Here is a 55849-nt window from a genome sequence, read left to right as displayed (position 1 = left end):
CTGGCGGCGCTGGGTCCGGCGGCGCTGCTGGTCGCGGCGCTGCTGACCGACGACGGCGGGCTGCGCTGGTGGGTGCCGGCGGCGCTGCTGGTGCTGCTGGTCGGCGGCCTGGGGGCCGGCGCGGCGCACAACGGGCCGCTGGACTGGCTGGTCCCGGCCGCGCTGCGGGCCGGGGAGTACCTGTTCGCCATCGCCCTCGGGGTGGTCGGCGGCGCGCCGGCCTGGCTGGTCTTCGCGTACGTCCTCGTGCTCACCCTGCACCACTACGACCTGACCGCCCGGCTGGAGAAGCGGCAGGCGGCCCCGCCGCTGCACCGCTGGACGCTGGGCTGGGAGGGGCGGTCGGTGCTGCTGGCACTGGCGGCGATCGCCGGAATTGTGAGTATCGGTCTGGCTACACTCGGTACGTACCTTCTCGTGGGATTCGTGGCGAGTGTCGTCCTGGCCTGGGTGGTCCTGCCGGCCCGCGCCGCGCGGGTGACGGCCGTCCCGGTCGGAGGCGGTTCGCCGGGCTGACCAAGGGGGCGGCCGGGATGACCCTGATCAGCTTCGTCGTGCCGGCCTACCGGGTGCAGGGCTACCTGCGTGAGTGCCTGGACTCGATCCTCGGGCAGCCCTTCGACGACCTCGAGGTGATCGGCGTCGACGACGCCTCGCCGGACGCCGTCGGCGACGTCCTCGACGAGTACGCCGCCCGCGACCCCCGGGTCCGGGCGCTCCGGCTGCCCCGCAACGTCGGGCTCGGTCCGGCCCGCAACGCCGGGCTGGACCGGGCCGTCGGAGAGTACGTCTGGTTCGTCGACGGCGACGACTGGCTCGCCCCGGACTGCCTGCCCGAGGTCGCCGGCCGGCTGCGGGCCGCCCGCCCGGACGTCCTCGTGGTGGACCACGTCCGAGCGCACTGGAACGACACCGCCACCCGCAGCGCCATGACCGAGGTGTTCCCGGAGCCGCCCGCCGAGGCCACCTTCCGGCTGCGGGACCGCCCGGAGACCATGCACCTGCTGCACACCGCCTGGAACCGGGTGGTCCGCCGGGAGTTCCTGGTCGACCTCGGGCTGCGCTTCGCCCCCGGCTGGTACGAGGACGTCTCCTTCACCTATCCGGTGCTGCTGGCCGCCGAGCGGATCGCCGTGCTCGACCGGGTCTGCGTCAACTACCGGCAGCGGCGGGCCGGGGCGATCACCCGGACCCGGGGGGACCGGCACTTCGAGGTCTTCGCGCAGTGGCACCGGGTGTTCGCGCTGCTGGACCGCTGGGGGCCGGCGGTGGCCGAGCTGCGGCCGGCGGTCTTCGAGCGGATGGTCTGGCACCACCTGACCGTGCTCGGCAACGGCGAACGGATCGCCCCCGCGTTGCGCCCGGCGTTCTTCGCCCAGATGACCGCCGACCACCGGCGCTTCCGGCCGGCCGAGGGCTACCCCGCGCCGGACGGGCTGGAAGGGCTCAAGCACCGGCTGGTCGCGGCGGGACGGTGGCGGACGTTCAGCGCGCTGCGCGCGGCGAACCAGGCCCGGGCGACGGCCCGCGGCACTGCCCGGCGGGCGCTGCCGGTGGCCCGGCGTACCGCGCGGCTGACCCGGGACGCGGTGCTGCGCGAGTACTACCGGGCCGAGCTGCGCCGGCCGATCGACCCGACGCTGGCGGTCTACGCCGCGTACTGGTACCGCGGGTACGCCTGCAACCCGGCCGCGATCCACGCCGCCGCCGGCCGGCTGGCCCCGCAGGTCCGGGGGGTGTGGATCGTCCGGCGGGACCGGGTGGACACGCTGCCGCCCGGCACCGAGTTCGTGGTCGCCGGCACCCCCGGCTACTACCGGACGCTGGCCCGGGCCCGGTGGCTGGTGAACAACGTCAACTTCCCCGACTTCGTCCGCAGGCGACCCGGCTCGGTGCACGTGCAGACCCACCACGGCACGCCGGTGAAGGTGATGGGCCTGGACCAGCAGCGCTTCCCGCTCGGCGCGGGCGGGATGGACTTCGCCGGGCTGCTGCGCCGGGTGGACCGCTGGGACTACAGCATCACCTCGAACAGCTTCTCCACCCAGATGTGGGACCGGGCCTACCCGGCCTCGTACACCACGTTGGAGGTGGGCTACCCGCGCAACGACCGGCTGGTCACCGCCACCGCCGAGGAGGTCCGGGAGATCCGGGACCGGCTCGGCATCGGGCCGGACGAGCGGGTGGTGCTGTACGCGCCGACGCACCGCGAGCACCTGCCCCGCTACCGCCCGCCGTTCGACCCGGAGCGGTTGCTCGACGTGCTCGGGCCGGCGGGGCGGCTGCTGGTCCGCAGCCACTACTTCCACGATCGCGCCGGCCGGGCCCGCCGGCGTACCGGGGGCCGGGCGGTCGACGTCAGCGACCACGGCAGCGTGGAGGACCTCTATCTCGCGACGGACGTGCTGGTCACCGACTACTCGTCGGCGATGTTCGACTACGCCGTCCTCGACCGCCCGATCGTCGTGTACGCGCCGGACCGCGACGCGTACGCGCTGGCCCGGGGCGTCTACTTCGACGTGACCGCCGAACCGCCCGGCGCCGTCGCGCTCACCTTCGCCGAGCTGTTGGAACTCTTCCGCTCCGGCGCGGTGACCGGGGCGGAGGCACAGCGGGCGCGGCAGCGGTTCCGGGACCGCTTCTGCACCTTGGACGACGGGCACGCCGCGGAGCGGGTGGTCCGTCGGGTCTTCCTCGACGACCCCGCCTGACAGTGGTCCCGCCGCGGCGGCCGCTGCCGGTAATCGGACCGTCATGACCGCAACATCGCACGTTTACCCGATGTGCTGATCCGATGATGCTCGTCACAGTCAAGCGGTCGGCCGAACTGGGGGAGGAGACGGTGACCACCGTCGCGCTCAAGGATGTCACCAAGGTGTTCCCGGACGGAACGGTCGCGGTCGACAGCGTCAATCTGGACGTCAACGACGGCGAGTTCATGGTGCTGCTCGGTCCGTCGGGCTGCGGCAAGTCCACCGTGCTCCGAATGGTCGCCGGCCTGGAGGACCCGAGTTCCGGTGCCGTGATGCTCGACGGCGAGGTCGCCAACGACCTGCCGCCACGGGAGCGCAGGATCGCCATGGTCTTCCAGGACTTCGCGCTCTATCCGCACATGACCGTCGGGGACAACATCGCCTTTCCGCTGCGACTGGCCGGGGTGGAGCCGGCCCCGCGCGGGGAGCGGGTGCAGGACGTCGCGGGCGCGCTCGGCATCGGCGACGTCCTCGGCCGCAAGCCGAGCCAGCTCTCCGGCGGCCAGCGGCAGCGGGTGGCCATGGGGCGGGCGATAGTGCGCCGGCCGGGGCTCTTCCTGATGGATGAGCCGCTCTCCAACCTGGACAGCGGTCTGCGCGCCGAGCTGCGCGCGGAGATCTCCGGGCTGACCCGGGAGCTGGGTGTCACCACCATCTACGTCACGCACGACCAGGCCGAGGCGCTGACCATGGCCGACCGGGTCGCCATCATGCGCAAGGGCGTCCTGCAGGACGTGGGCACGCCGACCCAGGTGTACGGCCGGCCGGCCACCCTCTACGTCGCGGCGTTCCTCGGCAGCCCCCGGATGAACCTGCTGGAGGCGTCGGTCTACGTCCACCTCGACCGGTACGTGACCCTCACCCTCGGCGAGCAGGCGCTCTACCTGCCCTGGGACGACATCCGCAGCCGGGCGGTGGCGCACTACCACGGCGAGCGGATCGTGGTCGGGATGCGGGCCGAGGCGCTCACGCCGGTCGCCCCGGACACCCCCGGCGACGTGCTCCGGGGCCGGGTCCGCTACCTGGAGCACCACGGGCACGAGTCGCTGGCCTTCCTCGACATCGGCGCCACCGCGATCGTGGTGGACGAGATGGGCGCCACGACCGACGACGCGCCGGCCGGGCAGCGCGGGCTGCGCCGCTTCGGGCAGGTCATGCAGCGGCTCACCGGCCGGGCCGGCGAGCTGGAGCCAACTTCCGCCCCGACCGGCGGGGGCGGCAACCGGACCAGCGTGCTCCCCGACCTGGGGCGGCACCACCGCCGTCCCGCCGAGCTCGGGGTACGCCTCGCCCCGTACCCGGCGATCTCGGCGGGTCACCCGATGTCGGTCGCCGTACGGATGGACGCCCTGCACTTCTTCGACGAGCGCGGCGACCGGATCGACGTCGGCTGGCGCTGAGCCCTCGGGCTCCGGCGGGGCTGCGGGCGAGCGCGCCCATGCCCTACGGTCAGCGCACCCAGTCCACTGAGCACCGCCTGTAGAGAGGGGCCCGTCGTGTCGGGTGACCGTCCGAGCCCGCTCGTGATCGAGCGGATCCTGCGTGACCGGCAGGGCATCTGGCAGCAGATCGTCGCCGACGACGACCTGAACGCGCTGACCGGGCGGATGCTGGCCAGCTCCGCCGTCGCACTGGCCTGCTACGGGGCGGTGCTCGGCGCGTTCCACGGCGTGCTGATGGCGTTGACCTCGGCGGTCAAGCTGCCGCTGCTCTTCCTGATCACCCTGGCCATCTGCCTGCCCACGCTCTACCTGTTCAACCTGGTCTTCGGGGCCCGGCTCTCGGTACGCCAGTCGGTGGCCCTGGTGATGGTGGCGATCACGGTGACCTCGATGCTGGCGGTGGCGTTCGCCCCGATCAGCCTCTTCTTCCTGATCACGGCGCCGGACTACGGCTTCTTCAAGCTGCTGAACGTGGCGATCCTGACGCTCTCGGCGGTGGTCGGGCTGCGCTTCCTCACCGGCGGGATGCAGGTGCTCAACGCGCACGGCCTGCTCGCCCCGTCGACCGCCGCCGCCCCACCGGCCGCCGCCGCGGCTCCGGCCGCGCAGGCCGTCGTACCCGCCCAGCCGGCGGCCGGTGAGCCGGTCGCGGAGCCGGTCGCCGTGGGGGCGAGCGCGAACGGCGCCACCACGCCGGCCGCCGAGGCGCAGCCGGTGTCCGTCATCCCCGCGCAGCCGGCCGCCGGCGTCCCGGCGCAGCCGGTCGTGCTGGCCGGCCACCCGGTGGCGGCCTTCCCGCCCGGGATGATGTCGCCGGGGTACGCCGGGGCGGGCCGGCCGTGGGGCACCCCGCCGGTGCGGCGCGGCGAGTCGGAGCGGCCGGCCAGCATGACCCTGCTGTACGTCTGGATCCTGCTCTTCGGCTTCGTCGGCACCCAGCTCGCCTGGACCCTGCGTCCGTTCGTCGGCAGCCCGGGCGAGGACTTCGCGCTGTTCCGCAGCATCGAGGGCAACTTCTACGCGGAGATCCTGCGCACCCTCGGCAACCTGTTCTGACACGTCGCCGGGGCGGGCGGCGAGAGCTGCCCGCCCCGGTGAAATTCCTGGTCCGCCGCGCCTTGCCGGAGAAGTTACCGACTAGTAACGTCGGGGCATGTCCATCGACTCGCGCCAGGTGGCGGCCGGGATGCTCCAGGCCGTGCCGTTCGCCCGTACCCTCGGCTTCGAGTTCGTCGAGGTCGCCCCGGAGGCCCAGGGCGGGGTCCGGGCCGTGGTCCGGCTGCCCGACACGCCGGCCACCCACAACCACGTCGGCGGCCCGCACGCCGGAGCCATGTTCACCCTCGGCGAGACCGCGTCCGGCACGGTGGTGATGGCCGCCTTCGGCCACCTGCTCGACCGCGCGGTGCCGCTCGCCGTCCGGGCCGACATCGCGTACCGGAAGCTGGCCATGGGGCCGGTGCTGGCCACCGCCCGGCTCGGTCGTACACCGGCCGAGGTGGTCGCCGAGCTGGACGCCGGGCAGCGGCCGGAGTTCCCCGTCGAGGTCGAGATCGGCACCGAGGACGGCACCGTCACCGGCACGATGACCGTCGTCTGGACGCTGCGCCCCAACCGCTGACGGCACCGGCACCTGACGAAACGCGTTTGTTCGGGCGGTGCGCTGGATAGATTCGTACCGTGCTGGGCCTACCTGCTCATGTGTCCGCCTGTCTCTTCGATCTGGACGGTGTGCTGACGCAGACCGCCAAGGTGCACAACGCCGCCTGGAAGCAGACCTTCGACGCGTTCCTGGCGCGGCGGGCGGCGGCCACCGGTGAGCCGTTCCGGCCCTTCGACCCCGGGCCGGACTACAACCGGTACGTGGACGGCAGGCCCCGCGCCGACGGGGTCCGGTCCTTCCTGGCCTCGCGCGGGGTGGTGCTGCCGGAGGGCAGCCCCGACGACCCGCCCGAGACGGACACGGTCAACGGGGTCGGCAACCGCAAGAACGTCGTCCTGCTGGAGCGGATCCACCACGACGGTGTCGAGGTCTACCCGGGCTCGGTGACGTACCTGCGGGCGGCCGTCGCGGCCGGGCTGCGCCGCGCGGTGGTCTCGGCCAGCGCGAACTGCCGCGACGTGGTCGCCGCCGCCGGCCTGGAACCGCTGCTCGAAGCGCGGGTCGACGGTCTGGTGGCGCGGGCCGAGGGGCTGCGCGGCAAGCCGCACCCGGACACCTTCCTGGCCGGCGCGAAGCTGCTCGGGGTCGACCCGGCCAACGCCGCCGTCTTCGAGGACGCCCTCGCCGGGGTGGCCGCCGGGCGGGCCGGCGGCTTCGGCTACGTGGTCGGCGTCGACCGGGTCAGCCAGGCCGACGAGTTGCGCGCCCACGGCGCCGACATCGTGGTCACCGACCTCTCCGACCTGCTGAAGGGGACGGCGGCATGATCCGCGAACGCGCCTATCCGGTCGAGCCCTGGCACATCCGGGAGACCCGGCTCGACATGGACGTGCTGGCCCAGTCCGAGTCGGTCTTCGCGCTCTCCAACGGGCACGTGGGGCTGCGCGGCAACCTCGACGAGGGGGAGCCGCACGGCCTGCCCGGTACCTACCTCAACTCCTTCTACGAGCTGCGCCCGCTGCCGTACGCGGAGGCCGGGTTCGGCTTCCCCGAGTCGGGCCAGACCATCGTCAACGTCACCAACGGCAAGCTGATCCGGCTGCTGGTCGACGACGAGCCGCTCGACGTCCGGTACGGCGAGCTGCTCAGCCACGAGCGGATCCTCGACCTGCGCGCCGGCACCCTGCACCGGGAGATGCACTGGCGCTCCCCGGCCGGGCGCCAGGTCAAGGTCCGCAGCACCCGCCTGGTCTCCTTCACCCAGCGGGCGGTCGCCGCGATCAACTACGAGGTGGAGGCGGTGGACGGGCCGCTGCGCCTCATCCTCCAGTCCGAGCTGGTCGCCAACGAGACGCTGCCGGCGCAGAGCCGCGACCCGCGGGTGGCCGCCGTGCTGGAGTCGCCGTTGCTGGCCGAGGAGGAGTTGACCACCGACGACGGCGGGCTGCTCATCCACCGCACCAAGGTCAGCAGCCTGCGGGTGGCCGCCGAGATGGGCCACGACGTGTACGCCCCGGCGAAGTTCACCGTCGAGTCCGAGGGCTACGAGGACTGGGTGCGGACCACGGTCGGCTGCGTGCTCAAGCCCGGCGAGACGCTGCGGGTGGTCAAGTACCTCACGTACGGCTGGTCGAGCAAGCGGTCGCTGCCGGCGCTGCGCGACCAGGTCGGCGCGGCGCTGGCCGCGGCCCGGCTGGACGGCTGGGAGGGCCTGCGCCGGGAGCAGCGGGAGTACCTCGACGAGTTCTGGGACGCGGCCGACGTGCGGGTCGAGGGAGACCCGGAGGTGCAGCAGGCGGTCCGCTTCGGGCTGTTCCACGTCCTGCAGGCCGGCGCCCGGGCCGAGCGGCGACCCATCTCGGCCAAGGGCCTGACCGGCCCCGGGTACGACGGGCACGCGTTCTGGGACACCGAGATGTTCGTGCTGCCGGTGCTCACCTACACCCAGCCGTCCGCCGTCCGGGACGCCCTCTACTGGCGGCACTCGACGCTCGCGCAGGCCCAGGAACGGGCCCGGACGTTGAACCTCCAGGGCGCCGCGTTCCCCTGGCGGACCATCGAGGGCCCCGAGTCGTCGGCGTACTGGCCGGCCGGCACCGCCGCCTTCCACATCGCCGCCGACGTGGCCGACGCGCTGCGCCGCTATCTGCTGGTCACCGACGACGACCAGCTGGAGCAGGAGATCGGCCTGGAGCTGCTGGTGGAGACGGCCCGGCTCTGGCGCTCGCTCGGCCACCACGACCGCAGCGGTCGGTTCCACGTCGACGGGGTGACCGGGCCGGACGAGTACACCGCCGTCAAGGACGACAACATCTACACCAACCTGATGGCGCAGCGGAACCTGCTCACCGCCGCCGACTGCGCGATGCGCTACCGGGACGAGGCGATCGACCTCGGCGTGACCGAGGAGGAGGCGGCCCAGTGGCGGGACGCGGCGAACGCCATGTACATCCCGTACGACAAGGGGCTGAAGGTCCACCAGCAGGTGGAGGGCTTCACCCGGTTGCAGGAGTGGGACTTCGAGCACACCCCGGCGGAGAAGTACCCGCTGCTGCTGCACTACCCGTACTTCGACCTGTACCGCAAGCAGGTGGTCAAGCAGGCCGACCTGGTGCTGGCCATGCACTGGCGGGGTGACGCCTTCACCGCCGACGAGAAGCTGCGCAACTTCCTCTACTACGAGCGGCGTACCGTCCGGGACTCCTCGCTGTCGGCCTGCACCCAGGCGGTGATGGCGGCCGAGGTCGGGCACCCGGAGCTGGCCCACCGCTACCTGCGCGAGGCCGCGCTGATGGACCTGCACGACCTCAACGAGAACACCCGCGACGGGGTGCACATGGCCTCGCTGGCCGGCGCGTGGATCGCGCTGGTCTCCGGCTTCGGCGGGCTGCGCGACCACGACGGGACGCTGTCGTTCTCGCCGCGCCTGTCCAGTCGGCTCAGCCGGCTGGAGTTCTCGTTGCAGTGGCGCTCACTGCGGCTGCGGGTGGACGTCCGGCCGCACCAGACCACGTACTCGCTGCGCAACGGCGGGCCGGACACGGTCATGGAGCTGCACCACCACGGCGAGAAGATCAGCGTGACCAGTGCCCTGCCGGTAACCGTCCCGGTGCCCACGCCCGACCCGCCCGGCCCGGCGCCCGAGCAACCCCCGGGTCGTGCCCCGCTGCTGCACCTTCCGGAGGACAACGTCTGACCAGCCCGACCGGCCACGAGGTCGGCTGGTCAGGGGCTGGTCAGGGGCTGGTCAGGCCGACCGGCCACGAGGTCGGCGGCGTCCACCGCCCACCTCGTGGCCGGAATGGGTCAGAACTGGCGGCCGTTGGAGGGCCGGCCCCCCGCGTCGCGCGGAGCCATCGCGGCCGGGTCGTCCGCCGTGCGGGCCCGGGCCGCCTCGTCCGCCCAGTCCCGGCCGCGCTCGGCGTCCTGTTCGCGTTCTTCCTGCTCGGCCGTCCGGGTCTGCTGCCTGGACTTCTGCTCAGCCATGGCGATCCTCGCGATCCGTCGGGGCGCCGGGCACGCCGGCGCCGTCCTGCGGTCACCCTGCGGCTTCCCGAGGTCGTCGGCGGCAAACGCCGCAGGCGACCGCCGCAGCCCGTCGGGGCGCCCCGGCTTGGGTACCGGCGGCGCGGGTATGACCGCCGGGCCGGTTTGGATCGACGGTACGGAGGGGTGCAGATGCGGACAGGAAGCAACGAGGTGACCATCCCGGTGGCCGACGTCGGGCTCCCGGCCGACGTGACCGTCCCGGAGGGCGCCAACGGCGTGGTGCTCTTCGCCCACGGCAGCGGCAGCTCGCGGCACAGCCCGCGCAACACGGCGGTGGCCGGGGTGCTGCGGAGTCGGGGCGCTGCCACGGTGCTGGTCGACCTGCTCACCCCGGAGGAGGACGCGGTCGACGCCGTCACGGCCGAACTGCGCTTCGACATCGGCCTGCTCGCCGACCGGCTGGCCGGCATCGTCGACTGGCTGGGCACCGAGCCCACGCTGGGCCGGCTGCCGGTGGGCCTGTTCGGGGCGAGCACCGGTGCGGCGGCGGCGCTGGTCGCCGCGGCGGGGCGGCCGGACCGGGTGGCGGCGGTGGTCTCCCGGGGCGGACGGCCGGACCTGGCGGGCCCCGCGCTCAGCGGGGTACGCGCGCCGACGCTGATGCTGGTCGGCGGCCTGGACGAGCAGGTGATCACGCTCAACGAGCAGGCCGCGGCGGCGCTCACCGCGCCGCACGAGCTGCGGATCGTGCCCGGCGCCACCCACCTCTTCGAGGAGCCCGGCGCGCTCGAGCAGGTGGCGGCCGACGCGGCCGACTGGTTCGCCACCCACCTCCGCGTCCCCGCCTGACAGTGAGGATGTAGGTGGGGTCACCCGGTCTGGTCTGACTCAGCGCCTGACCGACGATGCTGTCCTGCTGTGGGATTCGTCGACCGGTTCCGGGTGACCCCGTTCCTGCACGTCACTGGCAGGGGCGTCGTGACCTGATAGGAGCCTGTGCAAGAGGCCCCTTCACTGTCCTGTCCGCCCGTCCCGGCGAGTGCGTGCCGACCCTGTCGGTGCAAGCGAAAGGGACGACGGTTCCAGGATGACAGCCAAGAAGCGCCAGGTCACGGGTGGGGTTGATACCCACGGCAAGACTCATCACGCCGCTGCCGTCGATCAGGCGGGGCGGTTCCTCGGTGATCGTGAGTTCGCCGCCACCGCCGCCGGATATCAGCAGTTGCTGGCCTGGCTGGGTGCCTTCGGCCGGGTGGTCAAGGTCGGAGTGGAGGGCACCGGCGCCTACGGCGCTGGCGTCATGCGGCACCTGAGCGGGTCGGGCATCACCGTGGTGGAGATCGACCGCCCCGACCGCAAGATCCGCCGGACGAGGGGCAAGTCCGACCCGATCGACGCCCTCGCCGCCGCCCGCGCGGCCCTGTCCGGGCAGGCCGCTGGTGTCCCGAAGACCCGCACCGGCCCCGTCGAGGCGATCCGCGCCCTGCGCGTGGCCCGCCGAGGCGCCGTCAAGGCCCGCACCGCCGCCCTGAACCAGCTCCACGGCCTGCTCACCTCGGCACCGCAGGAGATTCGGGAAGACCTGGCCGGCGTCACCGGGGCCGCACTCGTGCAACGATGCGTCGAGCTGGGCATCGACGAGTCCGCACTCACCGACCCGGTCCACGCCACGAACGCCGCCCTCGCCGCGATCGCCACCCGGATCACCGCACTCAACGTTGAGATCACCCGAGCCGACCGGCGGCTACGCCCCGCCGTCGCCCGCACCGCCCCAACGCTGAGCAGTCTGTTCGGCGCCGGTCCCGAAGTCGCCGGGCAACTCCTGAACACCGCCGGCGACAACCCCGACCGGCTGCGTTCCGAGGCGGCCCTGGCCCACCTCTGCGGCGCCGCCCCGATCCCCGCCAGCAGTGGACGCACCGACCGGCACCGCCTCAACCGCGGCGGTGACAGAGCCGCGAACAACGCGCTGCACACGATCGTGCTCAGCCGGATGCGCCACGACCCCCGCACCCGCGCCTACGTCGACAAACGCACCAAGCAAGGCCTCAGCAAGAAAGAAATCATGCGATGTCTCAAGCGATACGTCGTCCGCGAGGTCCACACGGCTCTCCTCGCCGACTTCGCCGCCCTCAACACCGCTTGACATCCATAGGAGCATCCTCCCCACCCACCCCGCTGCGCGAGCGCGGCCGGCTGCGCGAGCGCGGCCCGCTGCGCGAGCGCGCACTTTCACGGAAAGTGGGGCTATTCGGCGCGCGATAGCCACTCTTTCCGTGAAAGTGCGTGCCCGTGCCCGTGCCCGTGCCGTGTGCCGGGGCCGGGGCCGGGGCCGGGGCCGGGGCCGGGGCCCGGGGCTGGGGGCGGTGGATTAGGCGTGGGCGGAGGGTGGGTTGGGACGGGTGGTGGTGATTCGTTCGCGGTGGCGCTGGACGGTGTCGACGACCCGGTAGGCGACGGCGGCGATCGGCACCGAGACGAAGGCGCCGGCGACCCCGGCGATCAGTGTGCCGGCGGTGACCACCACCAGGATCACCGCTGGGTGCAGCTGCACCTGCCGCTTCATGATCAGTGGCTCCAGCAGGTTGCCCTCGATCTGCTGGACGGCGATCACCGCGATCAGCACCAGCAGCGCCGTCGTCGGACCCTTGGCGGCCAGTGCCACCAGCACGGCGACCGTACCCGCGACCGTGGCGCCGATGATCGGCACGAAGCCGCCGAAGAAGGTGATGAGCGCCAGCGGCACGGCGAGCGGCACCCGCAGCAGTACGAGGGACAGCCCGATGCCGATCGCGTCGATCGCCGCGATGATCATCGTCCCCCGGCTGTACGCGCCGAGGGTCTGCCAGCCGGCCCGGCCGGCCTCGGCGGTCAGCTCGCGGTTCGGGCCGGTCGTCCGGCGCAGCACCCACTGCCACATCGTCCGGCCGTCCTTGAGCAGGAAGAAGAGCAGCACCATGGCGAGCAGGGCGGAACCGGCCACCTCGGCTGCCGTGCGGGCCCCGCCGACCGGGTCGAAGCCCCCGCCCATGCCGGAGCGCACCTGCTGGATCAGCTTGTCCAGCTGCGCGTCGCTGACCGGCAGGGTGGAGGTGACGAAGTCCCGGCTGCGTTGGACGCCCTCGCCGAGTTCCTCGCTCAGCTCGCTGAACTGGGCGGCGGTCAGGTTCCACACCAGCACGCCGACCCCGATCAGGATGCCCAGCAGCAGCAGGAGCGACAGCAGCGCCGCCAGCGCGGGCGGCACCCGCAGCCGGCGCAGGCCCAGCAGGACCGGATCGAGCAGCGCGGTGAGGAAGAGCGTGACCGCCACGGCGATCGCCAGCGGCGCCAGCAGCACCGCCACCCGACCGAGCAGGTAGAGCGCGAGCACCACGACCACCAGGCAGGCGCTCCACACCACCGCCGTACGGACCAGCCAGGGCAGCGCCGCCCAGGCCTGCCGTGGCCCCGGCCGGGCGCCCGCCGCCGTCACCTCGGGCGTACGCCCGGCACCGTCCTCGTCCACGTCGATCCTCCTCGGTCTCGGCGGGATCGATACCCGTACGGCCGCGCTCCGACACCCGTCGGTGGATCAACGCCGTCCCGGGCACGTGGTTCCGCTCTGGACAGTCTCGCCATGCGGGCGGACCACCGCCGCCGGCATGGGCGGCGAGGGACGGTCGCCCGCGAGCCACTGCTACGGCGGCGGCCGAGGTTACGCCCGGCGCACGGCAGGAGCCGGGGTGTTTGCGGCCGGAACCGAAGGGAACGCAGCAGGTACCGAGCGAGGAGGACCGTGGTGAGTGACTTCATGGACAAGGCCAAGGACATGGCCGACAAGCACGACAAGCAGGTCGACCAGGGCCTGGACAAGGCCGGCGAAGCCGCCGACAAGCGCACCGGCGGCAAGTACGACGAGCAGACCGACAAGGGCGTCGACATGGCCCAGGCGCGCACGGGTGAGGGCGATCAGGACCGCTGACCTCGCGTTTCCGCTGCCGGACCGCCCTCGGGTGGTCCGGCAGCGGCGTGTCCGGGGATGGGCACGGTCTGGTCAGCATCGACCGGGCTCGCTACGATCCGCAGTCGTGGCATGACTCACCGTGGAGTCGTGCGGAGCGGACGGCCTCGCCCGGCGTGGCGGGCCGCGGACCAGAGGGAGCCACCCCCGGTGACCGAGACTGCCCAGCCGACCATCCCGCAGCCCTACCCGTTCAGCGACCCCCACCGGCTCGATATCGACCCCCGCTACGCCCGGCTGCGTCAGGAGCAGCCGTTGACCCGGATCCGGATGCCGTTCGGCGAGCCCGCCTGGCTCGCCACCCGGCACGCCGACGTCCGGACCGTGCTCGGTGACCCCCGGTTCAGCCGGGCCGCCTCGGTGGGCCGCGACGAGCCCCGCAACAGTCCACGACAGACCGACACGGGCATCCTCCAGATGGACCCGCCGGAGCACACCCGGCTGCGCCGGCTGGTGGCGAAGGCGTTCACCGCCCGCCGGGTGGAGGAGCTGCGCCCGCGTACCCGGGCGGTCGCCGAGGAACTGGTCGAGGCCATGGTCGACGCCGGATCGCCGGCCGACCTCGTCGCCCACCTGGCCACCCCGCTGCCGATCCGGGTGATCTGCGACCTGCTCGGGGTGCCGGTCACCGACCAGGATCGCTTCCACACCTGGTCGGAGGCGGTCGTGTCGACCACCTCGCTGCCGCCCGAGGTGGCCGGGAGCTACGTCGAGCAGCTGCTGGGGTACATGGCCGGGCTGATCGCCCAGCGGCGCACCGCGCCGACGGACGACCTGATCGGCGCGATGGTCCGGGCCCGGGACGAGCACGCCGACCGGCTCAGCGAGGAGGAGGTGGTCCGGCTGGCGGCCGGCCTGCTCGCCGCCGGCCACGAGACCACCGTGACCCAGATCCCCAACATGGTGTACGTCCTGCTGACCGAGCCGGACGGCTGGGAGCGGCTACGGACCGACCGGGCCCTGGTGCCGACGGCGGTCGAGGAGCTGATGCGTTTCATCCCGCTCGGCGCGACCGCCGCCTTCCCCCGGTACGCCCTGGAGGACGTCGAACTCGGCGGTGAACTGGTCCGGGCCGGCGAGCCGGTGGTCGTGTCGATCCACTCGGCCAACCGGGACGAGCGGGTCTTCGCCGACCCCGACCGGCTGGACCTGGGCCGGGAGGTCAATCCGCACGTCGGGTTCGGCCACGGCGTGCACCACTGCGTCGGCGCGCAACTGGCCCGGATGGAACTCCAGGTGGTGCTGGAAACCCTGCTGCGGCGTACCCCGGGTCTGCGGCTGGCGGTGCGGGAGTCGGAGCTGAGGTGGAAGAGCGGCCTGCTGGTCCGGGGCCTGACCGCGATGCCGGTGTCCTGGTGAGCGCGGAGCAGGGTCTGGCGGTGGCGGCCGGCCGGTGGCGCCGGTGAGCGCCGGCAGCGCGGCGGGCGACGCCGCCCGCTGGCGGGTCTTCGTGGATCCGACCCGGTGCATCGGATCGGGGATCTGCGCGGGAGCCGCGCCCGCCCACTTCGTGCTGGTGGACGGGCTCTCGCGCCCGCTGGCCGAGCGGGTCGCCCCGGCGGACGAGGTGCTGGACGCCGCCGAGTCGTGCCCGATGGAGGCCATCATCGTGTCGGACGCCGAGGGGAGCCGGATCGCGCCGGAGCCGTGAGGGCGGCGCGCCCGGGTGGCCGGCGACACCGGCCACCCGGACGCCCACCGGTCACCAGCCCGGGTAGCGGACGCCGCTGACGTTGACCCGCAGCGTGTAGAGCGAACTGGAGGCGCAGAGGTAGAGGTGGTTGCGCTTCGGGCCGGCGAAGGTGAAGTTGGCGACCACCTCCGGCATGTGCAGCTTGCCGAGGAGGGTGCCGTCCGGGTCGAAGCAGTGCAGGCCGTCGTGCGCGGCCACCCAGACCCGGCCGGCCTCGTCCAGGCGTACGCCGTCGAAGGAGCCGGCGTCGCAGGTGGCGAAGACCTCGCCCCCGGCGAGCGTGCCGTCGTCGCGGACGGCGAAGCGGCGCAGGTGCTTGTGTCGGGTGTCCACCACGTACAGGGTGGACTCGTCGGCGTTGAACGCCAGGCCGTTGGGCTGCCCGAAGTCGTCGGCGACCAGGCGCACCTCGCCGCTGGTCGGGTCGATGCGGTAGACGTGGTTGCCGCCGATCTCCGACTCGCCCCGGTTGCCCTCGTAGTCGCTGTCGATGCCGTAGCTCGGGTCGGTGAACCAGATCGACCCGTCGGAGTGCTCGACCACGTCGTTCGGGCTGTTCAGCCGCTTGCCATGCCACCGGTCGGCCAGCACGGTGTCGGAGCCGTCCGGCTCGGTGCGGGTGACCCGGCGGTTGCCCTGCTCGCAGCTGAGCAGTCGGCCGCGCCGGTCGACGGTGTGCCCGTTGGCGTACCCGGCGCTGTGCCGGAACACGCCCACCGCGCCGGTGGTCTCGTCCCAGCGCAGCACCCGGTCGTTGGGGATGTCGCTGAAGAGCAGGTACCGCCCGGCGGGGAACCAGGCCGGCCCCTCCAGCCACCGCCCGCCGGTCCACAGGCACTCCACCCACTCGTCACCGTTGACCCGCCGGAACCGCTCGTCGCACACCTCGAACCGGGTCCTGAACCTGTCCACCGCCTGCCACCCCCTGTAATTGTGTTCGGCCAAACGCTAACATGGCCGAACTACAGTCGGTCAGCTCACAAGTCGGCCGGATCATATTCAAGGAGGCCCGGTGGACGACATCGACCGCGAGTTGCTGGCGGCCCTGCAACGGGACGCCACCCAGTCGTACGCCGCGCTCGCCGCGACGGTCGGGCTCTCCACCGGGGCGGCGCACGAGCGGGTCCGGAAGCTGCGGGAGCAGGGGGTCATCCGGCGTACGACGGTGGACGTCGACCCGGCGGCGGTGGGCCGGGGCGTACTGGCCTTCGTGATGGTCGAGGCGAACGCCTGGATGGGGGACCGGCCCACCCGCGAGGCACTGGCCGCCCTGCCCGAGGTGGAGGAGGCGCACGTGGTGGCCGGCCCCGCCTCGGTGCTCGTGAAGATCCGCGTGGGCACCCCCGAACAGCTCCAGGCCAGCCTCCGTCGGCTGTTCGGAGTCGAGGGGGTCACCGGCACCCGGACCATCGTCGTGCTGGAGACGTTCTTCGAACGTCCACTCGATCCCCGCCCGCCGACGGCCGCTCCCTGAACGACGCGACGGCCACGCCTGGGCGGGCGTGGCCGTCGCGAGACGATCGGGTCAGTGCTGCTTCTCGCGCAGCTCCGCCATCGAGGTCGGCCGGCCGCTGAGCGCGTCGCGCATCCGGTCCACCAGGCCGGCGCCGGGAGCGAGCAGCTTGTTCGCCGGCGGGTGGTCCGGGGCGGCCGGGTGCGGGCGGGTCGGGGCCGACTTCTTCGCGGCCTGCACCTTGCCGGCGAGCTCGACCAACTCCTCGCGCGCCACCGCGGCCCGCAGGCGCGGGAAGAGGTCGGCCTCCTCGTCCTGGATGTGGTGCCGGATCGTACCGGTCAGGTGGGCGAGCAGCTCGTCGAAGCGAGGGTCGGAGGGGTCCACGGACTCCAGGTCTTTCATGGTCCGTTCGGCGTCGGCGTGCTCGGAGATCTCGTGCTCGGCGACCCGGTCGCCGTCCGGCAGCGCCTTGCGGGCGGCCGGGTAGACGTACGCCTCCTCGGCGACGGAGTGCCGGACCAGCTCGGCGATCACCACGTCGGCCAGCTGGCGGCGGTGCTCCGGCGTGCCCCGGCGGCTCTCCAGCTCGACGAAGATCGCCTCGACCTCGCGGTGGTCGGCGGTCAGCACGTCCACGACGTCCTGGTGGCTGTTCTCGTGATGGCTCATGTTCTCGTGCCCCTTTAACCGGTGCGGACGGTCGGATGGGGGGCAGGTACCCGTCCGTGGCCGACCGAATCCCCTTCGGCGCGATCCGACCCGGCCGGGCCGCCGGCGGGACGGGCCCGAATCGGGCGTTGTCGCGCCGGCATCGTGGGCCTCTCGGCGCGGGCCTCGGCTCGCCGCTGAACAGCGACGAGGGCCGGCCTCCCCTGTCGGGGAGACCGGCCCTCGGTCGATCAGGTCTGGATCAGGAGCTGTAACCGCGGCCCGCGATCCAGTTGGCCAGCTCGGCCACGTCCATCCAGTACTCCTGGACGTCCGGCGCGGCCGGGTCGGCGATCTTGACGGTGTTGCCGTCGTCCTTGTACTCCACCACGGTCAGGTAGTGACCGGGGTAGTAGTGCTCGACGCCGTCGACGTCCACCGCGCCGCCGAGGATGTTGGCCACCACCGGGTCACCGGCGTCCACCGCGGCCTTGACGTCGGCGCGGAGCCGCTCGATCTGCTCCTTGGACGCGACCTCGTCGCTGATCTCGGTGGTCTTGTACCGGCCGCCGGTGTACTCGTTGAGCACCCGGGTGATGTCGATGGCCGAGTCCGTGCCGTTCTCGGTGGTGCCGAGCTTCTCGGCCAGCTCGTCCTGGCTGACCGCCTTGCCCTCGGCCGACAGCGCCATCCGGGTCGACGCCGGGCCACAGTAGAAGAAGTTCGGCTGCGCCTGGTACTCGTAGCCGGCGCGGCGCTCGCCCTTGCCCTTGCCCTTCTCGGACACGACGGACGCGGACGCCTTCTCGGCCGGCGCGGCCTGCGCGGCCACGGCGGGGCCGACGATGGCGCCACCGGTCATGACCAGACCGGCCACAGAGAGCATGCCGTTACGGAAAATCGTCTTCATGGTCGCAGCTCCATTCGGGGGGTTTGCCGCCCGGTCGGGAAGACCCGGACGCAAGCACCGGGAAAGGCGCTCGGATCATCAGGGGACGCGGACCCCCTCGGCCCGCGCTCACCAGCAACGCAACGACCGACGCCCCGGACCCATTCCGGCCCGTCACCTGCCCTGCCCCGGTCGTACGCAGAATCCAACGACCCGCCCCACCCCCTGATTCCACCGCCCCCGAGGCCCACCTCACCCCCAACCCGGACACCCGGGGCGAGACCTCCCACCCCCCAAGAGCCGCGCACTTTCGCGGAATGAGTGGCTATTCGGCGCGGAATGGGCACGCATTCCGTGAAAGTGCGCGCACGCGAAGGGTGGGGGGTGGCGGGTCAGGGGGGTGGGGGGAGGGTGCCGAGGAGGCGGGTGACGGCGATCTCGATGACGACGCGCTCGGGGTTGGGGCGGGGCTGGCGGTAGCGCTCGGCGTAACGGCGTTCGGCCTCGGCCACCGACGCCGGGTCGGTGCGGAGGGTCGCCCGGCCCTCGATGGTCAGCCACCACCGCCCGTCGAGGTGGCACACCGCGACCGGCGTGCCCTCGGGGCCGGCGGCGGCGACGTGCCGGGCCTTGGCGGAGCCGCCGGAGGTGATCACCCGGGCCAGCCCGGCGTCCGGGTCGAACGTCACCCCCACCGGCACCACGTGCGGGGTGCCGTCGGCGCGCAGGGTGGTCAGCGTGGCGAGGTGCCGCTCCCGGCAGAACGCGACGACCCGCTCGTCGTGCGGGTCCAACCGGTGGTCGCCGGCCATGTCCGTCCCCTTCCGGCCGGATGCTCGGCCGGCCCGCACGATCATGGCACGGGGCGGCGTACCCGGTCCTGACCAGGGGGAGTGTCCGGCTGGCCGGGCAACCGGCGGGCCTGCGCCCGGCGCTGGTGGGCCAGCCGGGTCAGGTAGATCAGCGCCCCGGCGAGGATCCCCATGTCGTCCAGGTAGATCGGGTCGGGCAGCACGTCCACCGGGAAGATCGTGTAGATCAGCGCGCCGTAGAAGGCCACCTTGCCCCCGACGCCGAGCGTGCCGAGCAGCCGGCGGGTGCGGACCACCCGGATCGCCAGCAGCACGGCGCCGACCAACGTCGCCAGCGCCAGGATGCTGCCGATGACGACGAGGACCAACGTCTCGCGGGACATGCCGTCACGCTAGCGGAACCCCGCATCCACCGCCGACGAGCGCGGCGGTGAGACCCGGCGATCGACCGCCACCGCGCCGGCCACGGCGTGCGTGCCGACGAACAACCCGAGCGGGGACAGCAGCCGGGCCGGCTCGCGGTCAGTAGGCGGCGACGGCGGCCCGACCCCGGGCCACGCCCGCCGACTCCCGGGCCGGCTCGGCCACCCGGGTCTCCGGCATCGGCACCACCGACTCGACCTCCTCCGGCCTGCGGTCCAGCGCGGCGAACGCCTCCTCGCGCAGGCTGCGCGCCGCCGCCGCGGCCAGGTCGGCCGCCCGCCACGCCGCCCGCTCCCGCTCCGACGCGGCCCGGTGCCGGGCGGCCAGGTTGTCCCGGATGGCGCGGCGCAGCACCAGCTCCTGCTCGACCGGGTGCCGCCGCGGGTCCCAGCCGTTGCGGTGGGCGAAGACGTCGCTGAGCTGCTCCACCGAGAGCTCCTTGCGCCAGTACGCGTCCAGCGCGGCCCGGTGCAGGTACCGCTCCCGGTCGGCGTACTCGGCCGGGGTGCGGACCGTGCCGGGCAGTGGCATCGCGGCGGCGGCGGACAGCCGGCGGACATCCGCCTCGGCCGCCTCGTACGCCGCCCAGGCCGCCTCGACCTCGTCCTGGGCGGCCAGCCACTCGGCGCGCCGCCGCCCGGCGGTGGCCGACGCGCGCTCGGCGGCGACCGCCACCTCGCCGGCGTACCGGGTGCGTTCCCGTTTCTCCTCGGCCAGCTCCATGGTGCTGGGCATCGCGGCCTGCCGGATCCGGCCGGCGACGGCGGAGCGCAGCCAACCCGGACGGGCGACCAGTGCGCCGAAGGCGACGGCCGCGACGGCGAGCAGAACCAGCCAGATCACGGCGGCGGCGGGAACGTCGGGCAGGACGGAGGAGAAGACGGTCTGCATCACCAGCACCTCAGGGCGGGAAACGATGTGGACGGGCGGGCCGGGCGAGCGGAGCGGCGGGCGTATCCGGGGCGGACCCCGCGGGCGCGGCGGTGGTCCGGTGCCACGGGGGCGCCGCGTGGCTCAGCGCCGGGGCGGGCCGCGCCGGCCGGTGGCGTCCCGGACCGGGTCCGTCGTCGCCGCCGGCGCCACGAGCGGCCGGTCGGTCGAGACGGCGTCGCGCCGGGCCGGGATCGGCCGGGCGGGGAAGTCGGCGGGCTGCTCGTCGGTCGGCCGGGCGGTGGCCGGCGACTCGGGCACCCGGGCGGCCGACACGGCGGGCCGGGCCGGCGCGGCGGCGGCGGGGCCGGTCGTCGGGGCGAAGACGCCGCCGAGGCCGACCGCGAGCACCAGGGCGGTCAGCGCCAGCCGGGTCAGGTCGCGCAGCGTCGCCCGCCGAAAGGGGCGGATGGACGCTACGGGCAGCACCTCTCCAACCTATCGCCACCCAGGGGCCGGTGCAGCGCACCGAGGGCGTCCACGGGCGTGACCCGGCCCACTCGTCCTAGGTGGACGGATCATCCAACGGCACGGCATGGCGCGGTCGCGTTGGCCGCTGGCTTCCGCTGAGCGCCGCGGGGCCGGGCGGGCCGGACGACTTCTGCCGACCACTGCCCCGGACCGAGCAGCGGCCCACCCGGAGGTTCCCGGGTGGGCCGCTCGTCGTGCGTCAGGTCAGCGATCGCCGCCGAGCACCGGCGGGGCGGTGTCGGCACCGTCGTGCCACACCATCTCGTCCTCGGTGAGCCAGGTCAGCCGCTCGTCGCTCTCGTCCTCGCCGTCCTGGCCGCGCCCGCCGATCACACCGTTGCGACCGGCGCCGCCGGCCGTGGCCGCCCGGTTGGTCGGCGTCCCGCCCGTGCCCGGCCGGCCGCCGCCGTTGGCGCTGCCCAGCTGTCCGGAGGCCAGCCGGCCGGTGCCGGCGGCGGACCGGTTCTCCATGCCGGTGGCACCGGTGGCCGGCCGGACCGGCGTCGGGGCGGACGCCCGGCCCGAGGAGGCCAGTGCGCCGGTGCCGAGCACCCCGCCGGCCGCGATGCCGGCGGCCGCGCCGAACGCCATGCCCGAGCCGCCGCCCGTCGCGCCCCCGGCGCCGGCCAGGCCGGCGCCGCCGAGAAGCGCGCCGCCGGTGAGCGGTTCGGCGCCCGCGAGCGCGGTGCCGGTGCCGACGAGCCCACCGCCGGTTACCGGCGTGGTCGTCGTACCCGTGCCGGTGCCGCCCGTGCCGGTGCCGGTGCCGCCGGAACCGGTCGTCGGACCGTGGGCCGGGCTGCTGGGGTTGGACACCGTGGCGCCGCCGCCCGGACCGGCGATCCCGGTGCCGGGCGCGGAGGCCGGGCTGCCCACCGACGGGCCGGCCTTGGTCGTGGCGCCGTTGCGGTCGGCCTCACCCGGCAGTCGCGGCGGCGGGGCCGGCGGGTCGACGACCCGGCCGTACGAGGCGACCTCGTAGCCCGCGGCCAGGTTGGCCACCACCTGCACCATCCGCTGGTGGGCCTTCTCCTGCTCGGCCTTGTCCTGCTGGTGGCCCAGGATGCCGCCGACGATCATGCCCGGCACGCCGAGGACCAGGCCCTTGGTCGCCCCGTCCACCGCCTTGTCGTGGTCGTCGGTGGCCTCCGGGCTCTCCGCCTCGCGCTGGGCGGTGCGCAGCTGGCCGGCCATCAGGGAGAGCGCCTGCCGCACGTCGGCCGTGCCCTCGGCCAGGTCGGACGAGTAGCGCACGACCAGGGAGAGCCGGTCGTGGAACTCCCGCGCGGCGTCGCCCGTCCAGGCCGGGGCCAACTTGTCCAGGTCGGCGCCGAGATCCCGGGCGAGGTTGTCGAGCGTGTCCCGCAGGGAACTCCACTGGCTGGCCAGGTTGTCGATCTGCTGCGGGTCGCCGGCGTGCACCGCGTCGTACAGCTCGCGGTGGCTGACATGTTGATAGCGCTGGGTGTACTCAGACACGCCCGTCCCCCCGCTCGTTGAGCGCCTCGTCCACCCCGTTGAGCGCGGCCTCGATGTCGGCGGCGTTCGCCGCGTTGCGCGCCTCGGTGGTGCGGTAGTTCGTCATGATCGTGTGGGTCGCCGTCCGGGACGCCTCGACCGCGCGGCGCAGCCGGGCGACCTGCTCGGCGTAGCTCGCCTGCATCTCGCTGTAGCGGCGGGCGTTGCTGCTGGCGTCGGTGAAGGAGCCGAGCGCGGGCGGACGGCACTGGAGCTCGGTGTTGAGCTTCTTCAGCGCCGCCTCCGCCTGGGCGAGCCGGTCCGCCATCCGCTGGTGAAAGTCCTCCAAGGACAGAACGTCGACTGTCGTACGCCCGGTCATGGCAGCATCCCCGTTGTCCATAGTCGATACGTCGGCCACGCCCAGGTTAGTCGACCGGCGCCAGCCGGGGCGACCCGCGGATCGACCGTCGGCACCCCTCAACCGCCCTGCGCCGGCGCTCCGGTGGCCGCCTTCGGCTGCGCTGACGGGGTGCCGGGGCCGTCGCCCGGGGCGAAGTAGGACAACGCGTCCTGCCGCTCCAGAGTCGGCCCGGTCGGGATCAGCGAGAGCAGCGACGCCGGCACGACCAGGGGCTTCACCCCGCCGTACCCGAGCGCGGTGACCGCGTCACCGGAGCGCTTCCCCAGCGGGTACCGGACCCCCTGCGGGCTGATCAGGTAGACCGTCGCGCCGGCCGCCGCCTCGGTGCCCTCACCGGCGCCGGGGGCGGCCTGGACCAGCACGCCCTTGCCGCCCGGCAGCAGCACCTCCTCGGCCGTCTCGACGGCGTCGCGCGAGCCCTGCCGCACCGCCGTCGCGCCGGTGGCGCCGGCCAGCTCGGGTGGCGTCCGGTCGAAGACCTCCAGGGTGGTGGTCGGCGCGCCGCCGGCCGGACCGGACCGGTAGCTGGCGCAGACCACCGTCTGCCCGGGGCGGACCGGATGCAGCGCGGGCAGCGCCTGCGGCATGCCGTCGGGCTCCACCCGCCGGTCGGACAGCTCGCCCACCTGGTCCGGGCTGATGTCGGTGACCTGACCGCCGTCGCTCTGCAACAGCAGGGCGCTCACCTCGCCGATGGAGACCAGGCCGTCGCGGGTCAGCACGTAGTGCTCGCCGGCGGCCCGGAACACCTGGCCGATCCGGGCCGGGCGGCCCCCGACCGACCGGCTGCTCGGCGTGCCGTCGCCGTCGATGCCCAGCTCCCGTAGCGCCGGCCCGGCCGGGACCGCGTTGAGCAGCTGCGCGCCGACGTCGAGCGCGGTGGCGTTGGCCATCCGCAGCGCGGCCAGCGCCGGGTCCCCGCCGACGATCTGGAGCCGGGAGCCGCCGGTGAGCAGGAAGCGCTGCCCGTCACCCCGGACCAGCACCGCCCGGTCGGCCAGCGGCGTGCCGCCGGTCAGCGGCCGGTCGATCACCACCCGGGTGGTCGACCGGCGGGAGTCGCCCGGGTCGGGCACATCGCAGACCGACCAGGGGAGGCCGACCAGCGACGTGCGGTCCGGCAAGGCGTCGGGAGCGCCGACGATGCCGACGGTACGACCCCGGGGCCGGTCCTCGATCGACGCGCGCGACATCGTCCGGGTCGGCGGGTCGGCCTCGTTGAGGATCAGCCGCGCCGAGGCGTAGTTCAACGTCGGGTGCAGCACCCCGTCGGCGAAGACGTACGTCGCGCCGGTCTCCCGCTCGATGACCAGCGTGTTCGCCTCCAGTGGCGCCGTGTTCCCGGTGAACTGGCCGTACGCGCCGGCCCCGCCGAGCACGATCGCGGCGGTGAGCACGCTGCCGATCACGGCCATGCCCAGCCGCCGCATCGGCAGGTTGGTGGTCTCGGGATCGCCGGAGAGCAGCGCGGAGACGATGCGGCGGGTGACGAAGCGGTACGCCTGCACCTGATCGCGGCGGGTCCGCATGTTTGACCTCCGGCGGGGGTGGGTCCGCGACGATCAGGTCCGAACTCCGCCGCGGGCTTCCCTACGATAAGGGGCCACGGGCGGGTCATCGGGACCCCCGCCCGTCCTCCGGCACCGCACCGCCCCGCCGGATGCCCATGATGTCCAGAAGGGACGCTCACCGATGACGCAGCTCCAGGCGCCACCCGGTCGTACCCCCGCCGCCCCCGACGCCGTGGCCGACCGGCCGGTGGTGCCGGCCGACCGGCGCGGACGCGGCCGGATCGGGCCGGTCGCCGTCGGTCAGCTCGTCGTGCTGGAACTCTGCGCGCTCGCCGTCTGGGCCGCGTTGGGCGGGCCCGGCTGGGTGGTCGGTGTGGTCGGCGGCCTGGCCCTGTTCGCGACGGCGGCGGCGTTCGGCCGGCGCGGCGGCCGCTGGTGGTACGAGGACCTGCTGCTGCGCCGCCGGTTGGGGCGCCGCCGCGAGCAGGCCCGGGAGGCGGTCGCCCAGGGTGCCGTGGTCGATCCCCGGCTGGCGGCGCTCACCCCCGAACTCAACGTGATCGAACTCACCGAGCGGGGTACCCGGCTCGGCATCGGCCAGGACGGGCGCGGCTGGTTCGCCGCGGTGGCGCTGACCGGGCGGCCCGGCGCGCCGGCCGGTTCGATCGAGGCGTCCGTGGTGGACCGTGCCCTCCAGGTGCTCACCGACTTCGCCGGCCCGGTCACCCTCACCCAGGTGGTGTCGCACACCCTGGTCTGGTACCCGGCGCCGGGCGCGCCACCGGCCGCCCACCGGACGGTCTGGGTGGCGCTGCGCCTGTCCGTGCGGGACGCCCGGACCGAGACGGTGACCCGCGGCGGCGGGATGCGCGGCGTGCATCGCACGGTCGCGGCCGGCGTCGGGCGGCTGGGCAAGGCGCTGAACGCGGCCGGGCTGAGCCACCGGGTGCTCGGCCGGGACGAGCTACGGGCCGCGGTGGTCTCCGCGGCGGGCCTCGACCTCGCCCCGGCGGCGCCCGCCGAGACCTGGACGGGCCTGCGCGGCGGCGGCTGGACGCAGCTCTGCCTGACCCTGCGCAAGCGGCCGGCGGCGTCGCTGGGCACCCTGGTGGATGCGATCACCTCCACCTCGGCCCCGTCGCACACGGTGGCGGCGGTGGTGGTGCCGGGCGGGCGGCCGGTGCCGCCCCTGCTGCGCGTCGCCGCCCAGGACGGCCACGTCGAGGCGCTGGTCAAGGTAGTCCGCGACATGGCCCGCCGGTGCGGCATCCCGGCCGGGCCGCTGGACGGCCAGCACGGGCCCGGGGTCTACGCCACCACGCCGGTCGCCACCGCGGCCGGCACGTTCAGGGTCGGAGATTGACGATCCAGCCGTAGAGCCCGCACACCCAGAACGCCAGCGGCACCAGCGAGACGATCAGCAGGATCTCGACGATGTCCAGGGTCCGGCCCCAGACCGGCGAGATCGGCTTGCCCGCCACGCTCAGGCCGTAGATCAGGCTGACCACCGCGGTCAGCAACAGGCCGCCGAGGACCAGCCCGAGCCGGGTCACCAGCGAGCCGCCGGCGAAGGTGGCCGCCGCGGTCAGCGCCAGCCCGGCGGTCCCGGTGACGAGCACCGGGGTGCGCTGGGCGCGCCCGATGAACGGCCGGGCCCGCAGCAGCGACAGCAGCGCCAGCACCAGGCAGAGCAGCACCGCCGGCAGCCGGCCGTTGCCGGCGAGCACCACCTGGCTGCCCAGCACGAGCAGCGACACCGTCCACAGCAGCCCGGTGAGGAACGCGTCGGCGCGCTCGCTGAGCCGCAGCACCCGGCGGCCGTCGACCGTCTCGGTGTCGGTCTTCAGGTCGTCCGGGCCGGTGGGGATGGACGGCACGGGCAGCCGGGCCAGCCGGTAGGCGGCCATCGGCAGCGCCGGCAGCGTCGCGAACGCGACGGTGGCGACGATCGCGGCGGCGGCCGCCGCGCCGATGCCGAAGGCCAGCGAGAGCAGCGCACCGAGTGCCACCGCCGCGCCGACCGCGACGGCCCCGAAGAACAGCGGCATCCGGTCGCCGACCGCCAGCGCGGCGACCGCGGCGAAGAGCACCACGGCGGTACCGGCCAGCAGCACGTGCGGACTCGCCAGCTCGGTCAGCGTCCGGTCGCCGGCCAGCACCAGCAGGCCACCCACGGCGGCGTAGCCGAGGCCGGCCATGGCGAGCACCGAGCCGGTCCGGCTGTCACCGGCCGCCCGGGACAGCACCGCCGCGCCCACCACCAGCATCACCGCCATCAGCAGGGCGGCCACCGCGCCCGGCAGCTGCGGCGGGCCGGCCAGCAGCGTGACGACCGCGCCGACCCCCAGCGCCACCGCCGCCATCAGCACCGAGAACGTGCGGGTGGTGCCGACCTGCCAGGTGCCCGGGCGCTGGTTGGTCGCCGTCGCGACCGCGTCCACCACGTCGTCGAAGACGATCTCCGGGGCGGCCGCCGCGCGCGGGTTGAAGTAGAGCACCTCGCCGTCGCGGACCCCGAGCTGCGCGGCGGTACGGCCACCGTCGAGCGGCTGGCCGCCGAGCCGGGCCAGGCTCCAGCCACCGTGCCGTACGCCCTCGTCGGCGAGGTCCTCGCCGGCGTATCGGAGCAGGGTGGGCAGCAGGTCAGCCAGGGGCACGTCGGACGGCAGTGCCAGATCCATCCTCGTCCGGGGTGCCACGATGGTGATCCGGCTCAACCCGCCGGTCGCCGACTTCGTCGCCACTGTGGCCTCCTCGTGCTCTCTCAGATCCACCTCGGCCGGCGGCCTCGCCCCCGTGGGTCCACGACGCCCACGGGAGATTACCTACGATGGCGGGCACGTACGATGCCCACCCGACGACTCAGGTCGGTCGCGAAACTGCATCAGGGCCGCTTCTGGGGAGGAGACAGCCGTGAGCACGGTGGTGTTCCGCCGGCTTCCGCGTCAACCGGGGCCCGCGCTGCCGCGCGGCGAGGTGCTGCTGGAGTCCCCTCCGGAGCTGCCCGAACAGACGCCCCGAGGCATGGGCCAGCTGTTGATGATCCTGCCGATGGTGTGTGGGGTCGGCGCCATGGCGTTCCTCTACGCCGGTCGGGGCGGCGGCATGATGACGTACGTCGCCGGTGGCCTTTTCGGGGTGTCCATGTTGGGCATGGCGATCGGCTCGCTCGGCAACGGCGGCAACGACAAGGCCGAGCTGAACGCCGAGCGGCGCGACTACATGCGCTACCTGGCCCAGATGCGTAAGCGCACCCGGCGCGCAGCCGAGCAGCAGCGGGCCGCGATGACCTGGCGGCATCCGGAGCCGGACGCGCTCTGGTCGATCGCCGCGTCCCGGCGGATGTGGGAACGGCGGATCACCGAGGACGACTTCGGCGAGGCCCGGATCGCCACCGGCCCGCAGCGCCTCGCCGTGGAGATCGTCCCGCCGGAGACCAAGCCGGTGGAGGACCTGGAGCCGATGAGCGCGATCGCGCTGCGCCGGTTCGTCCGGGCCCACTCCAGCGTGCCCGAGCTGCCCACCGCGCTCTCCCTGCGGGCGTTCAGCCGGATCGTGCTGCGCGGCGACCGCGCGCCGGTGCTGGACCTGACCCGGGCGGCGCTGGCCCAGCTGGCCACCTTCCACGCTCCCGACGACCTGATCCTCGCGGTGGTCGCCGCGCCCGACCGGCAGCAGGTGTGGGACTGGGTCAAGTGGCTGCCGCACGCCCACCACAGCGCGCGGACCGACGCCGCCGGCGCCCGCCGGCTGGTCTTCGCCAGCCTGGCCGAGGCCGAGGAGTCGCTCGCCGACGAACTGGCCGGGCGGCCCCGCTTCGCCCCGGAGGCCAAGCCGCTGACCAGCGCCCCGCACGTGGTGGTGGTGATCGACGGCGGCGAGGTGTCGGCGACCTGCCAACTGATGGGGCCGGGCCTGCTCGGCGCCACCACCATCGACCTGTCCGGCACCATCCCGCGCGACGCCGGCCGCTGGCTGCTCTGCCTGGACGCCGGTGACGGCAGCTCGCTGGAGCTGGTCCGGGGCGCCTCCAGCTCCCGGCTCGGCACGCCGGACCGGCTCAGCGCCGAGGCCGCCGAGGGCCTGGGCCGGCAGATCGCGCCGTACCGGCTGTCCCAGCAGCAGACCACCTCGGACGAGCCGCTGGCCCGCAGCATGGAGCTGCCCGACCTGCTCGGCGTCGGCGACGCGGCGGCGGTCGACGTGCAGCAGACCTGGCGGCCGCGCAGCCACCGCGACCGGCTGCGCATCCCGCTCGGCGTGGGCCCGGACGGCAACGTCGTCGAGCTGGACTTCAAGGAGTCCGCGCACGAGGGCATGGGCCCGCACGGCCTGGTGATCGGGGCGACCGGCTCCGGCAAGAGCGAGCTGCTGCGCACGATCGTCGGCGCGCTGGCGGTGACCCACTCGTCCGAGGAGCTCAACTTCGTCCTGGTCGACTTCAAGGGTGGCGCGACGTTCGCGTCGCTGGAGGCGTTGCCGCACACCAGCGCCGTGATCACCAACCTGGCCGACGAGCTGCCGCTGGTCGACCGGATGCGCGACGCGCTCGCCGGTGAGATGACCCGCCGGCAGGAGGTGCTGCGGGCCGCCGGCAACTACGTCTCCCGGTTCGACTACGAGAAGGCCCGGGCCGCCGGTGAGCCGCTCGCCCCGATGCCGAGCCTGCTCATCATCTGCGACGAGTTCAGTGAGCTGCTCGCCGCCAAGCCGGACTTCATCGACCTCTTCGTGATGATCGGCCGGCTGGGCCGGTCGCTCGGCGTGCACCTGCTGCTGGCCTCCCAGCGGTTGGAGGAGGGCAAGCTGCGGGGGTTGGACACGCACCTGTCGTACCGGATCGGTCTGCGGACCTTCTCGGCGGTGGAGAGCCGGATCGTGCTCGGCGTGCCCGACGCGTACGAGCTGCCGAACGCGCCCGGCCACGGCTACCTGAAGACCGACACCAGCACCATGCTGCGGTTCCGGGCGGCGTACGTGTCCGGGCCGTACCGGGTGCCGGGGGAGGGCCAGCGCTCGTCCCCGGCTCTGGTGCAGCGCCGGATCGTGCCGTACGGGGTGAACTTCGTGCCGGTGCAGGTCCCGCAGGCGCCGGTCGAGGTGGCCCCGGCCGAGGAGAAGCCGGCCGACGGCAAGGCCGTGGCGATGCTGGACGTGCTCATCGAGCGGCTCAAGGGCCGGGGCACTCCGGCGCACCAGGTGTGGCTGCCGCCGCTGTCCGAGCCGCCGAGCCTGTCCGAGCTGCTGCCGCCGCTGGCCGTGCACTCGACCTTCGGGCTCTGCACCGCGACCTGGCCGGGCCGGGGGCAGCTCACCGTCCCGGTCGGGGTGGTCGACCGCCCGTACGAGCAGCGGCGCGACCCGATGCTGGTGGAGCTGGCCGGCGCGGGCGGCAACGTGGTCATCGTGGGCGCCTCGCTCAGCGGCAAGAGCACCCTGCTCCGCTCGATGATCGCCTCGCTGGCGCTCACCCACACCCCGCGCGAGGCGCAGTTCTTCTGCCTCGACTTCGGCGGTGGGGCGCTGCGCAGCCTGGACGGGTTGCCGCACGTCGCCGGGGTGGCCGGCCGCCGGGACACCGAGGCGGTGCGCCGCACGGTGGCCGAGGTGGTGGCGATCCTGGACGACCGGGAGACCCGCTTCGCCCAGCACGGCATCGACTCGGTCGCCAGCTACCGCCGGCGTCGGGCGGCCGGCGAGTTCGCCGACGACCCGTTCGGCGACGTCTTCCTGGTGGTGGACGGCTGGAACACGCTGCGCCAGGAGTACGAGGAGCTGGAGCAGACGATCACCAACCTGGCCAACCGTGGCCTGGGCTTCGGCGTGCACGTGGTGCTGACCGCGGTCCGCTGGGCGGAGATCCGGATCAACATGCGGGACCTGCTCGGCACCAAGCTGGAGCTGCGCCTGGGCGACGCCAACGAGTCGGAGATCGACCGGCGGGCCGCGGCGAACGTGCCGACCGGCGCGCCGGGGCGCGGCCTCACCCGGGACAAGCTGCACTTCCTCACCGCGGTCTCCCGGATCGACAACCGCCGCGACATCGAGGACCTGACCGAGGCGTCGGCCAAGCTGGCCCGGCACGTCGCGGACGCCTGGCCCGGCGCCCCGGCGCCCAAGGTGCGGCTGCTGCCGCGCAAGCTGCCCTTCACCGAGCTGGTCCGGGTCGCCGACCGGTCGGCGCCCGGCCTGCCGATCGGCGTCAACGAGTCGGCACTCGCGCCGGTCCACCTCGACCTGGCGAACGAGCCGCACCTCACGGTCTTCGGCGACGCCGAGTGCGGCAAGACCAACGTGCTGCGGTTGATCGCCCGGGGCATCACCGAGCGGTACACCCCGGCGCAGGCGCGGATCGTGATCGCCGACTACCGGCGCGGCCTGCTCGGCGCGGTCGAGGGCGACCACCTGCTCGACTACGCGCCGTCCAACCAGGTGTTCAGCCAGGGCCTCGGGTCGATCCGCAGCGCCCTGCAGAACCGGCTGCCCGGGCCGGACGTCACCACCGCGCAGCTGCGCGACCGCAGCTGGTGGAAGGGGCCGGACCTCTACGTCCTGGTCGACGACTACGACCTGGTCGCCTCGGGCGGCAGCAATCCGCTCAGCGCGCTGCACGAGCTGCTGCCGCAGGCCCGCGACATCGGCCTGCACCTGATCATCACCCGTCGGGTCGGCGGCATCGCCCGGGCCCTCTACGAGCCGGTGCTGCAACGCCTGCGCGAGCTGGACTCGCCGGGCCTGCTGATGTCGGGCAACCGCGAGGAGGGGGCGGTCTTCGGCACGCTGCGGCCGAGCCCGCAGCCGCCGGGCCGGGGCACCCTGGTCCGCCGCCGGGACGGTCAGCAGCTGATCCAGACCGCCTGGGTCGAGCCGGTGTGAGCGGGATGACCGGCCTCGATCCGGTCACTCGACAGGGCAAACACGTCGGTCGATAGGTGGGAAGGGCTCGACGGGGGGCGAGCGGTCCGTCCACAATGAGTCATGGTGTGTGCGGTATCCCGCCCGGGCAGGGCTGCGCGCGCTGGACACGGTGGGCTACCGTCTCCTACGGAGTGTCCGTCGGTGGGGTGTTGGCCTTGCCGCGGGGAGGGCGCGGCAGATTCCGCCGCCACAACATGACGGAAGGGTGTGAAGCATGGCGTTCGAGGTCGAAGCAGCGACTCTGCATACCGCCGCGAGTGACGTGCGGTCCACGCGCAGCGAGGTCGACGGCGAGCTGAAGAAGCTGTGGAACGTGGTCGACGACCTGGCCATCGCCTGGAAGGGACAGGCGTCCACTGGCTTCCAGTCGCTGATGAACCGCTGGAACGAGGACACGGTCAAGCTGCTGACGGCGATGGACAACATCGCTGACCTGCTCGACAAGTCGGGTACGACGCACCAGGTCAACGACGAAGAGCAGCAGCAGATGCTGGACAAGTTCCACTCTGCTCTCAACCCGTGATCCGCCGAGAAGAGCAGGGGAGGAAATCATGAGCATCAAGGTTGACTACGCAGTTCTCGAGAGCGCCAACCAGCAGATGCAGTCCATCTCGAAGACCATCGACGAGAAGCTGGACACGCTGCGGTCGATGCTGTCGAAGCTCCAGTGGGACGGCCAGGACCGGGCCGCCTACGAGCAGCACCAGGCGCAGTGGGACACCGCTGTGCGCGACATCAACCGCGTCCTGAACGAGATCGGCGGTGCGGTCGGCGTGGCGCGCGAGAACTACGTCTCCACCGAGATGAGCAACTCCAAGGTGTGGGGCTGAGATAATCGCCCCGTCGCGGCTCCGGTCCGGCTCGACCGGACCGGAGCCGCACTGCGTTGCGAGTCGTCGAGGTCCTGGGAGTGTCATGCGTACGCGGAAGAGTCTCCGGCCGGTGCTGCGGTCCATTATGGCCGCGCTGGCCCTGGCGGTCGCCGCCGGAACGGTTCCACTGGCAGCGCCGGCCCCGGCCCGCGCCGCCGACACGGTACGCGGCCTCCAGTGGTACCTCGACGCGCTGAAGATCCCGCAGGCCCACAAGGTCACCAAGGGGCGCGGCGTGGTCGTCGCCGTCCTCGACACCGGGGTCGAACCCGAGGTCCCCGACCTGCGCGGCCAGGTTCTCCCCGGCTACGCCACCGGCGCGGACGGGTCCGCGAAGGGCTGGGGCACCGACGACGACATCGCGCACGGCACGGCCATGGCGGGCATCATCGCCGGGCGTGGCGGGGGGAAGATGCGCCAACTCGGCATCGCTCCCGAGGCCAGGATCCTGCCCATCTCCATCGGTACCCGGCTCCAGGCCGATGACATCGCGAAGGGCATCCGCTGGGCGGTGGACCACGGCGCCGATGTGATCAACATTTCGATGGGCACCAAGGAAGCCGCGAAGCCGGAAGAGGTCGCGGCCGTCGGGTACGCCCTCGAGAAGAACGTCGTGGTCGTCGCCTCCGCCGGCAACGTCCACCAGGGCTACGTCGGCGTCGCCTCGCCGGCGGACATCCCCGGAGTGATCGCGGTGACCGGGCTGGGCAGGAACGGCTCGTTCTTCGGAGACAGCGTGCGGGGCCCGGAGTCCGTGCTGGCCGCGCCGCAGGAAGAAGTCATCGGACCGCTGCCCACCTCGGTGTCCGACAACGGCTACGGCGTCAGCAGCGGCACCAGCGAGTCGGGCGCGATCGTCTCCGGGGTGGCGGCGCTGGTCCGGGCGAGGTACCCGGACCTGGACGTGGCCAACGTGGTGAACCGGCTCATCCGCACCGCCCAGGACCGCGGCCCCGCCGGCCGGGACGACGAGTACGGGTTCGGGGCGGTGGACCCGGTGGCGGCGCTGACCCGCTCGGTGCCGAACGTGTCGAGCAACCCGCTGCTGGCCGGCGCGCCCGCCGGAGGTGACGCCGAGAACGGGTCGCAACCCCTGCCGGAGCGGTCGAAGGACGACGGCCCGATCGTGTCGTTCGGCGTGAAGAACGGCACCGGTGCGCTGATCCAGGGCGCGCTCTGCCTGCTGGTGCCGATCGCGGTGGCGATCCTGGTGATCGTGCTGGTGCGCCGATCCCGCCGCCGCCCGGCCGCCCCGCCGGCCGGTCCCGGCTTCCCGCCGCCGTCCGGCCATCCCGTTCCCGCTGGCCACGCCGTGGCGCCGGGCACCGTCCCGGGCGCCCGTGGCCCGTACCCGCCCGCAGCCCCGCACGGCGTGCCCGGCCAGGTGCCGCCGGGTGCCTACGGTCCGCCCGGTGCGGCACCCCACGTTGCCCCGTGGCCGCACCCGGGGGCGACGCCCCCACCGCCGCCGGCCCCGCCGGGCTCCGGCGTGCACCACCAGTAAGCCAGAAAGTCTGATCGGCGACGGGGAGGAACCGATGACGGACGACAGGACGCAGCAGTCGGACAGGGTCGAGATCGACACGCCCAACGTCCCGGTGGCACCCACCATCACGCCGTTCGTCTACTACGACGGCGTCTCGCTGGACAACGTCAACAAGGCCCACCGACCGGCGCACCTGACGCCCGCCCCGGGCGGCGCGGGCGCCAAGACCGAGTGGGACGCCTCGACCCTCGACAAGGCCATCACGTGGCTCGACGACCACGCCGAGTTCCTCAACCAGCAGTCCTACAAGATGGAAGAGGACATCCGGAAGTGGATGGGCAACGCCACCGGGGCGGCGGCGGTGGGCGGGGGCGGTGAGAAGAGTCCGCTCGGCGGCTTCGAGCGGGCCAACGCCCTCGCCGCCAAGCACGCCGGTCTCTATGACAGCACCCAGACCAGGCTGCGGGAGCTCGCCCGTGAGCTCTGGAAGGCCGCCAACGCGCTCCGGAAGGTCAAGGAGAACTACGACACGGCCGATGAGCGCAACCGGATGAACGCCAACCAGATGCAGAACGCCATCAACAGCGCGTCCAGCCGCGCCGGGAAGAACTGAGTCGGGGGAGGCGGCAGATGCCGAGTTGGGAAGAGATGTGCCAGCAGATCGTCATCGACGGCAGGCCCGGTGACGTCACCAGCGCCGCCTTCGGCTGGGAGCAGCTGCTGAAGAACCTGAACACGGTCAAGCAGAACCTCGAAACCAACGTCAAGGACCTCGGCGAGACCTGGAAGGGGCCGGCGTACGAGGCGTTCAAGACCCACATCGAGGGGCTCGCGAAGGCCACCGGCGAGGTGGTCGCGGACGCCGAGAGCCGGGGCGGCATCGTGCACTCGCTGAAGGACGCCGCGGACAAGCTGAGCGCCGCGCAGGCCGAGTTCCCGGTCCCGGCGAGCTGCATCAACGACGTGCTGGAGGCCCGCAACGCCCGGATCACGATCAGCGCCGGGTTCTTCGAGATGAAGGTCAAGCCGGACTTCCTCGGCCTGGCCGACCCGATCAGCTCGATGGTCGACTGGTTCAACGACAAGACCGACGACGCCCAGGGGGTCTACGAGAAGGTCAGCGGCCACTACCTGACGATCGACGAGAGTCTCGACGTGCCGACCGGCAACGACCAACCCAGGCTCAGCGACACCGTCGAACGGCCGGACCTCGGCGGGGGTGGCGGCGGTGGTGGTGGTGGCGTGCCGGACATCGGCGGGGCGCCCTCCACCGGGGGCATCGGCGGCAGCCCCTCCCTGGGCGGCGTCGGCTCGCCCCCCGGCCTCGGCTCGGGCGGTCCGAGCATCGGCTCCGGCGCCCACCCCGAGCTCTCCTCCGGCACCGGCGGCTACGGCGGCGGCGGCACCGGCAGCCTCGGCGACGAGTACGGCAGCGGTCTGGCCGGTGCCGGCGGCGGCGTCGGCACCCTGCCCGGCGCGGGTGGCGGTGGACTGCCCAGCACCACCGGCCTCGGCTCCGGTGGCGGTCTCGGCGGTGGCAGCGGCCTCGGCGGCGCCGGTGGCATGATCCCCGGCGGCGGCTCCCTCGGCAAGGCGGTGAGCACCGGCATGCCCGGGATGATGGGCGGCGCGGGCGGTGCGGGTGCCGGCCGGGGCGCGGGCCGCGGTGCGGGCCGGCTCGGCGGCGGCATGGGCGGAATGGCCGGCGGCATGGGCGGTGCGGCCGGTCGTGGCGGCGCCGGCAAGGGCGCGGCCGGCGGCGTCCGGGGCGGTGCCGGGGCCAAGGGCGGCATGGCCGGCATGGGCGGCGGCCACGGCGCCGGCTATGGCGAGGAGGAGGCTCCCCGCAACACCTGGCTGGAGGAGGACGAGGACGTCTGGGGCGCGGACGGCGGTGCCGCGCCCGGCATCCTGCGCTGAGCGTCGACAGGGAGCGCCGTCCACGGTCACGTGGGCGGCGCTCCGCCGCTCGTGGGGGCGCAGTGCCTTTCGTGGGGGCGCAGTGCCGTTCGGGGAGCGCTCCGCCGTTCGTGGGGCGCTCCGCCGTTCTTGGGGGTGCAGTGCCGGTCGGGCGCTCCGCCGTTCGTGAGGGCGCTCCGCCGTTCGGGCTGCTCCGCCGTTCGTGGGGGAGCGCGTCGGCGGTCGGTCAGGCGTCGGCGGTCTCCGCGCGGCGGCCGGGCCGCCACTTCCGTCGGCGGCCCAGGGCCACGATCGGTCGGGCCGCCAGCAGCGCCAGGGCGAGCACTCCTGCGGCACCGGCGACCCAGAGCGCCACGGTGCGCTGCCAGCCCATCGGGTCCTCCGCCGCACCGGGTGGCGGCATGGCCCCGACCGGGGGATCGGTCCGGGTGCCGAGCAGGCTGGTCAGCGACCGGTACGGGTTCACCACCCCGTACCCGAGCTCGGGGTTGTGCCCCTCGGGCGGGTTGTCGGCGGTGCGGGTGAGCCGGTAGGCGACCTGTTCCGGAGTGAGGTCGGGCCGGGCGGCGCGGATCAGCGCCGCCGCGCCCGAGACGTACGCGGCGGCGAAGCTGGTGCCGCCCTGCGGCTCGGCGAGGTAGCCCTGGCCGCCCGGGGCGGGGCCGACGATGTCCAGCCCGGGCGCGGCGATGTCCACGTAGTTGCCGCTGACCGAGCTGCCGACGTGACCGCCCTCCCGGTCGACCCCGGCGACCGCGATGACCCCCGGGTACGCGGCCGGGTACGCCGGCAGGTCCTGCTGCTCCTGCTGCCGGTTGCCGGCGGCGGCCACCACCACGACACCCTTGCCGAGCGCGTAGTCGACGGCGCGGGCGAGTTCCGGGTGGTCCACCGTGACCAGTGACAGGTTGATCACCTGGACGTCCTGGTCGGCCGACCAGCGGATCGCGTTGGCGATCTGCACGGGCAGGCCGGGGTCGCTGGTGCGCTGGGTGTCGGGCAGGACCCGGACCGGCAGGATCCGGGCCGCGGGCGCGATGCCGCTGTACGGGGCTCCGGTGTCGTCCCGCCCGGCGATGATCCCGGCGACGATGGTGCCGTGGCCGGCCAGGTCGCACCGGCCCTGCATGGACGGCAGGCCGTTGAAGTCGCGGCCCTCGCGCACCTGCCCCTTGAGCAGCGGATGGCTGGGGGAGACGCCGGAGTCGATGACCGCCACGGTGACCCGCTCACCCCGGGTGATCCGCCACGCCGACGCCGGGTCGAGCCGGCGCAGCGCCCACGGTGTCTCGGCGGGGGCGACCCCGCCGGCCGGGCCGGGGCAGTTCGGGGCCGCCACGGCCGGTGCCGGCGGCACCACGAGCGAGGCGAGCAGGGCCGCCACCACTCCACCGAGGACGGTCCGGGATGGACGCCCGGAGGTCTCGGTCAGCGCCGTCCCAGTCGGCCGGAAGCTCTCGCGCACGCGCTGAGATTACCGCCGCCGCGCCCGGGACGGGGCGACGGGCGGTCCGACCTCCAGGCGCCCCGCGCCCGACCTTGCCCACCGACGAGGCAACCGGACGGGGCCGCGGTCGCGCTGTGGTCGACAGGACCGACGTCCGGGCAGGCCGGCGGTCGGTCGGGCCCGTGGTCGGGCCGTGGTCGACCGGACCGACGCCGGGGCGGGACGGCGAGTGCCGCGCGGTCGGCGCGGAGCGCTGGGAGCGGTCGTCAGGAGCTGGACTCGGCGCGCTCGCCGGTGAAGAGGGCGAGCAGGTCACCCACCTGACGGTCGGACTCGGCCGGGTGCCGGAAGTGGCCGCGCGGGTTGACCGTGTACTCGTTGCGCCGGCCCACCCGGGTGCGGTGGAGGTAGCCGCCGGCCTCCAGGTCGGCGACGATCGCCTGCGCGGCGCGCTCGGTCACCCCGACCTCGTCGGCGACGTCCCGCAGCCGGGCGGTGGGGTTGCGGGCGATGGCGAGCAGCACGTGCGCGTGGTTGGTGAGGAACGTCCAGTTCCGGGTGCTCCCGTTCTGCGCAGTCGTCGCCATGCCCGTCATGGTATGGCCAGTCCATCGGCTTTTCCGCCCTGGCTCCCCCCGCAACTGTTCCCGGCCGCCGGCACGTGGGACACCGCGGCGAAACATCACGCCGGTGCCGGCCCAAAGTATGAAATCCGTATCACGTAAACCTTGACGTACCTTCTGCTGCGTGTGACGGTGGGCGGCGAGGCCGCCTCCGTCGCCGGCCGGGTGTGACCAGGTCGATCTCGCGAGGGACCGAGGTGAGGCAATGACCCTGACCGATCCGACGCAGGCGCTCGCCGAGCTGCAAGCCGGCAACCGGCGCTTCGTGACGGGCGCGCCCCGCCACCCCAACCAGGACTCACTGCACCGGACGGCGGTCGCCGACGGCCAGCACCCGTTCGCGGTGATCGTCGGCTGCTCCGACTCCCGCCTCGCCGCCGAGATCATCTTCGACCGGGGCCTGGGTGACCTCTTCGTGGTCCGTACCGCCGGGCACACCGCCGGCCCCGAGGTGCTCGGCAGCGTCGAGTACGCGGTGAGTGTCCTGGGCACCCCGCTGGTGGTGGTGCTCGGCCACGACTCCTGCGGGGCGGTGCAGGCCGCCCGGGACGCCGCGCGGACCGGCACACCGCCGGACGGGCACCTGGGGGCGGTGGTGGACGCGGTGGCGCCCAGCCTCCGACGGGCCGCCGAGCAGGGCGTCGACGACGTCGACGGGATCGTCGACATCCACATCGCGCACACCGTCGAGGCGCTGCTGGCCAACTCCGCCGTGCTGGCCGCCGCGGTCGCCGACGGGCGGTGCGCGGTGGTCGGGATGTCGTACCGGCTCGCCGCCGGTGAGGTGCAGACGGTGGCCGCGGTGCCGAGCGTCGTGCCGGCCCAGGCCGGCGATCGGGCGACCGCCGTCGCCGGCTGAAACCCCTGTCGTACGCGACGAGGGCCGCCCCCACCGGGGGGCGGCCCTCGTTCCGTACACGTCGCGCGCTAGAGCATCGACATGTGCACGTGGTCGGTGTGGTTCGACGGTCCGCTGTACGACTTCCACCCGGTGGCCGGGAACCAGATCTGCCGGTTCCAGATCACGTAGTAGATGCCGAGCCGGTCGGCGTTGCGGATCAGGAACGCGGCGACGTTGTTGCCGTACATCCGGGTGTCGTTGTTGTGCCAGGGTGCGAAGCCGCTCCGCTGCAACGACCAGTCGCAGGCCTTGCCCTTCGGGTGCTCCCACGGCCCACCCGGCCGGTAGCAGCCCGCGAAGCGGTTGAAGCCGGCCCGCCGGACCTCCTTGTACGCGTGCAGGGTGCGCGGCGTGATGGTGCCGGAGGTGGTCGGGTCGTCCTCGGTACGCGACTCGGGCCGCCAGCTGCCGTCGGGCAACCGGCCGGGGCCGATCCGGGCGACCGGCGAGGTCGCGTCGACCAGGCCGCCGGTGAAGCCCCGGCCGCCGACCAGTTGGAGGGCCTTCTCCGCCTCCCGGCTTTCCCGGGCCATGTCGTTGGTGAGCTTCTGCTGCTCGCGCACCTCGGCGTCCAGCGCCAGCTTGGCCTGCTCCGCGCGGTTCTTGGCGGCGGTGACCTTGGCCAGCTTCTGCGCGTTGACCATGTTCAGCTCGTCCAGGGCGGCCGCGCGCCGGACGAACGAGTCCGGGGCGTCGCTCTCCAGCAGCATCGCCACCGCGCCGATCCGGCCGGTCCGGTACGACTGCGCCGCGATCTGCGAGACCGTCGGCTGCAACGCCGCCAGCTCGTCCTGCGCGCGCCGCACCTCCAGCGCGAGCTGCTGCTGGCGCTTCTTGGACTTCTCCAGCTGCGTCTTGGCCTTCGAGTACTCGCGGTTGCGCAGCTCGATGACGTCGGTGAGCAGCTTGGGCTCGTCGTCCTCCTCGTGCCCCGAGGGGGTGGGGGTCGAGGGTGCGGCGATCGCGGCTGTCGGGCCGCCGAGGATGGCCAGAGCGGCGAACACGGCCACCACCGGAGTCAACCAGCGGCGCAGGGGTGCCGTCACAGTGTTCCCTTCCGTCGACCGCCGACCGGGTTAGCTGACGGGTTCGGGACGGAAGTGGCCCCTACCGCTCGCGCGGATTCACCCCATGTACCTGGTTCCCCGGTTCGCCTCGCGGCGATTGGGCGGCGGCACCGCAGGCGCCGCTGCGCGCCTTCGGCGGTGACCGGCAGCGAGGTTACCCGAGAGTCGTACCGGGGATCTACGTCCAGAACCCGACTAAAACCGTTATTTCGTCGTAGCGATGCGTGACGAGTGACGCGTTCGTCAGGTTCCGCGTCGGCGTCGGTCACGCAGCGGAGTGTCACCATGCGGTGTCCGTGCTCCTTTCCGGGTCGGGCCACCGTGCGGGGGCCGGGGTGGACGGTCCGCCGGGACGCGACGCGCTCAGCGCCTCGAGCGCCGCGTCCCGGTCGGCGGAGGGGCGGGGCCTGGGTGCCGGTCCGGCATCCCGGGCCGGGTCATCGGCCGGGCCGCGACCGGCGGTGGCGACCAGCGCGGCCAGCGCGGTGGTCAGCGGTACGGCGGCGACCAGGCCGAGCGTCGCCACCGCGCTGCGGACGATCTCCTGGGCCAGGAACTCGCTGGTGAGGATCTGGCTCACCGGCCGGCTGTCGGCGGTGAGCAGGAGCAGCAGCGGCAGCGAGGCGCCCGCGTACGCGAGCACGATGGTGTTCACCGTGGAGGCGATGTGCGCCCGGCCGACCCGGGTGGCGGCCCGGTAGAGCTGCGTCCGGGACAGTCCGGGGTTGGCGTGCGCCAGCTCGGTGACGGTGGCGGCCTGAGTGACGGTGACGTCGTCGAGCACGCCGAGCGAGCCGATGATGATGCCGGCCAGCAGCAGCCCGTGCAGGTCGACGTCGTGCTGGTACATCGACAGCGTGGTGGCCTCCTCGCTGCCGAACCCGGTCAGGTGGGTGGCGGCGGTGGCCAGGCTGCCGAGCAGTCCGGTCAGCACCAGGCTGCCGAGCGTGCCGAGGACCGCCACCGAGGTCTGCGCGGTGATCCCGTGGGTCAGGTACAGCACCACGAACATGATCAGCGCCGAGCCGGTGATCGCGATCAGCAGCGGCGAGCCGCCCGCCGCGATGCCGGGTACGACGAAGGCCAGCAGGATGGCGAAGCTGGCGGCCAGCCCGGCCAGCGCGGCCAGTCCGCGCAGCCGGCCGAACGCCACGATCGCCGCCGCGAAGAGCGCCACCAGCCACACCATGGGCTTGCCCCGCTGGTGTTCGGCGATCTGATAGCTGGTGGCGGTGGGGTCGGCCGGGTCGGCGAGCTGGACCAGCACCACCTCGTCACCCACCGCCACGGTGGGCGCGCCCGGGCCGGCGGGCATCGGGGTCTCCACCTGCTGGCCGCTGTCCGGGCCCTGCTCGACCTTGACCGTCACGGTCCCGCACGGGCCCTCGGCCGCGCCGGGCGCCTCCGGTGTCGGTGGGCAGGGTTCGGTCACCACCCGGGTCACCGTGCCGTGGTGGCGCGCCGGCTCGGCACCTCCGTCGGCCGGCCGCGAGTCGCGCGGCCACAGCACCAGGGCGGCGATCACCGTGACGACGAACAGCGGGAGCACCGTCGCGACGAGGATCCGCCGCACCCCCGGTGGGGCGGACGGAGCGGGACGGGTGTGGTCGGCGCCCATTGCGAGTCTCCCAACGATCCAGAGCGGGGTACGTGTCAGCCGGCCGGTCGGTTCACCGGCGGAACGCGCGTGGCGGGACGCGTACCCCGGTGTGGGCCCTGGGTGCCGGCGGGGTCACCCAGGGCGACCGGACGGTGCGGTCGCCCGCGTGGCGACCCGCCCGGGCGGTCACCCCACGGCAGCCGGGCCCGGCGCGGTACGCGGGCCGGCGGCAGTTGCGGCGGATGGCGAGTCATGGCCGGAGAATCGTAGCCAGGTTCGGTGCGGGTCCGCCCGGTTCGTGCCATCGGCAGCGCGCCCACCGGGCATCGTGGGGCCATGGACCAGCACGCCGGACGGGCCGGGCACCCGGGGTCGGACCGGCACCGGCGCTGCCGCTGGCGGCCGGCGTGCTGGCCTTCGCGCGGGTGGCGTTGAGTCCGGCGCTCGCCGCGGCGCTGATGTCCGCCTCGACGATGGTGGTGGCGCTCAACGCCCAGATGCTGCGTCGGGTACGCCTCTGATCCCCGCCCGGATCGGGCTAGCCTGGTCGGGTGGGAACGGCGACGGCGCGGCCGGCCGGGTGGTGCACCCGGCTGCTCCTGCTCGCCTGCACCCTGCTCGGGCTGGCCGCCATGCACACCATCGGCCACAGCACGCACTCCGTCGCATCCCATCCGGACGGCCACGCCGCCGCCATGTCGCTGCGGGCGATGGCCGCTCAGGCCGCCCTGCCTGACGCGGTCCCGGTCATCCACGGCGCCGGGCCGGTGTCGTTCGCCGGTCAGGTCGGCGGGGTGGCGATGGGTGACTGCTCCGGGGACGGCTGCGGACGGGCCGCTCCTGCCGACCAGCGGGCCAGTGCCCGCCCGGGCGGCGCGGTGGCGCTTCCCGCCGACCAGCCGGGGGATGCCCCGCTTGGCTGGAGTGTCTGCCTGGCGGTGCTCGGCGCCTTCACGGTGGCACTGCTGGTGGCGACGCTGCTGCTCGGCCGTGCCCGCCCCGCTGTCGCGACCCGCCACGCGTCGGGGCGGTCGCGTGGGCCGCGCGCCCCGCCACCCCGCCCCGTCGGGCTTCGCCTCGCCACGGTGTCGGTGCTGCGCAGATAGGACGCCCCGACGCGGCCAAGCCGCGTCCGGAGTCCGCTGCGTACGTTCTCACACCGAAAGGTCTGATCGTGTCCACTCGTACCATCGCGCGCCGTGCCGCCCTGGCCGGCGTCGCTCTCAGCGCCGCTCTCGCCCTGGCCGCCTGCGGCGGCGACGACCACTCGGCCGGCTCCGGCCACGGCATGTCGGGCACTGGCGTCACCGCCGGCCCCTCGGCAAGCGCGTCCGCCACGTTCGGCGACGCCGACGTGATGTTCGCCCAGATGATGATCCCGCACCACCAGCAGGCGGTACGGATGTCGGAGCTGGCCGACAGCCGTGCCGAGGACCCCGAGGTCAAGCGCCTCGCCGCGCAGATCAAGGGCGCCCAGGCGCCGGAGATCGCCACCATGACCGGCTGGCTCACCGCGTGGGGCCGGCCCGTCCCCTCCGGCAGCCCGAGCGGCGGCCACCACGACCACGGCATGCCCGGCATGATGTCCGACGACGACATGGCGGAGCTGGCGGCCGCCTCCGGCCGGGAGTTCGACCGGCAGTTCCTGACCATGATGATCGCCCATCACCAGGGCGCGATCACCATGGCGAAGGAGGAGATCGCCAGCGGGGCCAACGCGGACGCCAAGGCCATGGCGCAGCAGATCGTCACCGCCCAGGAGAGCGAGATCGACACCATGCGGAAGATCCTCGCCCGGCTCTGACCGCCGCCGGCCGGGGCGTCCGGAGCCTCGTGGCTCCGGCGTCCCGGTCGGGCGGGGTGGCCGCGCCGGTCAGGCTGCGGTCCGCAGTGCCGACCGCCGCCGCTGGTACTCCTCGTCGTCGATCTCGCCGCGCGCATAGCGCTCGTCGAGGATCGTCCGCGCCGCGGTGGCGGCGGCCGTCGACGGCGGCTGTGCCAGCCGGTAGGTCAGGTAGCCCAGGGCCGCCAGGCCGGCCAGCGTCAGCACCGGCCAGATCCACATAAGGCCCGCCATCGGGCCGTACCCCATCATGGCCGCCCTCCTTCCGTGACTCGGGCGGCCGGTCCGGTGCCGGTGGCGCCGGTCCCGGTCGTCACCTCCGACGCTAGTCGCGCCGACGGCGGACGTCCGGGGGCGGCGGGCCCGGGTCGACCGGGCCGAACGTCCCGAAGCGGAAGGCGGGCTCAGCCGCGCTTCATCAGGCGGCCGACGGCGGCCATCATCTCGGCGGCCATCTCGTCGGCGCGCCCCTCGGCGGCCCCCTCGTGCATGCAGTGCCGGGCGTGGCCGTCGAGCAGGCCGAGGGCGACCTTGTCCAGGGCGGCCTGGATCGCCGAGATCTGGGTCAGCACGTCGATGCAGTACCGGTCGTCGTCGACCATCTTCTCCACGCCGCGGACCTGGCCCTCGACGCGGCGCAGCCGCGCGAACAGCTGGTCCTTGCTGGCGGTGTAGCCCCGGGTCGGGGTGCTCGGTGTGGTCATGACGACCAGGATAGCCTACCCCCTAGGGGTATGCTACTGTCCTCGGGAGAACTACCCCCCGGGGGTATAGGATGGAGGTGGAGGGAGAGTTGCCATGGTCACCACCACGTACCAGGTGCAGGGCATGACCTGCGGGCACTGCGTCAACTCGGTCGGCACCGAGGTGAGCGCGATCCAGGGCGTCAGCGACGTCCAGGTGGACCTGGCCGCCGGCCGGGTCACCGTCACCAGTGAGAGCCCGCTGGACACCGACGCCGTACGCGCCGCCGTCGACGAGGCCGGGTACGACCTCGTCGAGGCGTGACGGAACCACGACCCGAGAGAACCGAGGTATCACGATGAACACGGCGACGAAGCTGAGCGGTTTCGCCCTCGGCCTCGCGGCGGTGTTCGGCACGGCGTACGGGGTCGGCCACCTGGCCGGCCCCGTCACCCCGGCCGCCGACACCCGCCACGAGCCCGCCGGCGCCGATCACGGCTCCGACCCGCACGGCGGCTCCGACTCGCACGGTGGGGAACCCGCTGGTGCCGCGCATCTGCCCGGCGGGCTGCTCGTCTCCGACCGCGGCTACACCATGCAGCCGGTGGACGCCCCGACCGGGCAGTTCGCCTTCCGGATCACCGGCCCGGGCGGCGCCGCGGTGACCGGCTACGAGGTCGCCCACGACAAGCGGATGCACCTGATCGTGGCGCGGCGCGACCTGTCCGGCTTCCGGCACGTCCACCCCGAGCTGGGCGCCGACGGCACCTGGCGGGTGGACTCCCCGCTGGGCGGGCCGGGCGTCTGGCGCGCGTTCGCCGACTTCACCCCGTCGGGCGGGGAGCCGCTCACCCTCGGGGTCGACGTGACCGTCCCCGGCCAGCTCCAGCCCCGGCCGCTGCCGGCCCCGGCCGCCAGCACCACGGTCGACGGCTACACGGTCACCCTCACCGGCACCCCGCAGCCGGGCCGCACCAGCCCGCTGACGCTGACCGTCAGCCGGGACGGGAAGCCGGTCACCGACCTGGAGCCGTACCTCGGCGCGTACGGGCACCTGGTGGCGTTGCGGCAGGGCGACCTCGCGTACCTGCACGTGCATCCGGAGGGCGTACCCGGTGACGGGCGTACCCTGGCCGGGCCGGCGGTGAGCTTCGCCGCCGAGGTGCCCTCGGCCGGCAGCTACCGGCTCTACCTGGACTTCCGGCACGGCGGGGCGGTGCACACCGCCGAGTTCACCGTGCTGGCCGGCGACGCCCCGGCGGCCCCGGTGAGCACCCCGGGCACCGGAACCAGCCCGACCGCTCCCACCCCGACCGCCGACGCCGGCCACGGCGCCCCCGGTCACGGGCACAACTGATCGGAGGTGCCGCGATGACCCCCACCACGAACTCCCTGCGCGTCGCGCCGAACCAGATCGAGCTGGTGATCGGCGGGATGACTTGCGCGTCCTGCGCGGCGCGGATCGAGAAGAAGCTGAACCGTCTCGACGGGGTGAGCGCGACGGTCAACTATGCCACTGAGAAGGCGACCGTCCGGTACGTCGGTGAGGTCACGCCGGCGGAGCTGATCGCGACGGTGGAGAAGACGGGTTACACGGCCGTGGTGCCGGCTGCGCCCACGTCGGCGGGTGCGGCCGGGCCGGCTGGCGGGCCGGTCGACGAGCTGGGTGGTCTGCGGGTCAGGTTGTGGGTGTCGGTGGTGTTGAGCGTGCCGGTGGTCGTGTTGGCCATGGTGCCGGCCTGGCAGTTCACCTATTGGCAGTGGCTGTCGTTGACGCTGGCTGCCCCGGTGGTGCTCTACGGTGGGTTGCCGTTTCATCGGGCGGCCTGGATCAACCTGCGCCACGGTGCCGCGACGATGGACACGTTGGTGTCGGTGGGCACTTTGGCCGCGTTCGGTTGGTCGCTGTGGGCGCTGTTTTTCGGTGACGCCGGGGTGCCGGGGATGACGCACCCGTTCCGGCTCGACATCACCCGCACCGACGGGGCGGGCAACATCTACCTGGAGGCGGCGGCCGGGGTCAGCGTGTTCATCCTCGCCGGCCGGTATTTCGAGGCCCGGTCGAAGCGGAGCGCCGGTGCGGCCCTGCGCGCTCTGCTGGAGTTGGGCGCCCGGGACGTCGCGGTGCTGCGCGGCGGCGTGGAGACCCGGGTTCCGGTGGACCAGCTCGCGGTGGGCGACCGGTTCGTGGTTCGCCCGGGGGAGAAGGTCGCCACCGACGGGGTGGTGGACGAGGGCACCTCGGCGGTCGATGCGAGCATGCTCACCGGCGAGTCGGTGCCGGTCGAGGTCGGCCCGGGCGACCCGGTGGTCGGTGCGACGGTGAACGCCGGTGGCCGGCTGGTGGTCGCGGCCACCCGGGTCGGTGCGGACACCCAGCTCGCCCAGATGGCGAAGCTGGTGGAGCAGGCGCAGACCGGCAAGGCGGCGGTGCAGCGGCTGGCCGACCGGATCTCCGGGGTCTTCGTCCCGATCGTGATCGCCCTGGCCGCCGGCACGCTGGGTTGGTGGCTGGGCAGCGGGGCGGGTCCGACGGCGGCGTTCACCGCCGCGGTCGCCGTGCTGATCATCGCCTGCCCGTGCGCGCTCGGGCTGGCCACGCCCACGGCGCTGCTGGTCGGGACCGGCCGGGGAGCCCAGCTCGGCATCCTGATCAAGGGCCCGGAGATGCTGGAGTCCACCCGCCAGGTGGACACCGTCGTGCTGGACAAGACCGGCACGGTCACCACCGGGAAGATGACCCTGGTCGACGTGCTGCCCGCCGAGGGGGTCGGCCGGGCGGAACTGCTCCGGCTCGCCGGGGCGCTGGAGGCGGGCTCGGAGCACCCGGTCGCCCGGGCGGTCGCGGCGGGCGCCGCGGAGGCGGGCACGCTGCCGCCGGTGACCGGTTTCGCCAACGCCGAGGGGCTCGGCGTCACCGGCACGGTGGACGGGCACGTGGTGGTCGTCGGTCGGCTCCGGCTGCTGCGCGAGCGGGGCCTGGACGTACCCGAGGAGGTCGTGCGGGCGGTGGGCGACGCGGAGGCGGCTGGCCGGACGGCCGTGCTGGCCGGCTGGGACGGACGGGCCCGGGGCGTCCTCGCGGTCGCCGACGTGGTCAAGCCGACCAGCCGGGCGGCGGTCGCCGGGCTACGCGCGCTGGGACTGACCCCGGTGCTGCTCACCGGCGACAACGCGACCGTCGCCCGGGCGGTGGCGGCGGAGGTCGGCATCGCCGAGGTGATCGCCGAGGTGCTGCCAGCCGACAAGGTCGACGTGGTCAGCCGGCTCCAGGCCGAGGGCAAGACCGTGGCCATGGTGGGTGACGGGGTCAACGACGCCGCCGCGCTCGCCCAGGCCGACCTCGGGCTGGCCATGGGCACCGGCACCGACGTGGCGATCGAGGCCGCCGACCTGACCCTGGTACGCGGCGACCTCACCGCCGCGGTCGACGCCATCCGGCTCTCCCGCCGGACCCTGGCCATCATCAAGGGCAACCTGTTCTGGGCGTTCGCCTACAACCTGGCCGCGCTGCCGCTGGCCGCCGCCGGCCTGCTCAACCCGATGATCGCCGGCGCCGCGATGGCCTTCTCCTCGGTCTTCGTGGTCGCCAACAGCCTCCGGCTGCGCGGGTTCCGCCCGGTCGGCTGAGCACGGGCGCGCCGCCGCCGGTCCCACCGTGGGGGCCGGCGGCGACGTCGTTCCTCCCCGTCCCCACCCCGTCGCCCCGACCACGTTGCTGGTCACCGTGGGTGATCACGTATGGGTGATGGGTGTTTCCGGCGAAAAGGCCCGGGGTACATCCGGGACGTCGGAGGAACTGCAAACTGGAGGTTCGCATGGGTATCGACGACAAGATCGACAATGCCGGCGAGAACACCACGGGCAAGATCAAGGAGGGCCTGGGTCGGGCGACCGACGACGAGCGCCTTGAGGCCGAGGGCCGCAACGACCAGGCGAAGTCCAACCTCAAGCAGGCCGGCGAGAAGATCAAGGACGCTTTCAAGAGCTGACGTACGCATTCCGCACGCCGGGCCGACGATTTGTCGGCCCGGCGTGCGGCGCGCTGTGCCCGACGACGATCGCCGTCACCACCGCGGAGCCGATTCGCGGCAGCGGAGCGTGAGTGCCGCCGGCGCGACGGCCGCAGCACGCCGACGTGACCTCGCAGCGATCCTGGTCGTTGCCAGAACGACATCCGCCGCGTTCCGACCCGGCGGCCGGGCGATGAGATCCGGCCTGGGGGTCGACCCGCGCCGTCCCCTCCGGACGGCCGACACCCGAACGGGGAAGTCCATGTTCAAAAGCTCCGCCGCCGCGCTCGCCCTGGTGGCCTGCGCCGCCCTCGCCACCGGCTGTCAGCAGCCCGGGGACGACGCCGCCGCCCCGCAGGACGCGCCGGCCGCCGCGAGCGCCACCGCCACCGCGAGCGCCGCTACGACGCCCAGCCCGAGCGCGTCGCCGACCGGCCCGAGCGCCGCCAACACCGCCGCCGTCTGCCGGCGCGCCGATGAGCTGATCATCGAGGCCAGCCGGAGGATCACCGACGACTCGGCGGCGGCCACCCGCCGCGAACTCACTCCGGAGCAGCTCAACGGCCAGCTCAAGGGCACCCTCGCCGGGCTCGCCGACGACCTGCGCAAGCAGGCCGGCAACGCCGAGGACGCGCGGATCAGGGACCTGGTGACCGATGCCGCGAAGCAGATCGACGCGGGAGCCGCGGCGGCCAGCCCGGCGACCTGGATGGCGACCGGCTTCGTCCGCATCCCCGAGCGGCTCACCCGCGACTGCCACGTCTGACCGGCGGCGGCCCGGCGAGCGATTGGTTCCGTGGAGTCGGCCCGCCGAGCGGGAGCCACAGGCGTGCCACAGACGCTGTGGAGCTGATGTCGTAGATGAATCACCGTCGGGGCCGGCGGCCGGCGGCAGTCCATCCCACCCGTGATTCGTTCACGACATCAGCTCCACAGCGAGCGACCCCTGCCCCGACCGGCCGACCAGATGCTCAGGTCCGTATCCGGTAGGTCACGTGGGTGACGGTCGGGCCGGCGACCACCGACACCTGCTCCAGCCGCGGGTGGCCGACCTCGTCGAAGAGTCGTTCGCCGGCCCCGAGCACGATCGGCACCACGTGCAGCTGGAGGGTGTCCAGCAGCCCGGCCGCCAGGCACTGGTTGACCGTGCTCGCGCCGCCCGCCACGGAGACCACCCGGTCGCCGGCCGCCTCCCGGGCCTGCCGCAGCGCGGCGGCGAGTCCGTCGGTGACGAACCGGAACTCCGTCCCGCCGCGCATCACCAGCGTCTCACGCGGATGGTGGGTGAGCACGAAGACCGGCGTACGGAACGGCGGGTCCTCGCCCCACCAGCCGGTCCAGTCGAGGTCCCACGGCCCGTCGCCGCCGCCGAACATCCGGCGTCCCATCACGTACGCCCCGACGTCCCGGGTCATCTCGTCGACCAACTCGGCGTCGACGCCGCGCTCCCCACCGGCCAGCCCGTGCCGCTCCCGCCAGGCGTCCAGCCCGAAGAACCACTCGTGCAGGCGCAGCCCGCCCCGACCCAGTGGGTCCTGCAAGCTCTGGTCCGGCCCCGCCACGTACCCGTCCAACGACATCGAGATCTGACAGCTCACCGTAGTCATGCGGGGTGGACTCCCGTCGTCGCCGGAACTCATCGGTCGCCCGCCAGCCGGGCCGCGCGTACCTCCAGGTAGCGCCGCTCCGGCAGGCTGGTGGTCCTTCGGGCCGCCAGCAGGTACGCCGCCCGCGCCGCCTCCCGCTCCCCGGCCAGCTCCAGCAGGTGGGCCCGGACGGCCGCCAGCCGGTGGTGGTCGGCGATCCGCTCGTCGGCGTCGAGCGGGGCGAGCAGGGCCAGCCCGGCGCGCGGACCGTCCACCATGGCCACCGCGGCGGCCCGGTTGAGGGTGACCATCGGGTTCGGCGACACGGCCGCCAGCACCCGGTAGAGCGCGACGATCTGCGGCCAGTCCGTCCGCTCCGCGGAGGGCGCCTCGGCGTGTACCGCCGCGATCGCCGCCTGGAGCTGGTACGGGCCCGGTGGCGACCAGGTCAGCGCCTCGGTCACCAGGGCCACCCCCTCGGCGATGGCGGCCCGGTCCCACCGGCTCCGGTCCTGTTCGGCGAGCGGGACCAGTTCCCCGCCCGGCCCGGTCCGCGCCGCCCGGTGCGCGTCGGTGAGCAGCATCAGCGCCAGCAGGCCGGCCACCTCGCCGTCGTCGGGCAGCGCCCGGTGCAGCTGGCGGGTCAGCCGGATCGCCTCGCCGGTCAGCTCGGCCCGGTGCAGGTCCGCACCGCTGGAGGCGGTGTAGCCCTCGTTGAAGATCAGGTACAGCACGTGCAGCACCGTCCGCAGCCGCTCGTCCCGCTCGGCCGGCGACGGCATGGCGAACCGCGCCCCGGCCGCCTCGACGCGCTGCTTGGCCCGGCGGATGCGCTGGCTCATGGTCGGCTCCGGCACCAGGAACGCCTGCGCGATCTGCGCCGTGCTCAGCCCACCCACCGCGCGCAGGGTCAGCGCCAGCTGCGCCGACCGGGGCAGCGCCGGATGGCAGCAGAGGAAGAACAGGGTGAGGCTGTCGTCCGCGGTGGACGGCGGCTCGTCGGCGGGCGGGGCGACCGCCGCGTACGCCGGCTCCCGGAGCGCGACGGCGACCTCGCGGTCGCGGCGGGCCCGCTCGCTGCGCCACTCGTCGGTCAGCCGGCGGCCGGCGACGGTGAGCAGCCAGGCGCGGGGATTGTCCGGCACACCCCGCTCCGGCCACTGCGTGGCGGCGGCCAGCAGCGCCTCCTGCACCGCGTCCTCGCAGGCGGAGAAGGCGCCGTGCCGGCGGACCAGGATGCCGAGGACCTGCGGCGCGAGGGCGGGCAGCAGGTCCTCCACCTCCCGCTGCGTCACATCTCGGTCCCGGCCTCGTCCATCACCGGGCGCACCTCCAGCACGCCGAAGCCCATCCGGACGTCGGGCCAGCGCGCGGCGATCTCGGCGGCCCGCTCCGGGCTGTCGCAGTCGACCATCAGGTAGCCGGCGAACTGCTCCTTGCTCTCCATGAACGGCCCGTCGGTCACCTCGGGGTGCTCGCCACGGAGCCGGACCGTCCGGGTCTGCGACGGGTCGGCCAGCGCCTGGCCGCCGACCAGCTCGCCGGACTCGGTCAGCTCCTTCATGATCTCGTCGACCTCGCCGAAGAGCGCGGTGCGCTCCTGCTCCGAGAGGCCCTCGACGAAGCCGGGCCGGTTCCAGATCAGCAACATGTACTTCACGTGGTGCTCCTGACGTCGTGGTGGCCACGCCGTTCGTGGCCCTCGATGACAGGTCGGAGCCCGCCCGGTGGATCCGACACCGTCGCCGGAAAAGAATTCTGCCGAGCGATCAGCTCCGGCCGGGCAGCGGCCGGGCCGGTGGCGTGCCGGCGCTCAGTGACGCCCGGTCGGCGGCGGAGGTGCCGGAGTGCCAGCCGTCGGCGTCCCGGATGGTCAGCCGGGCCCGGGTGACGCCGGGGAAGAGGGTCTCCATCCGCTCGCGGACCGCGTCCGAGCGGGCGGCCAGCACGGGGAGCAGCCGTTCCGGGCCGGTCACCTCGGCCGCCTGCCGGTCGGCCTGCTCGGTCGCGGCCCGCAGCCGTTCCCCGATGCGGAGCGCGAACGCGTGCAGGAACGACTCGTCGTACGCCTTGGTCCGCCGGCTGCTGCCCCGCTTGCGCTCGGTGCGCCCGCGCAGCATCGCGGCGGTGGCCTGCACCAGCAGCGACGTGTAGAGCAGCTCGACCGCCTCCAGGTCGCCGGCGAAGCCGAGCACGGTGGCGAAGCCCAGGTCGTCGTTCCAGACCGACTCGCACCGGTTCGCCGCCGCCACCTCCTGCACCAGCAGGGCCTTCGCCCCGGCGTACGGGGCGTCGGTGCTCAGGCGCATCCCGCCGGGCAGGTCGGGGCGTTCGGCGGTGGCATCGACCAGCGCCCGGTCCAGGCTGTGCCGGGCGATCAACTCCTGCGCCTTGCCGGTCAGCGCCTCCGCCTCGGCCGGGAAGGTGGTCGACTCGGCCTTGGCCAGCAGCGCCCGTACCCGGTCGAGCATCGGGGAACCGCTGCGTCCCGGGGCGGCGCGCCGGGCCACGGTCGGCCCGCCCCCGCCCGGCGGCGGGCGCAGCATCGCGATCGGCGGCAGGCCGTCCAGCATCGCCAGCACCTCGACCGCGTCGCGCAGCGCGGTGATCCGGTCCTCGCCCTCGCGGGCGGCCCACCGGGCCAGCCAGCCGGCGTCGTCGTCCCACCACACCCGGGCCGCCAGCCCGTCGAGCTGCTCGTCCCACCACGACGGGACGTCGCCGGCCTGCCCCCGCCGCTGGGCGGCGAGCGCGTCGCGCACCAGCCGGCCGGGTCGTGCGCCGAGGCGGCGGGTCACCATCCGGGTCACGTCGACCGGCTGCCAGCCGCGCGGCCAGAGCCGGGCGAGGGCGCCAGCCAGGCGGTCGAGCAGGGCGGCGTCGACCACCGCCGTGCCGTCCGGGGCGCCGGTGCCGACCACGAGCCGGTCCAGCTTCCGCTCCGCGTCGCGTACGTCGGTGCCGCGCACCGCCGCGACCGCGTCGGCGATGAGGGCGTGGACGTCCGGCACGGGTGGTCCTTCCTGGGCAAGACGCCCGGGTGGTGTCCGGATCGTCGGGAGTGTCTGCCCGGCAACGGTACCGGGTGCGGATTAGACGGCCGGATCACTCATCCGCACGGGCCCCGTCCGCGTACTACTGCCCGAGCGGACGGAGGGTCGAGGGTGGGCAGCCTCACGGTGAGCGGGTCGGTCGACCGGGGCCGGCATCGTGGTCGTCGCGGCGCCGGGGCCCGGGCGGTTGCGCTGATGCTGGCGCTGGTGGTGGTCGCCGGCCTGGGCGGGGGCGCCTGGGCGGCCCGGCGCGGCGAGCTGGACCTCGGCGAGCTGATCGGTGACGTCCGCCGGGTGCCCGCGCCGGCCCGCGCGGCGGTGGCCGCCGCGCCGGCCGACGCCCCGCCCCCGGGCCGGCCGGCGGCGACGCCCACCGCCCCCGTGCTGAACTACCCCGATCGGGGTACGGGCACCTGGCGGACGGCGACCGCCCAGGGTGCGGTGGCCGGACGCGGGGGCGAGCTGCTGCGGTACCGGGTGGCGGTCGAGGGCGGCATCGACGAGGTGGACGTGGAACTCCTCGGCCGGGAGGTGGCCGTGGTGCTCGCCGACCGCCGGGGTTGGACGGGTGGCGGGCGGTGGCGGCTGCAACGGGTCGGCCCGGGCGTCCCGGCCGACTTCACCGTGCTGCTGACCACCCCGGCGACCCGCGCCGACCTGTGCGGGGACGTCGCCGACCGCTACACCTCTTGCCGCAACTCCGACCGGGTGGTGGTCAACGTGGCCCGCTGGGCGCGCGGGGTGCCCGGGTTCGGCGGTGACCTGGCGACCTACCGGGCGTACGTGCTCAACCACGAGGTCGGCCACCGGCTCGGCATGGGGCACGAGCTGTGCCCGGCCCGTGGCGCGCCGGCCCCGGTGATGCAGCAGCAGACGTTGGGGCTGCACGACTGCGTGCCGAACGCCTGGCCGTACGTCGACGGCACCCTGCACACCGGCCGTCCCGGCGAGTACGACGACCCGGTGCCAACCGGGGACTGACCCGGCGTCGGTGTCCCGCCCACGGGACGGACCCGTGCCTTCCCCGCCGGCTGCGGCTAGGCTGGCAGCGCTGGTCTCTGCCTTCTGCTACGAGGGAACGAGCCCGGTGGGCGTAGGGAGCAGTGCAATGCACACCAAGCCTGGGCAACTCCTGTCGACATCGGTGGCCGACCTCCGGATCACTCTCACCAACATCGGCGGCCACCTCCTGCGGGTGAGCGTCGCCGGCGAGGTGGACTTCGCCACCTCCGACGAGCTGCGCGCGGCGCTGGACGCCGTGCTGGCCGACCTCACCGGCACCCCCGTCGAGGTGGACCTCGCCGAGGTCCCCTTCCTGGACTCCTCCGGCGTCCACGCCCTGCTCGACGCGTACGCCGGGGCCGCCGACCGGGACTGTCGGCTGGTGGTGGCCAACGCGCAGCCCGTCGTGCGTCGGGTCCTGGAGATCACCGGGGTGCTCGCCCTGCTCGGGCTCGCTCCGGCTGGCCGGTGACGCTCAGCTCGCCGGTCTCCACCAGCTCGCGGGCCACGTCGACCAGCTTGACGTTGATCCGTTGGCTCGCCATCACCAGCAGCTCGAAGGCCTGGGCGCCGGTGAGCCGGTGCCGTTCCATCAGGATGCCCTTGGCCTGGCCGATCAGGTCCCGTACGTCCAGCGCCCGGCTGAGCTGGTCGAGCCGCCGCGCGTCGGCGATCGCCACGGCGGCGTGCGAGGCGAAGAGCAGCCCGACCCGTTCCGACTCGCCGGTGAAGGCGTGCGGCTCCCGGGCGTAGAGGTTGAGCGCGCCCAGATTGTCCCGTGCGACGTAGAGCTGGAACGACAGCATGCTGCCGACGCCCAGCTCCCGCGCCCGCGCGATGAACCTGGGCCAGCGCTCCTCGGTGTGCACGTCGGGCAGCCGGACGGTCCGCTCGGTGTACGCCGAGGTGAGGCAGGGGCCCTCGCGGGTCTCGTACTGCGCCCGGTCGACCCGCAGCACCACCTCACCGGTGCCGGCGGGAGTGCTCACCCGGCGTCGCCCCTCGATCTCGGTGATCCCGGCGTGCCAGGCGCCGGGCACGGTGTCCACGGCCGCGTGCACGATGGCCCGCAGGGTGTCCTCCACCGTCCGCTCGCCCTGGAACTCCCGGGCCAGCATGGCGAGCCGGGCGGCGAGGGCGTGACCGCCGGTCGCCCCGTCCCGGCCGGCGGAAGGGGGCACCGCAGGTCGGAAAAGTGGTTGATCGTTGGCCGGCACGGTGCCTCCTCCCCACCGCATGCGGGGTTCCGGCACGCCACCGACCCCGACGCGGTCCTTGACGAATCCGCCGATACCCAGGCGCGTCGCGCGTCAATCCGGTCGGTGATCAGGTCGACGGCTGCCCGGCGGGGCCGTGCCAGCGCACCAGCAGCACGGTCGCGTCGTCGCCGAGCTGGTCGTCCTGGTAGGCGAGGATCGCGTGCACCATGCGGCGGGCGGTCTCCGGCAGCGGCAGGTCGTCGGCGAGCGCCCGGACGGCGCAGTCGACCAGCCGGTCGACGCCGAAGGCCTCCCCGTCGGCGGAGCGTGCCTCGGTGATCCCGTCGGTGTGGAAGAGCACGTCGTCGCCGGGCTCGAGGGCCTGTTCGACCACCACCGGGGGCCGGTGCTCGCCGAGGGGGACCGGCAGCGCGGTCGGCGTGGGCAGCACGGTCGCCACCCGTCCCCGGCGCAGCACCAGGCCGCTCGGGTGCCCGGCGGAGATCACCCGCAGCCGGCCGTTGCGTTGGTCGAGTTCGGCCAGCACGCCGGTGATCAGGCCCCGCCGGTCGTGGTCGCGGACCACCGCGTCGATGTGGTGGTAGGTGGCGATCAGGTCGTGACCGGACCGCCGGGCGTTGCGGTACGCGGCCAGCGCCAGGCTGGCCAGCATCACCGCCCGCATCCCGCCGTACGAGCCGTGCCCCACCGCGTCGAAGAGCGCCAGGTGGGCGATGTCGCCGTTGACCGCGTAGTCGAAGGCGTCCCCGCCCACGTCGTAGCTGGGCTCCAGGATGCCGCTGATGGTCATGCTGCCCGTGGAGAAGGTCAGCGGCGGCAGTTGGGCGCGGAGCATCTCGGCGGCCATCCGCATCGGCGCGCGCCGGCGCACCAGCTCCACGGTGTCGCTGTAGCTGGACCGGGTGACCACCAGCTCCGCCAGGAGCGCGCAGGCCGCCTCGAACTCGGAGACCCGGTCGGCGGGGATCGGCTCGGCGGAGAGCACCTCGACCACGCCCAGCCGTTCCAGCCCGTCCAGCAGCGGCACCCACAGCCGCGCCGGCCCGGGCCCGCCGTCGGCGGCGTACGGGCGCATCATCGCGTACGCCCGCCCGGCCAGGGTGCCGTCGACGGCCAGCGAATCCCCCTCGGCGCCCCCGTCCATCGGCAGCAGCTCCCGCTGCTCGTGGTCGACCAGGTGGATCCGCATCGAGGTGGCGCCGAGTTCGGTGGCCATCCGTCCGGCCAGCGCCGGCAGGTCCTCCGGGCCCGCGTGGTGGGAGTGGCGCAGCAGTCCGTGCAGCGCTTCCCGCTCGCTCACCGTCGCCTCCGTCCTGCCGTCCGCATGTCGGTACGGGTACCCCGCCGGCCGCCGCTCGGAACGGCGGCCGGTCAGCTCCGGGGGAAGGCGGCCCAGATGTTCTTGGTGCGGTCGGTGGCGTACCAGCCGACATCCAGCGAGACGGCCTCGGCGATCTGGAGCCCCCGCCCACCGGCCCCCATCGGACGGGTGTCGACCAGCTCCGGGATGGTGCTCAGGTCGTGGTCGGCGACCTCCAGGATGAACCGGCCCTCGGCGACCAGCAGGCGCACGGTGGTGGGCGGGATGCCGTGCCGCAGGGCGTTGGTG

General features: G+C 73.9%; 56 protein-coding genes and 1 riboswitch (2 of these 57 only partly in view). Of the genes, 30 read left to right on the top strand and 26 right to left on the bottom strand.

From position 1 onward, the window contains the following. The 7 genes from GA0074696_RS30280 to GA0074696_RS30250 form a co-directional block, all read left to right on the top strand. A protein-coding gene (locus tag GA0074696_RS30280) for a DUF5941 domain-containing protein (RefSeq protein WP_088964232.1) crosses the window boundary here: on the top strand, window positions 1-516 show its end. 1437 nt of this gene lie to the left of the window's left edge; only the last 516 of its 1953 coding nucleotides appear in the window; its start codon lies beyond the left edge, outside the window; it ends in the stop codon at window positions 514-516. 17 nt (window positions 517-533) lie between these two features. Continuing rightward, window positions 534-2711: a bifunctional glycosyltransferase/CDP-glycerol:glycerophosphate glycerophosphotransferase gene (locus tag GA0074696_RS30275; RefSeq protein ID WP_088964231.1), complete on the top strand. Its 2178-nt coding sequence runs from the start codon at window positions 534-536 to the stop codon at window positions 2709-2711. A gap of 83 nt (window positions 2712-2794) precedes the next feature. After that, a complete protein-coding gene (locus tag GA0074696_RS30270) occupies window positions 2795-4153 on the top strand; it encodes an ABC transporter ATP-binding protein (RefSeq protein ID WP_231925205.1) in 1359 nt (452 codons plus the stop codon). A 96-nt stretch (window positions 4154-4249) separates the two neighbouring features. Then, complete coding sequence (locus GA0074696_RS30265) at window positions 4250-5251, top strand: hypothetical protein (protein WP_088964230.1); 1002 nt, start codon at window positions 4250-4252, stop codon at window positions 5249-5251. A 97-nt stretch (window positions 5252-5348) separates the two neighbouring features. Next, window positions 5349-5816 carry a DUF4442 domain-containing protein gene (locus tag GA0074696_RS30260; RefSeq protein ID WP_088964229.1) on the top strand — a complete coding sequence of 156 codons (468 nt, stop codon included), beginning with the start codon at window positions 5349-5351 and terminating at the stop codon, window positions 5814-5816. A gap of 59 nt (window positions 5817-5875) precedes the next feature. After that, window positions 5876-6625, top strand: coding sequence for a beta-phosphoglucomutase family hydrolase (locus GA0074696_RS30255; RefSeq protein ID WP_088964228.1), 750 nt, complete (start codon window positions 5876-5878; stop codon window positions 6623-6625). Further along, on the top strand, window positions 6622-8994 hold the full coding sequence (locus GA0074696_RS30250) for a glycoside hydrolase family 65 protein (RefSeq protein WP_088964227.1): 2373 nt from the start codon (window positions 6622-6624) through the stop codon (window positions 8992-8994). The genes GA0074696_RS30255 and GA0074696_RS30250 overlap by 4 nt, the downstream gene beginning before the upstream one ends. Before the next feature lie 110 nt (window positions 8995-9104). Here the strand turns inward: GA0074696_RS30250 and GA0074696_RS30245 are convergent, their stop codons facing one another. After that, window positions 9105-9284, bottom strand: coding sequence for a hypothetical protein (locus GA0074696_RS30245; RefSeq protein WP_088964226.1), 180 nt, complete (start codon window positions 9282-9284; stop codon window positions 9105-9107). A gap of 192 nt (window positions 9285-9476) precedes the next feature. On the opposite strand from GA0074696_RS30245, the gene GA0074696_RS30240 reads away from it, so the two are divergent. After that, window positions 9477-10136: a dienelactone hydrolase family protein gene (locus GA0074696_RS30240; RefSeq protein WP_088964225.1), complete on the top strand. Its 660-nt coding sequence runs from the start codon at window positions 9477-9479 to the stop codon at window positions 10134-10136. 238 nt (window positions 10137-10374) lie between these two features. After that, on the top strand, window positions 10375-11433 hold the full coding sequence (locus GA0074696_RS30235) for an IS110 family RNA-guided transposase (RefSeq protein ID WP_088959945.1): 1059 nt from the start codon (window positions 10375-10377) through the stop codon (window positions 11431-11433). A gap of 225 nt (window positions 11434-11658) precedes the next feature. On the opposite strand, the gene GA0074696_RS30230 is transcribed toward GA0074696_RS30235, so the two are convergent. Next, complete coding sequence (locus tag GA0074696_RS30230; protein ID WP_231925204.1) at window positions 11659-12795, bottom strand: AI-2E family transporter; 1137 nt, start codon at window positions 12793-12795, stop codon at window positions 11659-11661. Between the two features lie 273 nt (window positions 12796-13068). On the opposite strand from GA0074696_RS30230, the gene GA0074696_RS30225 reads away from it, so the two are divergent. From GA0074696_RS30225 to GA0074696_RS30215, 3 genes are all read left to right on the top strand, one after another. Next, on the top strand, window positions 13069-13251 hold the full coding sequence (locus tag GA0074696_RS30225; protein ID WP_088964905.1) for an antitoxin: 183 nt from the start codon (window positions 13069-13071) through the stop codon (window positions 13249-13251). A gap of 189 nt (window positions 13252-13440) precedes the next feature. Then, window positions 13441-14649 (top strand): cytochrome P450, encoded by a 1209-nt coding sequence (locus GA0074696_RS30220; protein WP_231925203.1) that lies wholly within the window; start codon window positions 13441-13443, stop codon window positions 14647-14649. A 43-nt stretch (window positions 14650-14692) separates the two neighbouring features. Then, the gene (locus GA0074696_RS30215) at window positions 14693-14941 is read left to right on the top strand and encodes a ferredoxin (protein ID WP_088964904.1); all 249 of its coding nucleotides are present in this window, start codon (window positions 14693-14695) and stop codon (window positions 14939-14941) included. A gap of 51 nt (window positions 14942-14992) precedes the next feature. On the opposite strand, the gene GA0074696_RS30210 is transcribed toward GA0074696_RS30215, so the two are convergent. Continuing rightward, on the bottom strand, window positions 14993-15895 hold the full coding sequence (locus tag GA0074696_RS30210; RefSeq protein ID WP_088964223.1) for an SMP-30/gluconolactonase/LRE family protein: 903 nt from the start codon (window positions 15893-15895) through the stop codon (window positions 14993-14995). 100 nt (window positions 15896-15995) lie between these two features. Here GA0074696_RS30210 and GA0074696_RS30205 point away from each other — a divergent pair, with 100 nt between their 5' ends. Then, the gene (locus tag GA0074696_RS30205; RefSeq protein WP_088964222.1) at window positions 15996-16457 is read left to right on the top strand and encodes an Lrp/AsnC family transcriptional regulator; all 462 of its coding nucleotides are present in this window, start codon (window positions 15996-15998) and stop codon (window positions 16455-16457) included. 51 nt (window positions 16458-16508) lie between these two features. On the opposite strand, the gene GA0074696_RS30200 is transcribed toward GA0074696_RS30205, so the two are convergent. The 9 genes from GA0074696_RS30200 to eccB form a co-directional block, all read right to left on the bottom strand. Beyond that, window positions 16509-17108, bottom strand: a complete 600-nt coding sequence (locus tag GA0074696_RS30200; RefSeq protein WP_088964221.1) for a hemerythrin domain-containing protein — start codon at window positions 17106-17108, stop codon at window positions 16509-16511. Between the two features lie 241 nt (window positions 17109-17349). Continuing rightward, window positions 17350-17997: a C39 family peptidase gene (locus tag GA0074696_RS30195; RefSeq protein WP_088964220.1), complete on the bottom strand. Its 648-nt coding sequence runs from the start codon at window positions 17995-17997 to the stop codon at window positions 17350-17352. A gap of 371 nt (window positions 17998-18368) precedes the next feature. Then, window positions 18369-18788, bottom strand: a complete 420-nt coding sequence (locus GA0074696_RS30190) for a pyridoxamine 5'-phosphate oxidase family protein (RefSeq protein ID WP_088964903.1) — start codon at window positions 18786-18788, stop codon at window positions 18369-18371. A gap of 41 nt (window positions 18789-18829) precedes the next feature. Next, entirely contained in the window at window positions 18830-19171 is a 342-nt protein-coding gene (locus GA0074696_RS30185) for a YkvA family protein (RefSeq protein ID WP_088964219.1), read from the bottom strand. A gap of 139 nt (window positions 19172-19310) precedes the next feature. Continuing rightward, complete coding sequence (locus GA0074696_RS30180) at window positions 19311-20102, bottom strand: hypothetical protein (protein WP_088964902.1); 792 nt, start codon at window positions 20100-20102, stop codon at window positions 19311-19313. 123 nt (window positions 20103-20225) lie between these two features. Then, window positions 20226-20570 carry a hypothetical protein gene (locus tag GA0074696_RS31065; RefSeq protein ID WP_157746153.1) on the bottom strand — a complete coding sequence of 115 codons (345 nt, stop codon included), beginning with the start codon at window positions 20568-20570 and terminating at the stop codon, window positions 20226-20228. A gap of 246 nt (window positions 20571-20816) precedes the next feature. Next, on the bottom strand, window positions 20817-22091 hold the full coding sequence (locus GA0074696_RS30170) for a WXG100 family type VII secretion target (RefSeq protein ID WP_088964218.1): 1275 nt from the start codon (window positions 22089-22091) through the stop codon (window positions 20817-20819). Next, window positions 22084-22419: a hypothetical protein gene (locus GA0074696_RS30165; protein ID WP_172894515.1), complete on the bottom strand. Its 336-nt coding sequence runs from the start codon at window positions 22417-22419 to the stop codon at window positions 22084-22086. The genes GA0074696_RS30170 and GA0074696_RS30165 overlap by 8 nt, the downstream gene beginning before the upstream one ends. 131 nt (window positions 22420-22550) lie before the next feature. Further along, complete coding sequence (gene eccB, locus GA0074696_RS30160) at window positions 22551-24023, bottom strand: type VII secretion protein EccB (protein WP_088964216.1); 1473 nt, start codon at window positions 24021-24023, stop codon at window positions 22551-22553. 163 nt (window positions 24024-24186) lie between these two features. Between eccB and GA0074696_RS30155 the strand changes: the two genes are divergently transcribed. Further along, complete coding sequence (locus GA0074696_RS30155) at window positions 24187-25368, top strand: type VII secretion protein EccE (RefSeq protein ID WP_088964215.1); 1182 nt, start codon at window positions 24187-24189, stop codon at window positions 25366-25368. Here GA0074696_RS30155 and eccD read toward each other — a convergent pair. Next, window positions 25352-26749 (bottom strand): type VII secretion integral membrane protein EccD, encoded by a 1398-nt coding sequence (eccD, locus tag GA0074696_RS30150; protein WP_088964214.1) that lies wholly within the window; start codon window positions 26747-26749, stop codon window positions 25352-25354. The two genes, GA0074696_RS30155 and eccD, sit on opposite strands and share 17 nt — an antisense overlap. 169 nt (window positions 26750-26918) lie before the next feature. Here eccD and eccCa point away from each other — a divergent pair, with 169 nt between their 5' ends. The 6 genes from eccCa to GA0074696_RS30120 all read left to right on the top strand — a co-directional run bounded on the left by eccCa (window position 26919) and on the right by GA0074696_RS30120 (window position 35201). After that, window positions 26919-30881, top strand: a complete 3963-nt coding sequence (gene eccCa / locus GA0074696_RS30145; protein WP_088964213.1) for a type VII secretion protein EccCa — start codon at window positions 26919-26921, stop codon at window positions 30879-30881. 256 nt (window positions 30882-31137) lie between these two features. Next, window positions 31138-31446: a WXG100 family type VII secretion target gene (locus GA0074696_RS30140; RefSeq protein WP_088964212.1), complete on the top strand. Its 309-nt coding sequence runs from the start codon at window positions 31138-31140 to the stop codon at window positions 31444-31446. A gap of 28 nt (window positions 31447-31474) precedes the next feature. Beyond that, on the top strand, window positions 31475-31753 hold the full coding sequence (locus GA0074696_RS30135; protein WP_088964211.1) for a WXG100 family type VII secretion target: 279 nt from the start codon (window positions 31475-31477) through the stop codon (window positions 31751-31753). Window positions 31754-31865: 112 nt separating this feature from the next. Further along, on the top strand, window positions 31866-33299 hold the full coding sequence (locus GA0074696_RS30130; protein ID WP_172894513.1) for a S8 family serine peptidase: 1434 nt from the start codon (window positions 31866-31868) through the stop codon (window positions 33297-33299). Window positions 33300-33333: 34 nt separating this feature from the next. After that, window positions 33334-33894 carry a hypothetical protein gene (locus GA0074696_RS30125; protein WP_088964209.1) on the top strand — a complete coding sequence of 187 codons (561 nt, stop codon included), beginning with the start codon at window positions 33334-33336 and terminating at the stop codon, window positions 33892-33894. 17 nt (window positions 33895-33911) lie between these two features. Continuing rightward, entirely contained in the window at window positions 33912-35201 is a 1290-nt protein-coding gene (locus GA0074696_RS30120) for a WXG100 family type VII secretion target (protein WP_157746152.1), read from the top strand. 226 nt (window positions 35202-35427) lie between these two features. Here GA0074696_RS30120 and mycP read toward each other — a convergent pair whose 3' ends face one another. Together mycP and GA0074696_RS30110 are read right to left on the bottom strand one after the other, a co-directional pair. Beyond that, on the bottom strand, window positions 35428-36666 hold the full coding sequence (gene mycP / locus GA0074696_RS30115) for a type VII secretion-associated serine protease mycosin (RefSeq protein WP_231925202.1): 1239 nt from the start codon (window positions 36664-36666) through the stop codon (window positions 35428-35430). 248 nt (window positions 36667-36914) lie between these two features. Next, complete coding sequence (locus tag GA0074696_RS30110) at window positions 36915-37244, bottom strand: helix-turn-helix transcriptional regulator (RefSeq protein WP_088964207.1); 330 nt, start codon at window positions 37242-37244, stop codon at window positions 36915-36917. A gap of 232 nt (window positions 37245-37476) precedes the next feature. Between GA0074696_RS30110 and GA0074696_RS30105 the strand changes: the two genes are divergently transcribed. Next, the gene (locus tag GA0074696_RS30105; protein ID WP_088964206.1) at window positions 37477-38130 is read left to right on the top strand and encodes a carbonic anhydrase; all 654 of its coding nucleotides are present in this window, start codon (window positions 37477-37479) and stop codon (window positions 38128-38130) included. 68 nt (window positions 38131-38198) lie between these two features. Here the strand turns inward: GA0074696_RS30105 and GA0074696_RS30100 are convergent, their stop codons facing one another. Both GA0074696_RS30100 and GA0074696_RS30095 read right to left on the bottom strand, forming a co-directional pair. Continuing rightward, the gene (locus tag GA0074696_RS30100; protein ID WP_088964205.1) at window positions 38199-39218 is read right to left on the bottom strand and encodes a coiled-coil domain-containing protein; all 1020 of its coding nucleotides are present in this window, start codon (window positions 39216-39218) and stop codon (window positions 38199-38201) included. A gap of 4 nt (window positions 39219-39222) precedes the next feature. Then, window positions 39223-39353: riboswitch (cyclic di-AMP (ydaO/yuaA leader) on the bottom strand. A 166-nt stretch (window positions 39354-39519) separates the two neighbouring features. Next, complete coding sequence (locus GA0074696_RS30095; RefSeq protein WP_088964204.1) at window positions 39520-40857, bottom strand: YibE/F family protein; 1338 nt, start codon at window positions 40855-40857, stop codon at window positions 39520-39522. A gap of 533 nt (window positions 40858-41390) precedes the next feature. On the opposite strand from GA0074696_RS30095, the gene GA0074696_RS30085 reads away from it, so the two are divergent. Continuing rightward, window positions 41391-41945: a hypothetical protein gene (locus tag GA0074696_RS30085; RefSeq protein WP_197700797.1), complete on the top strand. Its 555-nt coding sequence runs from the start codon at window positions 41391-41393 to the stop codon at window positions 41943-41945. Between the two features lie 68 nt (window positions 41946-42013). After that, window positions 42014-42643, top strand: coding sequence for a DUF305 domain-containing protein (locus GA0074696_RS30080; protein WP_088964202.1), 630 nt, complete (start codon window positions 42014-42016; stop codon window positions 42641-42643). A 69-nt stretch (window positions 42644-42712) separates the two neighbouring features. Here GA0074696_RS30080 and GA0074696_RS30075 read toward each other — a convergent pair whose 3' ends face one another. Both GA0074696_RS30075 and GA0074696_RS30070 read right to left on the bottom strand, forming a co-directional pair. Then, window positions 42713-42934 carry an SHOCT domain-containing protein gene (locus GA0074696_RS30075; RefSeq protein ID WP_088964201.1) on the bottom strand — a complete coding sequence of 74 codons (222 nt, stop codon included), beginning with the start codon at window positions 42932-42934 and terminating at the stop codon, window positions 42713-42715. A 152-nt stretch (window positions 42935-43086) separates the two neighbouring features. Beyond that, window positions 43087-43386 carry a metal-sensitive transcriptional regulator gene (locus tag GA0074696_RS30070; RefSeq protein ID WP_088964200.1) on the bottom strand — a complete coding sequence of 100 codons (300 nt, stop codon included), beginning with the start codon at window positions 43384-43386 and terminating at the stop codon, window positions 43087-43089. 94 nt (window positions 43387-43480) lie between these two features. Between GA0074696_RS30070 and GA0074696_RS30065 the strand changes: the two genes are divergently transcribed. From GA0074696_RS30065 to GA0074696_RS30045, 5 genes are all read left to right on the top strand, one after another. Further along, window positions 43481-43690, top strand: a complete 210-nt coding sequence (locus GA0074696_RS30065) for a heavy-metal-associated domain-containing protein (protein WP_088964199.1) — start codon at window positions 43481-43483, stop codon at window positions 43688-43690. A 34-nt stretch (window positions 43691-43724) separates the two neighbouring features. Further along, window positions 43725-44723, top strand: coding sequence for a hypothetical protein (locus GA0074696_RS30060; RefSeq protein WP_088964198.1), 999 nt, complete (start codon window positions 43725-43727; stop codon window positions 44721-44723). 14 nt (window positions 44724-44737) lie between these two features. Continuing rightward, window positions 44738-46996, top strand: a complete 2259-nt coding sequence (locus tag GA0074696_RS30055; protein ID WP_088964197.1) for a heavy metal translocating P-type ATPase — start codon at window positions 44738-44740, stop codon at window positions 46994-46996. 188 nt (window positions 46997-47184) lie between these two features. Beyond that, entirely contained in the window at window positions 47185-47358 is a 174-nt protein-coding gene (locus GA0074696_RS30050) for a CsbD family protein (protein WP_088964196.1), read from the top strand. A 283-nt stretch (window positions 47359-47641) separates the two neighbouring features. Further along, window positions 47642-48145: a hypothetical protein gene (locus tag GA0074696_RS30045; RefSeq protein WP_088964195.1), complete on the top strand. Its 504-nt coding sequence runs from the start codon at window positions 47642-47644 to the stop codon at window positions 48143-48145. Between the two features lie 205 nt (window positions 48146-48350). On the opposite strand, the gene GA0074696_RS30040 is transcribed toward GA0074696_RS30045, so the two are convergent. The 4 genes from GA0074696_RS30040 to GA0074696_RS30025 all read right to left on the bottom strand — a co-directional run bounded on the left by GA0074696_RS30040 (window position 48351) and on the right by GA0074696_RS30025 (window position 51976). After that, window positions 48351-48986, bottom strand: a complete 636-nt coding sequence (locus GA0074696_RS30040; protein WP_088964194.1) for a dihydrofolate reductase family protein — start codon at window positions 48984-48986, stop codon at window positions 48351-48353. A 29-nt stretch (window positions 48987-49015) separates the two neighbouring features. Beyond that, window positions 49016-50260, bottom strand: coding sequence for an RNA polymerase sigma factor (locus GA0074696_RS30035; protein WP_088964193.1), 1245 nt, complete (start codon window positions 50258-50260; stop codon window positions 49016-49018). Next, window positions 50257-50616 carry a YciI family protein gene (locus GA0074696_RS30030; protein WP_218896811.1) on the bottom strand — a complete coding sequence of 120 codons (360 nt, stop codon included), beginning with the start codon at window positions 50614-50616 and terminating at the stop codon, window positions 50257-50259. Before GA0074696_RS30030 ends, GA0074696_RS30035 begins: the two co-directional genes overlap by 4 nt. Window positions 50617-50734: 118 nt before the next feature. Further along, window positions 50735-51976 (bottom strand): DUF2786 domain-containing protein, encoded by a 1242-nt coding sequence (locus GA0074696_RS30025; protein WP_088964191.1) that lies wholly within the window; start codon window positions 51974-51976, stop codon window positions 50735-50737. 153 nt (window positions 51977-52129) lie between these two features. On the opposite strand from GA0074696_RS30025, the gene GA0074696_RS30020 reads away from it, so the two are divergent. After that, the gene (locus GA0074696_RS30020) at window positions 52130-52999 is read left to right on the top strand and encodes a DUF3152 domain-containing protein (RefSeq protein WP_231925201.1); all 870 of its coding nucleotides are present in this window, start codon (window positions 52130-52132) and stop codon (window positions 52997-52999) included. A gap of 127 nt (window positions 53000-53126) precedes the next feature. Beyond that, on the top strand, window positions 53127-53492 hold the full coding sequence (locus tag GA0074696_RS30015) for an STAS domain-containing protein (protein ID WP_088964190.1): 366 nt from the start codon (window positions 53127-53129) through the stop codon (window positions 53490-53492). Here the strand turns inward: GA0074696_RS30015 and GA0074696_RS30010 are convergent. The 3 genes from GA0074696_RS30010 to GA0074696_RS30000 all read right to left on the bottom strand — a co-directional run. Next, a complete protein-coding gene (locus tag GA0074696_RS30010) occupies window positions 53446-54201 on the bottom strand; it encodes a GAF and ANTAR domain-containing protein (RefSeq protein WP_197700796.1) in 756 nt (251 codons plus the stop codon). The two genes, GA0074696_RS30015 and GA0074696_RS30010, sit on opposite strands and share 47 nt — an antisense overlap. A gap of 145 nt (window positions 54202-54346) precedes the next feature. Continuing rightward, entirely contained in the window at window positions 54347-55540 is a 1194-nt protein-coding gene (locus GA0074696_RS30005; RefSeq protein ID WP_088964188.1) for a PP2C family protein-serine/threonine phosphatase, read from the bottom strand. 71 nt (window positions 55541-55611) lie between these two features. Continuing rightward, a protein-coding gene (locus GA0074696_RS30000) for an ATP-binding protein (protein ID WP_088964187.1) crosses the window boundary here: on the bottom strand, window positions 55612-55849 show its 3' portion. 191 nt of this gene lie beyond the right edge of the window; only the last 238 of its 429 coding nucleotides appear in the window; its start codon lies beyond the right edge, outside the window — the gene reads right to left on this strand; the stop codon is at window positions 55612-55614.

The organism is Micromonospora purpureochromogenes (assembly GCF_900091515.1).
GTDB classification, from domain to species: Bacteria; Actinomycetota; Actinomycetes; order Mycobacteriales; family Micromonosporaceae; genus Micromonospora; species Micromonospora purpureochromogenes.
The sequence above is the reverse complement of the archived record's forward strand: the minus strand, read 5'-3'. Positions and strand labels throughout refer to the sequence as shown.

Bases quoted from the DNA above. Each gene is read 5' to 3' on its own strand.
- GA0074696_RS30275 (WP_088964231.1), top strand. From the start codon at position 534: ATGACCCTGATCAGCTTCGTCGTGCCGGCCTACCGGGTGCAGGGCTAC.
- GA0074696_RS30270 (WP_231925205.1), top strand. From the start codon at position 2,795: ATGATGCTCGTCACAGTCAAGCGGTCGGCCGAACTGGGGGAGGAGACG.
- GA0074696_RS30260 (WP_088964229.1), top strand. From the start codon at position 5,349: ATGTCCATCGACTCGCGCCAGGTGGCGGCCGGGATGCTCCAGGCCGTG.
- GA0074696_RS30250 (WP_088964227.1), top strand. From the start codon at position 6,622: ATGATCCGCGAACGCGCCTATCCGGTCGAGCCCTGGCACATCCGGGAG.
- GA0074696_RS30245 (WP_088964226.1), bottom strand. From the start codon at position 9,284: ATGGCTGAGCAGAAGTCCAGGCAGCAGACCCGGACGGCCGAGCAGGAA.
- GA0074696_RS30240 (WP_088964225.1), top strand. From the start codon at position 9,477: ATGCGGACAGGAAGCAACGAGGTGACCATCCCGGTGGCCGACGTCGGG.
- GA0074696_RS30235 (WP_088959945.1), top strand. From the start codon at position 10,375: ATGACAGCCAAGAAGCGCCAGGTCACGGGTGGGGTTGATACCCACGGC.
- GA0074696_RS30200 (WP_088964221.1), bottom strand. From the start codon at position 17,108: ATGAGCCATCACGAGAACAGCCACCAGGACGTCGTGGACGTGCTGACC.
- GA0074696_RS30195 (WP_088964220.1), bottom strand. From the start codon at position 17,997: ATGAAGACGATTTTCCGTAACGGCATGCTCTCTGTGGCCGGTCTGGTC.
- GA0074696_RS30190 (WP_088964903.1), bottom strand. From the start codon at position 18,788: ATGGCCGGCGACCACCGGTTGGACCCGCACGACGAGCGGGTCGTCGCG.
- GA0074696_RS30185 (WP_088964219.1), bottom strand. From the start codon at position 19,171: ATGTCCCGCGAGACGTTGGTCCTCGTCGTCATCGGCAGCATCCTGGCG.
- GA0074696_RS30180 (WP_088964902.1), bottom strand. From the start codon at position 20,102: ATGCAGACCGTCTTCTCCTCCGTCCTGCCCGACGTTCCCGCCGCCGCC.
- eccB (WP_088964216.1), bottom strand. From the start codon at position 24,023: ATGCGGACCCGCCGCGATCAGGTGCAGGCGTACCGCTTCGTCACCCGC.
- GA0074696_RS30155 (WP_088964215.1), top strand. From the start codon at position 24,187: ATGACGCAGCTCCAGGCGCCACCCGGTCGTACCCCCGCCGCCCCCGAC.
- GA0074696_RS30140 (WP_088964212.1), top strand. From the start codon at position 31,138: ATGGCGTTCGAGGTCGAAGCAGCGACTCTGCATACCGCCGCGAGTGAC.
- GA0074696_RS30135 (WP_088964211.1), top strand. From the start codon at position 31,475: ATGAGCATCAAGGTTGACTACGCAGTTCTCGAGAGCGCCAACCAGCAG.
- GA0074696_RS30125 (WP_088964209.1), top strand. From the start codon at position 33,334: ATGACGGACGACAGGACGCAGCAGTCGGACAGGGTCGAGATCGACACG.
- GA0074696_RS30120 (WP_157746152.1), top strand. From the start codon at position 33,912: ATGCCGAGTTGGGAAGAGATGTGCCAGCAGATCGTCATCGACGGCAGG.
- GA0074696_RS30110 (WP_088964207.1), bottom strand. From the start codon at position 37,244: ATGACGGGCATGGCGACGACTGCGCAGAACGGGAGCACCCGGAACTGG.
- GA0074696_RS30105 (WP_088964206.1), top strand. From the start codon at position 37,477: ATGACCCTGACCGATCCGACGCAGGCGCTCGCCGAGCTGCAAGCCGGC.
- GA0074696_RS30095 (WP_088964204.1), bottom strand. From the start codon at position 40,857: ATGGGCGCCGACCACACCCGTCCCGCTCCGTCCGCCCCACCGGGGGTG.
- GA0074696_RS30075 (WP_088964201.1), bottom strand. From the start codon at position 42,934: ATGATGGGGTACGGCCCGATGGCGGGCCTTATGTGGATCTGGCCGGTG.
- GA0074696_RS30070 (WP_088964200.1), bottom strand. From the start codon at position 43,386: ATGACCACACCGAGCACCCCGACCCGGGGCTACACCGCCAGCAAGGAC.
- GA0074696_RS30065 (WP_088964199.1), top strand. From the start codon at position 43,481: ATGGTCACCACCACGTACCAGGTGCAGGGCATGACCTGCGGGCACTGC.
- GA0074696_RS30060 (WP_088964198.1), top strand. From the start codon at position 43,725: ATGAACACGGCGACGAAGCTGAGCGGTTTCGCCCTCGGCCTCGCGGCG.
- GA0074696_RS30055 (WP_088964197.1), top strand. From the start codon at position 44,738: ATGACCCCCACCACGAACTCCCTGCGCGTCGCGCCGAACCAGATCGAG.
- GA0074696_RS30050 (WP_088964196.1), top strand. From the start codon at position 47,185: ATGGGTATCGACGACAAGATCGACAATGCCGGCGAGAACACCACGGGC.
- GA0074696_RS30045 (WP_088964195.1), top strand. From the start codon at position 47,642: ATGTTCAAAAGCTCCGCCGCCGCGCTCGCCCTGGTGGCCTGCGCCGCC.
- GA0074696_RS30040 (WP_088964194.1), bottom strand. From the start codon at position 48,986: ATGACTACGGTGAGCTGTCAGATCTCGATGTCGTTGGACGGGTACGTG.
- GA0074696_RS30030 (WP_218896811.1), bottom strand. From the start codon at position 50,616: ATGTTGCTGATCTGGAACCGGCCCGGCTTCGTCGAGGGCCTCTCGGAG.
- GA0074696_RS30015 (WP_088964190.1), top strand. From the start codon at position 53,127: ATGCACACCAAGCCTGGGCAACTCCTGTCGACATCGGTGGCCGACCTC.